The 57078-nt window shown below is 74.4% G+C and carries 50 protein-coding genes (2 of these 50 running past the window's edge); 19 read left to right on the forward strand and 31 right to left on the reverse strand.

The annotated features are described in order from the left end of the window. From IEZ10_RS23290 to aspS, 6 genes are all read left to right on the forward strand, one after another. Window positions 1-167: the end of a dipeptide/oligopeptide/nickel ABC transporter permease/ATP-binding protein gene (locus tag IEZ10_RS23290; protein WP_189248633.1), read on the forward strand. It extends 1873 nt beyond the left edge of the window; 167 of the gene's 2040 nt are visible here — the last part of the coding sequence; its start codon lies beyond the left edge, outside the window; its stop codon occupies window positions 165-167. Beyond that, a complete protein-coding gene (locus tag IEZ10_RS23295) occupies window positions 164-1174 on the forward strand; it encodes an oligopeptide/dipeptide ABC transporter ATP-binding protein (RefSeq protein ID WP_189248634.1) in 1011 nt (336 codons plus the stop codon). The genes IEZ10_RS23290 and IEZ10_RS23295 overlap by 4 nt, the downstream gene beginning before the upstream one ends. Before the next feature lie 10 nt (window positions 1175-1184). Next, window positions 1185-2114, forward strand: a complete 930-nt coding sequence (locus IEZ10_RS23300) for a dihydrodipicolinate synthase family protein (protein WP_189248635.1) — start codon at window positions 1185-1187, stop codon at window positions 2112-2114. Then, window positions 2111-3175 (forward strand): ROK family protein, encoded by a 1065-nt coding sequence (locus IEZ10_RS23305; RefSeq protein WP_189248636.1) that lies wholly within the window; start codon window positions 2111-2113, stop codon window positions 3173-3175. The genes IEZ10_RS23300 and IEZ10_RS23305 overlap by 4 nt, the downstream gene beginning before the upstream one ends. After that, window positions 3172-3855, forward strand: coding sequence for an N-acetylmannosamine-6-phosphate 2-epimerase (locus IEZ10_RS23310; protein WP_189248637.1), 684 nt, complete (start codon window positions 3172-3174; stop codon window positions 3853-3855). The genes IEZ10_RS23305 and IEZ10_RS23310 overlap by 4 nt, the downstream gene beginning before the upstream one ends. 507 nt (window positions 3856-4362) lie before the next feature. Further along, on the forward strand, window positions 4363-5649 hold the full coding sequence (aspS, locus tag IEZ10_RS23315; protein WP_189248638.1) for an aspartate--tRNA(Asn) ligase: 1287 nt from the start codon (window positions 4363-4365) through the stop codon (window positions 5647-5649). A gap of 128 nt (window positions 5650-5777) precedes the next feature. On the opposite strand, the gene IEZ10_RS23320 is transcribed toward aspS, so the two are convergent. The 3 genes from IEZ10_RS23320 to IEZ10_RS23330 form a co-directional block, all read right to left on the reverse strand. Next, window positions 5778-6848: an oxidoreductase gene (locus IEZ10_RS23320; RefSeq protein WP_189248639.1), complete on the reverse strand. Its 1071-nt coding sequence runs from the start codon at window positions 6846-6848 to the stop codon at window positions 5778-5780. 182 nt (window positions 6849-7030) lie between these two features. Beyond that, window positions 7031-9163 carry a tetratricopeptide repeat protein gene (locus IEZ10_RS23325; RefSeq protein WP_189248640.1) on the reverse strand — a complete coding sequence of 711 codons (2133 nt, stop codon included), beginning with the start codon at window positions 9161-9163 and terminating at the stop codon, window positions 7031-7033. A gap of 12 nt (window positions 9164-9175) precedes the next feature. Next, entirely contained in the window at window positions 9176-10480 is a 1305-nt protein-coding gene (locus tag IEZ10_RS23330) for a hypothetical protein (RefSeq protein WP_229811552.1), read from the reverse strand. Between the two features lie 815 nt (window positions 10481-11295). Here IEZ10_RS23330 and IEZ10_RS23335 point away from each other — a divergent pair. Then, a complete protein-coding gene (locus tag IEZ10_RS23335; protein ID WP_189248641.1) occupies window positions 11296-13638 on the forward strand; it encodes an AfsR/SARP family transcriptional regulator in 2343 nt (780 codons plus the stop codon). Then, on the forward strand, window positions 13631-14221 hold the full coding sequence (locus IEZ10_RS23340) for a hypothetical protein (RefSeq protein ID WP_189248642.1): 591 nt from the start codon (window positions 13631-13633) through the stop codon (window positions 14219-14221). The genes IEZ10_RS23335 and IEZ10_RS23340 overlap by 8 nt, the downstream gene beginning before the upstream one ends. Before the next feature lie 84 nt (window positions 14222-14305). Here the strand turns inward: IEZ10_RS23340 and IEZ10_RS23345 are convergent, their stop codons facing one another. Both IEZ10_RS23345 and fxsA read right to left on the reverse strand, forming a co-directional pair. After that, entirely contained in the window at window positions 14306-16357 is a 2052-nt protein-coding gene (locus IEZ10_RS23345; RefSeq protein ID WP_189248643.1) for an nSTAND1 domain-containing NTPase, read from the reverse strand. A 277-nt stretch (window positions 16358-16634) separates the two neighbouring features. Continuing rightward, window positions 16635-16805, reverse strand: coding sequence for an FxSxx-COOH cyclophane-containing RiPP peptide (fxsA, locus tag IEZ10_RS23350; RefSeq protein WP_179820756.1), 171 nt, complete (start codon window positions 16803-16805; stop codon window positions 16635-16637). Between the two features lie 237 nt (window positions 16806-17042). On the opposite strand from fxsA, the gene fxsT reads away from it, so the two are divergent. Further along, window positions 17043-19589, forward strand: coding sequence for an FxSxx-COOH system tetratricopeptide repeat protein (fxsT, locus tag IEZ10_RS23355; protein WP_189248644.1), 2547 nt, complete (start codon window positions 17043-17045; stop codon window positions 19587-19589). A 138-nt stretch (window positions 19590-19727) separates the two neighbouring features. On the opposite strand, the gene IEZ10_RS23360 is transcribed toward fxsT, so the two are convergent. The 14 genes from IEZ10_RS23360 to IEZ10_RS23425 form a co-directional block, all read right to left on the reverse strand. Further along, on the reverse strand, window positions 19728-21086 hold the full coding sequence (locus tag IEZ10_RS23360) for an HEXXH motif domain-containing protein (RefSeq protein WP_189248645.1): 1359 nt from the start codon (window positions 21084-21086) through the stop codon (window positions 19728-19730). Then, window positions 21083-22315: an FxsB family cyclophane-forming radical SAM/SPASM peptide maturase gene (locus IEZ10_RS23365; protein ID WP_189248776.1), complete on the reverse strand. Its 1233-nt coding sequence runs from the start codon at window positions 22313-22315 to the stop codon at window positions 21083-21085. Before IEZ10_RS23365 ends, IEZ10_RS23360 begins: the two co-directional genes overlap by 4 nt. 295 nt (window positions 22316-22610) lie before the next feature. Next, on the reverse strand, window positions 22611-24011 hold the full coding sequence (locus IEZ10_RS23370; protein WP_189248646.1) for an NADH-quinone oxidoreductase subunit N: 1401 nt from the start codon (window positions 24009-24011) through the stop codon (window positions 22611-22613). Continuing rightward, window positions 24008-25504 (reverse strand): complex I subunit 4 family protein, encoded by a 1497-nt coding sequence (locus tag IEZ10_RS23375; protein ID WP_229811554.1) that lies wholly within the window; start codon window positions 25502-25504, stop codon window positions 24008-24010. The genes IEZ10_RS23370 and IEZ10_RS23375 overlap by 4 nt, the downstream gene beginning before the upstream one ends. Continuing rightward, the gene (locus IEZ10_RS23380; RefSeq protein ID WP_189248647.1) at window positions 25501-27336 is read right to left on the reverse strand and encodes an NADH-quinone oxidoreductase subunit 5 family protein; all 1836 of its coding nucleotides are present in this window, start codon (window positions 27334-27336) and stop codon (window positions 25501-25503) included. Before IEZ10_RS23380 ends, IEZ10_RS23375 begins: the two co-directional genes overlap by 4 nt. Window positions 27337-27409: 73 nt before the next feature. After that, window positions 27410-27715, reverse strand: coding sequence for an NADH-quinone oxidoreductase subunit NuoK (gene nuoK, locus IEZ10_RS23385; protein ID WP_189248648.1), 306 nt, complete (start codon window positions 27713-27715; stop codon window positions 27410-27412). Between the two features lie 90 nt (window positions 27716-27805). Then, window positions 27806-28336 (reverse strand): NADH-quinone oxidoreductase subunit J, encoded by a 531-nt coding sequence (locus IEZ10_RS23390; RefSeq protein ID WP_229811555.1) that lies wholly within the window; start codon window positions 28334-28336, stop codon window positions 27806-27808. Continuing rightward, on the reverse strand, window positions 28333-29274 hold the full coding sequence (locus tag IEZ10_RS23395) for a complex I subunit 1 family protein (RefSeq protein ID WP_229811556.1): 942 nt from the start codon (window positions 29272-29274) through the stop codon (window positions 28333-28335). Before IEZ10_RS23395 ends, IEZ10_RS23390 begins: the two co-directional genes overlap by 4 nt. An 89-nt stretch (window positions 29275-29363) precedes the next feature. Then, on the reverse strand, window positions 29364-30653 hold the full coding sequence (locus tag IEZ10_RS23400) for a hypothetical protein (RefSeq protein ID WP_189248649.1): 1290 nt from the start codon (window positions 30651-30653) through the stop codon (window positions 29364-29366). Beyond that, entirely contained in the window at window positions 30644-30991 is a 348-nt protein-coding gene (locus tag IEZ10_RS23405; RefSeq protein ID WP_189248650.1) for an NADH-quinone oxidoreductase subunit A, read from the reverse strand. Before IEZ10_RS23405 ends, IEZ10_RS23400 begins: the two co-directional genes overlap by 10 nt. A gap of 225 nt (window positions 30992-31216) precedes the next feature. Beyond that, the gene (nrfD, locus tag IEZ10_RS23410; protein ID WP_373287411.1) at window positions 31217-32260 is read right to left on the reverse strand and encodes an NrfD/PsrC family molybdoenzyme membrane anchor subunit; all 1044 of its coding nucleotides are present in this window, start codon (window positions 32258-32260) and stop codon (window positions 31217-31219) included. Further along, on the reverse strand, window positions 32257-33225 hold the full coding sequence (locus IEZ10_RS23415) for a 4Fe-4S dicluster domain-containing protein (protein WP_189248651.1): 969 nt from the start codon (window positions 33223-33225) through the stop codon (window positions 32257-32259). Before IEZ10_RS23415 ends, nrfD begins: the two co-directional genes overlap by 4 nt. Window positions 33226-33229: 4 nt before the next feature. Continuing rightward, window positions 33230-36484, reverse strand: coding sequence for a formate dehydrogenase (gene fdh, locus IEZ10_RS23420; protein WP_189248652.1), 3255 nt, complete (start codon window positions 36482-36484; stop codon window positions 33230-33232). After that, complete coding sequence (locus IEZ10_RS23425) at window positions 36481-36780, reverse strand: helix-turn-helix domain-containing protein (RefSeq protein ID WP_189248653.1); 300 nt, start codon at window positions 36778-36780, stop codon at window positions 36481-36483. The genes fdh and IEZ10_RS23425 overlap by 4 nt, the downstream gene beginning before the upstream one ends. A gap of 283 nt (window positions 36781-37063) precedes the next feature. Here IEZ10_RS23425 and ccsA (IEZ10_RS23430) point away from each other — a divergent pair, with 283 nt between their 5' ends. From ccsA (IEZ10_RS23430) to IEZ10_RS23455, 6 genes are all read left to right on the forward strand, one after another. Then, window positions 37064-37762 carry a cytochrome c biogenesis protein CcsA gene (gene ccsA, locus IEZ10_RS23430; protein ID WP_189248654.1) on the forward strand — a complete coding sequence of 233 codons (699 nt, stop codon included), beginning with the start codon at window positions 37064-37066 and terminating at the stop codon, window positions 37760-37762. Between the two features lie 85 nt (window positions 37763-37847). Next, the gene (locus tag IEZ10_RS23435; protein ID WP_189248655.1) at window positions 37848-38309 is read left to right on the forward strand and encodes a cytochrome c maturation protein CcmE; all 462 of its coding nucleotides are present in this window, start codon (window positions 37848-37850) and stop codon (window positions 38307-38309) included. Then, a complete protein-coding gene (gene ccsA, locus IEZ10_RS23440; RefSeq protein WP_189248656.1) occupies window positions 38306-40582 on the forward strand; it encodes a cytochrome c biogenesis protein CcsA in 2277 nt (758 codons plus the stop codon). The genes IEZ10_RS23435 and ccsA (IEZ10_RS23440) overlap by 4 nt, the downstream gene beginning before the upstream one ends. A 118-nt stretch (window positions 40583-40700) precedes the next feature. Then, a complete protein-coding gene (locus tag IEZ10_RS23445) occupies window positions 40701-41303 on the forward strand; it encodes a TlpA family protein disulfide reductase (RefSeq protein WP_189248657.1) in 603 nt (200 codons plus the stop codon). Further along, on the forward strand, window positions 41300-42241 hold the full coding sequence (locus IEZ10_RS23450; protein ID WP_189248658.1) for a cytochrome c-type biogenesis protein: 942 nt from the start codon (window positions 41300-41302) through the stop codon (window positions 42239-42241). The genes IEZ10_RS23445 and IEZ10_RS23450 overlap by 4 nt, the downstream gene beginning before the upstream one ends. Beyond that, window positions 42238-42645 carry a cupredoxin domain-containing protein gene (locus IEZ10_RS23455; RefSeq protein WP_189248659.1) on the forward strand — a complete coding sequence of 136 codons (408 nt, stop codon included), beginning with the start codon at window positions 42238-42240 and terminating at the stop codon, window positions 42643-42645. The genes IEZ10_RS23450 and IEZ10_RS23455 overlap by 4 nt, the downstream gene beginning before the upstream one ends. A 450-nt stretch (window positions 42646-43095) precedes the next feature. Here the strand turns inward: IEZ10_RS23455 and qcrB are convergent, their stop codons facing one another. From qcrB to IEZ10_RS23510, 11 genes are all read right to left on the reverse strand, one after another. Next, window positions 43096-44595 carry a cytochrome bc1 complex cytochrome b subunit gene (qcrB, locus tag IEZ10_RS23460; protein ID WP_189248660.1) on the reverse strand — a complete coding sequence of 500 codons (1500 nt, stop codon included), beginning with the start codon at window positions 44593-44595 and terminating at the stop codon, window positions 43096-43098. Next, window positions 44592-45446 carry a ubiquinol-cytochrome c reductase iron-sulfur subunit gene (locus tag IEZ10_RS23465; protein ID WP_189248661.1) on the reverse strand — a complete coding sequence of 285 codons (855 nt, stop codon included), beginning with the start codon at window positions 45444-45446 and terminating at the stop codon, window positions 44592-44594. The genes qcrB and IEZ10_RS23465 overlap by 4 nt, the downstream gene beginning before the upstream one ends. Beyond that, window positions 45443-46423 carry a cytochrome bc1 complex diheme cytochrome c subunit gene (qcrC, locus tag IEZ10_RS23470; RefSeq protein ID WP_189248662.1) on the reverse strand — a complete coding sequence of 327 codons (981 nt, stop codon included), beginning with the start codon at window positions 46421-46423 and terminating at the stop codon, window positions 45443-45445. Before qcrC ends, IEZ10_RS23465 begins: the two co-directional genes overlap by 4 nt. Before the next feature lie 3 nt (window positions 46424-46426). Beyond that, a complete protein-coding gene (locus IEZ10_RS23475) occupies window positions 46427-46846 on the reverse strand; it encodes a c-type cytochrome (RefSeq protein ID WP_189248663.1) in 420 nt (139 codons plus the stop codon). Beyond that, complete coding sequence (locus IEZ10_RS23480) at window positions 46843-47766, reverse strand: cytochrome c oxidase assembly protein (RefSeq protein WP_189248664.1); 924 nt, start codon at window positions 47764-47766, stop codon at window positions 46843-46845. Before IEZ10_RS23480 ends, IEZ10_RS23475 begins: the two co-directional genes overlap by 4 nt. Then, window positions 47751-48233 carry a hypothetical protein gene (locus IEZ10_RS23485; protein ID WP_189248665.1) on the reverse strand — a complete coding sequence of 161 codons (483 nt, stop codon included), beginning with the start codon at window positions 48231-48233 and terminating at the stop codon, window positions 47751-47753. The genes IEZ10_RS23480 and IEZ10_RS23485 overlap by 16 nt, the downstream gene beginning before the upstream one ends. Before the next feature lie 5 nt (window positions 48234-48238). Beyond that, a complete protein-coding gene (locus tag IEZ10_RS23490) occupies window positions 48239-48868 on the reverse strand; it encodes a cytochrome c oxidase subunit 3 (protein ID WP_189248666.1) in 630 nt (209 codons plus the stop codon). Beyond that, window positions 48865-50895: a cytochrome c oxidase subunit I gene (gene ctaD / locus IEZ10_RS23495; RefSeq protein WP_229811557.1), complete on the reverse strand. Its 2031-nt coding sequence runs from the start codon at window positions 50893-50895 to the stop codon at window positions 48865-48867. The genes IEZ10_RS23490 and ctaD overlap by 4 nt, the downstream gene beginning before the upstream one ends. A 9-nt stretch (window positions 50896-50904) precedes the next feature. Then, a complete protein-coding gene (gene coxB / locus IEZ10_RS23500; RefSeq protein ID WP_189248667.1) occupies window positions 50905-51951 on the reverse strand; it encodes a cytochrome c oxidase subunit II in 1047 nt (348 codons plus the stop codon). A gap of 321 nt (window positions 51952-52272) precedes the next feature. Next, complete coding sequence (locus tag IEZ10_RS23505; RefSeq protein WP_189248668.1) at window positions 52273-52782, reverse strand: MarR family winged helix-turn-helix transcriptional regulator; 510 nt, start codon at window positions 52780-52782, stop codon at window positions 52273-52275. Window positions 52783-52988: 206 nt separating this feature from the next. After that, on the reverse strand, window positions 52989-53339 hold the full coding sequence (locus tag IEZ10_RS23510; RefSeq protein ID WP_189248669.1) for an anti-sigma factor antagonist: 351 nt from the start codon (window positions 53337-53339) through the stop codon (window positions 52989-52991). Between the two features lie 354 nt (window positions 53340-53693). Here IEZ10_RS23510 and IEZ10_RS23515 point away from each other — a divergent pair, with 354 nt between their 5' ends. The 3 genes from IEZ10_RS23515 (at window position 53694) to IEZ10_RS23525 (ending at window position 56393) form a co-directional block, all read left to right on the forward strand. Continuing rightward, window positions 53694-54095 carry a hypothetical protein gene (locus tag IEZ10_RS23515; RefSeq protein WP_189248670.1) on the forward strand — a complete coding sequence of 134 codons (402 nt, stop codon included), beginning with the start codon at window positions 53694-53696 and terminating at the stop codon, window positions 54093-54095. 130 nt (window positions 54096-54225) lie between these two features. After that, window positions 54226-54714, forward strand: coding sequence for a cupin domain-containing protein (locus tag IEZ10_RS23520; RefSeq protein WP_189248671.1), 489 nt, complete (start codon window positions 54226-54228; stop codon window positions 54712-54714). Between the two features lie 317 nt (window positions 54715-55031). After that, on the forward strand, window positions 55032-56393 hold the full coding sequence (locus IEZ10_RS23525) for a YVTN family beta-propeller repeat protein (protein ID WP_189248672.1): 1362 nt from the start codon (window positions 55032-55034) through the stop codon (window positions 56391-56393). Here the strand turns inward: IEZ10_RS23525 and IEZ10_RS23530 are convergent. Continuing rightward, window positions 56279-56818: a PadR family transcriptional regulator gene (locus IEZ10_RS23530; protein WP_189248673.1), complete on the reverse strand. Its 540-nt coding sequence runs from the start codon at window positions 56816-56818 to the stop codon at window positions 56279-56281. The genes IEZ10_RS23525 and IEZ10_RS23530 overlap by 115 nt on opposite strands. An 88-nt stretch (window positions 56819-56906) precedes the next feature. On the opposite strand from IEZ10_RS23530, the gene IEZ10_RS23535 reads away from it, so the two are divergent. After that, a protein-coding gene (locus IEZ10_RS23535) for a DUF3159 domain-containing protein (protein WP_189248674.1) crosses the window boundary here: on the forward strand, window positions 56907-57078 show its 5' end (the start). 404 nt of this gene lie beyond the right edge of the window; the window shows 172 of its 576 coding nt (coding positions 1-172); it begins with the start codon at window positions 56907-56909; the stop codon falls past the right edge of the window.

Consider the following 57078-nt stretch of genomic DNA (forward strand, 5'->3'; position numbering starts at 1 on the left):
AGGTGCCCGGCGTGGTGCCCGCACCTCAGGACTTCGGTCCGGGCTGCCGGTTCTCCGGCCGGTGCGCCGCCGCCACCGATGCCTGCCGTACGGCCCCGCCCGTGCTGGCCGGCGACCCGCACGACCACGCACGGGCCTGCTTCCACCCGGGAGGGGGACAGCTGTGAACGAACCAGTCGTCAGCCTGGAGGGCGTGCACGTCCTCCACTCGGCACGCGGCGGCGGGCTGTTCCGCCGCGACGTGGTGCACGCCCTCACCGACGCCACGGTGTCGGCCGGACGAGGTGAGATCCTCGGCGTCGTCGGCGAGTCCGGCTGCGGCAAGTCCACCCTGGCCAAGGTCGTGGTCGGCCTCCAGCAGCCCACCTCGGGCACGGTGCGGTTCCGCGGCGAGGACCTGTGGTCGCTGCCGGCCCGGCGGCGGCGCGAGGAGTTCGGCACCTCGGTGGCCATGGTGTTCCAGGACGCCTCCACCGCGCTCAACCCGCGGCTGCCCGTGCGCCGCATCCTGCGCGACCCCCTCGACGTGCACCGGCGCGGCACGGCGCGGCAGCGCGAGGACCGCGTTCGCGACCTGCTCGACCTCGTCGGGCTGCCCGGGCACGTCGCCGAGGCGCTGCCCGGCGGGCTGTCCGGCGGGCAGCGCCAGCGGGTCGCCGTGGCCCGGGCCCTGGCCCTCGAACCGGACGTGATCGTCGCCGACGAGCCCACCAGCGCGCTCGACGTCTCGGTCCGCGCCCAGGTGCTCAACCTCCTCGTCGACCTGCGCGCGACCCTCGGCCTGGGTCTGGTGTTCATCTCCCACGACATCCAGACGGTCCGCTACCTCGCCGACCGGATCGCGGTCATGTACCTCGGCCGGGTGGTCGAGGAGGGCCCGGCCGCGGCGGTCGCGGGCGAGGCGCGGCATCCGTACACGCGGGCGCTGTTCTCGGCCACCCCGAGCCTGCTCGACGACACCGAGCGGATCGTGCTGACCGGCCCGGTCCCGTCCGCGACCCGCCCCCCGTCCGGCTGCCCGTTCCGCACGCGCTGCTGGAAGGCCACCGACGAGTGCGCGGTGGAGTTCCCGCACGCCACCCTCGCGGCCCCGGAGAGCGGGCACTCCTGGCACTGCGTCCATCCCGAGATCCACCCCGGATCTCACCCCGAAACCCATCCCAGCCGCCGGTAAGGAGCATCCCGTGAATCCCCGCAAGCCCCGCTTCAGCGGCGTCGTCCCCCCGGTCGTCACCCCCCTGACACCGGACGGTGAGATCGACGCGACGTCTCTGGAGCGGCTGGTCGAGTTCCTCATCGACGCCGGCGTCTCCGGCCTGTTCGCGCTCGGCAGCTCCGGTGAGTCCGCCTTCCTCACCGACGCCCGGCGCGACCGGGCGCTGGAGGTCGTGGTGCGGACGGCCGCGGGCCGGGTCCCGGTGATCGCCGGATGCATCGAGACGACGACCGCCCGCGTGATCGAACGCGCCCGGGCCGCGCAGAAACTCGGCGCCGACGCCACCGTGGTGACCGCGCCGTTCTACACCCGCGTCCACCCCGTCGAGGTCGACCGTCACTTCCGGGTGGTCCGGGCCGCGGTCGACCTGCCGCTGCTCGCCTACGACGTGCCGGTGTCGGTGCACACCAAGCTCACCGTCGACCAGGTGCTCTCACTGGCCGCCGACGGCGTCGTCGACGGCCTCAAGGACTCCAGCGGCGACGACGTCGGCTTCCGCCAGGTGGTGCTCGGCGCCGCCGGCCTGCCGGGCTTCTCGGCGCTGACCGGCCACGAGGTCGTGGTGGACGCGATGATGCTCGCCGGCGCCGACGGCGCGGTGCCGGGCCTGGGCAACGTCGACCCGCACGGCTACGTCCGGCTGCTCCGCGCCTGCGCCGAGGGCCGCTGGGCCGACGCCAGGGCCGAGCAGGACCGCCTGACCGCGCTGTTCCGCATCGTCGACGCCGTGTCCCCGGCGACCGCCGGCGGCAGCACGCGGGGCGTCGGCGCGTTCAAGACGGCGCTCGCCCTGCGCGGCGTCATCGCGCACGCCGCCGTCTCGCAGCCCATGCGGGAGCTGACCGATGAGGAGACCCGCGCCGTGGCCGCCCGCCTGGAAGAGGCCGGGCTGCTGTGACCCTCGTCGTCGGCGTGGACATCGGCGGCACGAAGACCGCGGCGGGCCTGGTGGACCCCACCGGGAACCTGCTGGCCGTACGGTCCCGTCCGACCCCCGCGACCCGGGGGCCGGACGCGGTCGTGGACGCCGCCGCCGAGCTCGTCCGGGAACTCGACGGCGGCGCGGGGACCGTCACGGCGGTGGGCGTCGGCAGCGCGGGGGTCATCGATCCCCGGAGCGGCACGGTGGTCTCGGCCACCGGCGCCATCCCCGGATGGGCGGGCACCGACCTGCGCGGCGAACTGTCCCGGCGGCTCGGCCTGCCCGTCGCCGTCGACAACGACGTGCACGCGCACGCGCTCGGCGAGCTGTGGCGCGGCGCCGCCGCCGGCCGGGACGACGTGCTGCTGGTGGCCGTCGGCACCGGCGTCGGCGCCTCCCTCGTCCTCGGCGGGCGGGTACGGCACGGCGCGCACTCGGTGGCCGGGCACGCCGGGCATCTGCCCGTCCCCGCCGCGGCCGGCCGGCCGTGCCCGTGCGGTGGGCACGGGCACGTCGAGGCGGTCGCCTCCGGGCCCGCCCTGCTCGCGGAGTACCGCCGCCGCAGCGGGGCCGAGGCCGGGCACCTGTCCGAGGTCGTCCGCCTCGCCGACGCCGGCGACCCGATCGCCGCGGCCGTCCTGGCCGAGGGGGCGGGCGCGCTGGGCGCGGCGATCGGGGGGCTGGTGAACGTCATCGACCCCGAGCTCGTCCTGGTCGGCGGGGGCGTCACCGGCTGCGGCGAGCCCTGGTGGCGGGCGCTGCGCGAGGCGGTCCGCGCCGAGGCGCTGCCCGCGCTGCGGGACGTCCCGATCGAGCCGGCCGCGCTCGGCGGGGACGCCGCCCTGCTCGGCGCCGCCCGGCTGGCCCTGGCGGCGGCTTCGGCCACGACGACCCCGGCGCCGACCACGACGGCCTCGACCACGACGACCCCGGCTCCGACGGCGGCGGCTTCGGCTCCCGCAGTTCCGACGGCGGCGGCTTCGGCTCCCGCGGCCCCGGCGGCCACGGTTTCGGCGACCACAGAGGAGGATGTGTGAACCCGGTGCTGGCCGCGCTGCGCGGCCGTCTGGTGGTGTCCTGCCAGGCCTACCCCGGGGAGCCGATGCGCGACCCCGACACGATGTGCCGCGTGGCCCTGGCGGTCGCGGCCGGCGGGGCCGCGGGCATCCGCGCCCAGGGGCTGGATGACCTGCGCCGGATCCGGGCCGCGCTCGACCTTCCGCTCATCGGCCTGTGGAAGGACGGCGACGGCGAGGTCTTCATCACGCCGACGCTCGACCACGCCGTCGCGGTCGCGGAGACCGGCGCCGACATCGTGGCCCTCGACGCCACCCGGCGGCCCAGGCCGGACGGCCGTACGCTCGCCGAGACCGTCAGGGCGGTGCACGAGCGCACCGGCCGGCTGGTCATGGCCGACGTCTCGACGTACGAGGAAGGCGTCGCCGCGGCCGATGCGGGCGCCGACGTGGTGGGGACGACCCTCGCCGGTTACACGCCCTACTCCCGCACCGGCCCCGGCCCGGACCTCGACCTGGTGGCCCGGCTCTCCCGCGACCTGCCGGTCCCGGTGATCGCGGAGGGGCGCGTCCACACCGTGGACCAGGCCGCCGAGGCCGTCCGGGCGGGGGCGCACGCCGTCGTGGTCGGCACCGCCATCACGCATCCGACGAGCATCACCCGCTGGTTCGAGACCGCGGTCTCCGGCGCGTCGGCCTGACGCGCCACCGCGTGCAGGCCTCCGCCCGTGCCGGGCCCGGAACGGGCGGAGGCCTGCACGGGCAGAGGCCTGCACGGGCAGAGGCCGGTGCCCGCGGAGCCGGCGCCACGGTGCCGATGCCACGGTGCCGATGCCACGGAGCCGATGCCACGGAGCCGATGCCACGGAGCCCGGCGCGGGCGGGAGAGCGGCGGAGGCGGGGCGGGCGCCGCTCCCCGGCCGAGATCGCATTAGACTGGGCGCAACGCGATGACGGAGACGAGTAGTCCCGGGATCACGCGGGTCAGAGAGCCGCCGGTAGCTGCGAAGGCGGTCCCGCGCCCCGGGGTGAAGACCCTCCCGAGTGCGGGGAGGAACGGCGATCCCGCCCAATGCCCTGCCGGCCGGCCCCCGTGATCGGGCCGTGATGAGGCCGCCGCCCAGGCGGCGGCGAAAGTGCGGTGGCACCGGGAGCACCCTTCTCCCCCGCACTCCCAAGGGATCCGCTCATATTCCACAAGGAGTGTGATGATCTCTCGTATCCTCGCCGCCGACCTGCCCGCGCACGTCGGCCGCACCGTACGAATCGCCGGCTGGCTGCACCGCCGCCGCGAGCTGAAATCCGTGTCGTTCCTGGTGGTCAGGGACCGTTCCGGCCTCGCCCAGGTCGTGCTGCGCGAACCGGTCCACCTGGCCGAGGAGACCGTCGTCGAGGTCACCGGGACCGTCGCCGCCAACCCGCAGGCCCCCGGCGGAGCCGAGCTGGCCGACCCGGTGATCGACGTGCTCTCCACGCCGGTCGAGCCGCCTCCCTTCGACCTGTACCGGCCCGTCGTCTCCGGCACGCTGCCCACGGTCCTCGACCACGCGCCGGTGGCGCTGCGGCATCCCCTGCTGCGGGCGCCGTTCGAGATCGCCGCCGCCGGGGTCGCCGGGTTCCGGGCCGCCCTGGACGGACTCGGGTTCGTCGAGACGTCGACCCCGAAGATCGTGGCCTCGGCGACGGAGTCGGGCGCCAACGTCTTCGGCATCGACTACTTCGGCCGGCCCGCCTTTCTGGCCCAGTCCCCGCAGTTCTTCAAGCAGGCCCTGGTCGGGGTGTTCGAGCGGGTCTACGAGGTCGGGCCGGTCTTCCGGGCCGAGCCGCACGACACCGCCCGGCACCTGGCGCAGTACACGAGCCTGGACGCCGAACTGGGCTTCGTCCGCGACCACCGCGACGTCATGGCGGTGCTCACCCGCGCGCTCGGCGGCATGCACGCGGCCGTCGCCGAACGCGCCGGGGCCGCCGTCGCCCTGCTGGGGATCGAGGTGCCGAAGGTCCCGGAGGAGATCCCGGCGATCGACTTCGCCGAGGCGCAGGAACTCCTCGCCCGGCACACCGAGGAGGACCCACGCGGCGAACCCGACCTGGCCCCGGCGCACGAACGCTGGCTCGGCGAGTGGGCGCTGCGCGAGCACGGCTCGGAGTTCCTGTTCGTCACGGGCTACCCGATGGTCAAGCGGCCCTTCTACACCCACCCCGACCCGGCCGCGCCGGAGCGCTCACGCAGCTTCGACCTGCTCTTCCGGGGGCTGGAGCTGGTGACGGGCGGCCAGCGGCTGCACCTGCACGCCGACTACCTGGCCGCGCTCACCGCCCGGGGCGAGGACCCGGCGGCGTACGAGGGGTACCTCGCGGCCTTCGCGCACGGCATGCCGCCGCACGGCGGCTTCGCCATCGGCCTGGAACGCTGGACCTCCCGCCTGACGGGCGCCGCCAACGTCCGCCAGACGACCCTCTTCCCGCGCGACCTGCACCGCCTCAGCCCGTGACGTCGTGACCGGCCGGCCCGCGCCCCGCGGGCCGGCCGGTCCGCCCGGCCCACGCGGCCCGCGGCCGGAACCGTACGGCCCACACGACCGGAGCCGTACGGCCGGCTGTGGGGGGTGCCGCGACGGGGTCAGCCGCGGGCTGAGGCGAAGGAGTAGTCGGTGTAGCCGTGCCCGCCGCCGCCGTAGTAGGTCGCGGGGTCGGGGTGGTTCAGCGGCGCGCCGGTGCGCAGCCGTTCCACCAGGTCGGGATTGGCGAGGAAGGCCCGGCCGAAGGCGATGAGGTCGGCCCCGGCGGCGAGCCACCCCTCGGCGGCGGCCCGGCCGCCGTCGTCGGGGAACTCGCCCCCCGACCGCGGCGCCACCACCAGGGCGCCGGGCCAGGCCGCCCGGATCCGGGCGGCGAGCGGCGTGCCCGCCGCGACGCCCGCGAGGTGGAAATACGCCAGGCCCAGCGGGGCGAGGGCGGCGGCCAGCGCCGGGTAGACCAGTTCGAGGTCGTCCTCGGCGATGTCGTTGTGCGGGTCGCCCGGGGTGACGCGCAGCCCCACCCGGTCCCCGCCGACCGCCTCCGCCACGGCCGCGGCGAGTTCGACGGCGAAGCGGAGCCGGTCGCGCCCGTAGACGTCGCCGCGGTGGTTGGTGCCCGAGGCGAGGAACTGGTGGATCAGGTAGCCGTTGCCGCCGTGCAGCTCGACCCCGTCGAATCCGGCGTCGAGGGCCAGCCGGGCGGCGCGGGCGAAGTCGCCGATCGTCGCCCGCGTCTCGGCGGTGCTCAGCTCCCGGGGGACGGGCAGGTCCCGGTGCCCGCCGAGGGTGAAGATCCGCCCGGCGGCCCGCACCGGCGACGGCGCCACGGGCCGCAGCCCGTTGACGCTCTGGTGGCCGATGCGGCCGGCGTGCATGAGCTGGGCGAAGATCCGGCCGCCTGCCGCGTGCACCGCGTCGGTCACCGCCCGCCACGCCCTGACCTGCTCGGCGGTGTGCAGGCCCGGGGTCCCCGGGTGACCCTGCCCGGCCTGGCTCGGCTGGGCGCCCTCGGAGACGATCAGCCCCGCGGTGGCCCGCTGCGCGTAGTACACGGCCGTCTCCGCCGCGGGCACCCCGCGGTGGTCGGCGCGGCTGCGGGTCATCGGTGACATCACCAGCCGGTTGGGCAGGCGGAGCCGTCCCAGCCGCGCGGGCTCGAACAGGTCTGGCATGGCGCGTCCCTTCCGCGGGTCGTTCTCAAGGCCCACGCCGGCCGTGGGTCGTTCCCGGGCCGGCGCGCCGGCCGCGGATCGTTCTCAGGCCGGCGCGTCAGCACGTCCGCTCAGGCCGGCACGTCGGCCCAGGCTCAGGCCGGCACGTCGGCCCAGGCTCAGGCCGGCACGTCGGCCCAGGCTCAGGCCGGCACGTCGGCCGCGGCGGGCTCGCCCAGCGCCGCCCGGCAGGCGTCCAGCCGTTCCTGGCTGTCCTCGTCGCCGGTCGCGGCCAGCACGATCTCGTAGTCGGCGGCGGCCTCGGCGTAGCGGCCCGACTCCTGGTGGACGACGGCCCGGTTGAACCGCATCTCGGGCGTGCCGCCCAGCTCGACCGCCCGGTCCAGGTCGTGGGCGGCTCCGGCGAGGTCCCCGGCCGCGTAGGCGAGCTCGCCGCGCAGCGCCCACGCCTCGGCGAGCCGTTCGTCACGGCCGATCGCGGCCGACAGCGCCTCGCGGGCCGCGTCGGAGTCGTCCCGCTCGGCGAGCAGCCGGCCCTTCAGGCACAGCAGGTGGGCGTTGTCCGGCGCGAGCTCCAGCCCTTCGGTGACGTCCCGCCAGGCGGCGTCGGTCTCCCCCAGGTCGCACAGCAGCCCGGCGCGGTTCACCCGGGCGTCGAGGTGGGCGGGGTCGAGTTCGAGGGTGTAGCCGAAGTCGGCCAGCGCCCCGCGCACGTCACCGAGTTCGAGGCGGGCGTCACCGAGGTTGTAGTACGCCTCGGGGAACGGCGGCGACAGGCGCAGCGCGCGCTCGTAGGCGGCGACGGCCTCCTCGTCGCGGCCGAGGCGCCGCAGGATGTTGCCGACGTTGAAGTGGTGCTCGGGGAAGTCGGGGTCGAGTTCGACGACCGCGAGGTAGTCGCTCAACGACTCCTCCAGCCTGCCCATCATGCCGAGGACCTGCGCGCGGTTGTAGCGCAGCACCGCGCGGTGCAGGGCGTGCTCGCCGGGTTCCAGCTCCCGGTCCAGCCGGGCCATGCCGTCCTCCAGCATCCGCAGCGCCTCGTCCGCCCGCTTCTGGCGCACCTCGACCAGCGCGAGCCCGTTGTGGCCGAAGACCGAGTGGAAGGCCCGCTTCTTCGGGTCCTCCACCAGGGAGGCGATCGCGATGGACATGTTCATCCACATCCGCGCCCGCTGGTAGTCGCGCCGCGGCTCGGGGTAGTGCCGGGCGTACAGCATGGCGGTGCTGTAGGCCAGCTCCATGTGGACGATGGGGTCGGCGCTGACGGCCCGTGCCTCGTCGTAGATCGTCATCGCCTCGTCGGCCCGGCCGAGGGAGGCGAGCGTGGTGCTGGTGGCGTTGGTGAAGTGCCACCACAGCTCCTCCTGCGTCGACCGGTCCACCAGCGCCCTGCCGCGCAGGCCCAGGTCGGCGGCGGCCTGGTAGAGGCCGATGCCCCGGCAGTGGTCCATCGCCAGGCGCAGGGCGGCCAGTCCGGCGCCGGACGGGTCGGTGCCGTGCTCGGCGTGGTACGGGATCGCGCCCAGCGACAGGGAGAACTCGCCCCGGCCGGCCAGCGCCGCCGCCCGCTCGTCGTGCAGCCGCGCACGCTCGGCGGCGGGCAGCGCCTCGTAGGCGGCGAGCAGCAGCGGGTCGTCGTCGGTGCAGTCGCCCTCGACGTAGGCGCGCGCGGCGGCCGTCGCGTCCACGGCCCCGGCGTCCGGAGCGGCGGAGGTCAGGACGGCGGCGGGAGCGTCCACCGGTACGGCGTGGCGCGCGAGGACGCGCGCCAGCGAGATCGTGACCTCGCCCGGCGGGTCGGGGACCGGTTCGGGCCCGGTGCCGACGACGACGGTCAGCCCGTCCAGGTCGCCGCGGCGCAGCAGCACGGCGACGAGTTCCTGGTCGGTCGGGTCGGCGTGGTGCACGTTCTCGAAGACGAGGGTGCGGGGCCCTCCGCCGAGTGCCGCCAGGTGGTCGCGCAGCAGCTCGGCCAGGCCGTTGGAGATGTTCAGGGTGTGCAGCCGGGAGTAGAAGCGGGTGCGCTCCCCCTTGCCGGCCTGCCACTCCAGCGAGGTCCACGCGGGCGGCACCAGGCGGGCCAGCTCCGGGGTGCTGGTCAGGATCTCGATGTTGTGCGCGGGCCCCAGCTCGGGCCGGCGCTCCAGCGCCTCCGGCGCGATCGCCCGCATCAGCGTGCCGGCCGCCGTGTACGGCCCGCGCAGCCGCCGGTGGGCGTCGAGCACCATCAGCACCGGCGGCAGGTCGAGTCCTTCCCGCAGCAGGTCGCGGTCGCGGCGCCGGGCGGCCCGGATCCAGTGGTGGTTACCCATGGTGCGTCCCTTTCAGGTGATGACGTGTTCGAGCCGCTGTCTCCGGTCGCGGTATCGCTCCCGGGCCGCCACCCAGGCGAGAACGACGAGCTGCGCGAGGATGAATCCGCAGAAGACGAGCGAGTCCAGCAGCTCCGGCCAGGACGCGCCGTGGCCGGTGAACCGGCCGAGGATCCCGACGAACATCTGGTAGACGATCGGGGCGACCGCGACGAGGAACGTGGTCAGGCTCACCGTGTAGCCGGCGACGATCAGCCAGGAGTACCACCGGGCGACGCGCCGGTCGGTGGGGTGCCAGTCGGACTCCTCGACGAGCCGGTCTCGCCGGCCGAGCAGCCGGTTCACCCGGTTGGCCAGCATCTGCCGGGCCGTGGTGTGCAGGTCGACGCAGCCGAGCGCGGTGGAGACGAGGACGTAGAGGTCGGTGCGGAGGTACAGGGAGAACTGCCAGAGGATGCGGAGCAGTACGGCGAAGGCGAACGCCAGGCAGAACCTCCCGGCGAAGGAGAGCGCGCCCCCCGGCTGCCTGGTGAGGTCGGCAGCGATCGTCAGGGCCGCCATCACGACCACGTCCGCCAGCATCCCGGCCACGATCGGCAGGTACCGTTTCCGCCGGGGCACCGCGACCAGCCCGTCCAGCGACGTCTCCAGCACGACGAAGTAGAACCTGCGGGAGATCCGCAGGCTGGAGCGCAGACCCAGCCGCCGCCCGGCGAGCGCGTGGAAGCTCTCGTGCAGCAGCAGCTGCGGGATGGCCACGACGAACAGCGCCGCCTGGATGACGGTGTAGTAATCGGTGAAGAAGACGTTGCGGTAGCTCGGCACCAGGTCGGGCCGGCGCGCCATCGCGACCAGCGCCCATCCGACGACGGCCGCGTAGCAGATCCAGGCGGGGGCGGAGAAGAGGGCCGCGCCGAGCCGCCGCCAGCGGACCGGCCGGTCCGCGGTGTACGGCCCGCCGGGATCGTCGGACGCGCCGGGTTCACGGGCCTCGCCGGTCTCGCCGGTCCCCCCGGTCTCGCCGGCCTCGCGGACGAAGCCGAGCTCGCCGAGCGCCGCGACCAGGTCGTCGATGTCGGGGTCCTCGTGGTAGCGCTCGGCGTACCAGGCGGCCGCCGCGCGCGGCGGGACCCCCTCCTGGAGCCTGCGCAGCAGTTCGGCGCCGTCCGCCGGGAAGATCGCGTAGGAGTCGGTGTCCGGCCTGCCGACCGTCACCTCCTCGCCGTCCTCCAGGTAGACCAGGTGGTGCAGCGGGAGCGGCCGGTCGGGGTCGTAGCGGGTCGCCGGGCCGCCGGTCACGGCCTCTGCGTCGGTCAACGGGCAGCCCTTCCAGGTGGCGTCGCGCGAGGGTGGTGTGCGAGGTCGTGCGGCGGGCGGGGCCGCGGGGCGGTGTGTCCCGCGGCGGATTCCACGGTGGCGGGTCCCGTCCGGTGAGGTTCGCGGTGGCGGTCCCGCGCGGGGGGTTCCGCCTGGCGAGGTTCGCGGTGGGGTTCCCGCGGTGGGGTTCCCGCAGTGAGTTCCGCGCGGTGGAGTTTCCGCGGTGGGGTTCCGCGGCGTGGGGCGGAGCGCCGGGTGCGGACGTGCCGTACCCGGCGCACCGCCGGGAGCCGGCGTCAGCTCACGTTCTTGTAGATCGAGCAGGCGGCGGCGGTCAGGCGGACCGGGCCGGCCTTACGGATCTTGATCTTCTTCATCGTGCACCTCCTCCCGAGGTCCGAAGGTCGATGTCAACGATGGCCGCCGCCGCTGGAGCGGCGTCGCCGCGGCACTGAACCCGGCGCGGGCACGGGCGGGCGGCGCGGCCAGTGAACCGCCAGTGAACCGCCAGTGGACCCGGCGCGACCGGCCGTACGGCGCGTCCGTACGGCGGAGCGGACCCGCGCCGTGCCGGCCGTACGACAGGGCGGGCCGCGCCGTACGGCGGAGCGGAACGCGCGGTGCCGGCCGCGCCCCCGGGGCCGTCGCCGTACGGCGCGGCCCTGGGGTGGAGCGGCCATCCGGTGACGGGAAAGAGGAGGAAGTGACAGTGGTGATGGCCGGGATTGGACACATCACAATCTCGCCTTACATTCCGTCAAAACATATGATTCTCCAGATTTCCGGCACTGACCGTGGGCTCTTTCAGGAGAGAAATGGCGGATATACGGTTCAGCCTGCTCGGTTCACTACGGGTATGGCGGGGAAATACCGAGGTCGCGATCAGCTCGGACAAACAACGGACCGTTCTCGCTCTGCTGCTGCTGAAGGCGGGGACGCCCGTCCACCGCCAGGAGATCATCGACGCCGTGTGGAGCGACGGCGCCCCGGACTCCGTGGTCAATCTCGTCCAGACCTACGTGGGGCGGCTGCGCCGCCGCGTCGATCCGTCCCATGTGGCCCGGTCCGGCGCCTCCTGGCTCGCCGGGCTGGGACCCGCGTACGCGATCCGGCTCGACCGGTGCGACACCGACCTGGTCCGCTTCCGGACGGCGGTGGCGCGGGCCGGGCGGGCCGGCTCCCCCAGGGAGACCCTGGAGCTGCTGATGCGGGCGCTGCAGCTCTGGCAGGGTCCCTGCCTGTCCGATCTCGGCCACGCGGTCCGGGGGCATCCCTGGGTCCGCGCGGCCGACCAGGAACGCGTGGACGTACTGCTGGAGGTCGCCAAGCTCGCCCTCCAACTCGGCCTGACCTGCGAGGTCATCCCGCAGCTGCGGGCCGTCGCCGCGGCCGAGCCGCTGAACGAGGCGGTGCACTCCTGGCTCGTGCTCGCCCTCGCGGGCGCCGGGGCGCAGGCCGAGGCGCTGTCCGAGTACGAGGCGACCCGCAGGAGGCTGGCGGACGAGCTCGGCATCGACCCCGGCCCGCAGCTGCGCGCGGCGCACCTGCAGGTGCTGCGGCAGGAGACGGGCCCGTCCTCCTCCTACGAGCCCTACGAGCCATACGACTCCTACGAGCCCGCGCCCTCCGGTGGAACGTTCCGTCCGTCCCTCCTGCCTCCCGACGTCGCCGACTTCACCGGGCGGGAGAAGACGGTCGGCCGGCTCCGCGGCGCGCTGACCGCCCGCGGCACCGGGTCCGTCGCCGTGGCGCTCGTCACCGGGCAGGGCGGCGTCGGCAAGACCGCCACGGCCCTGCACGTGGCCCACCGGCTGGGCGAGGCGTTCCCGGACGGCCAGCTCTACGCCGACATGCACGGCTCCAGCGCGTGCCCCGCGGACCCGTCACGGGTGCTGGCCCGGTTCCTGCGTGCCCTCGGCGTCCACGCCTCCGCCGTTCCCCAGGACCTGGAGGAACGGATCGACCTGTACCGCAGCCGGCTCGCCGGCCGCCGGATGCTCGTGGTGCTCGACGACGTCGCCGACCACGCGCAGGCCAGGCCGCTGCTGCCCGGCTCGCCCAGCTGCTCGGTCATCGTGACCAGCCGCTCCCGGCTGCCCGGCTGGCCGGGCGCCGCCCGCGTCGAGCTGGAGCCGCTGGAGCCGGGGGAGGCCGCGGACATGCTGGCGAACGTCCTCGGCCGCGAGCGCGTCACCGCGGAGCCCGAGGCCGCCGCCGAGGTCACCCGGCTGTGCGGGCACCTGCCGCTGGCGCTGCGCGCCGCAGGGACGCGGCTCGCCGGCCGTACGCACTGGACGCTCTCGCGGTTCGCCGAGCGGCTGGACCGCGACGGCCTCGACGAGCTGGCCCTCGGCGACCCGGACGTCAGGGGAGGCATCGCCGCCGACTACCACCGGCTGGACGAGGCGGCGCGGCGGGCCGTCCGCCTCCTCGGCGTCCTGGACCTCCCCTCCTTCGCCACGTGGACCATCGCGATGGTGCTGGAGACGTCCCAGGAGGCGGCGGAGGAGCTCGCCGACTCCCTCGCCGACGCGCGCATGCTGGAGATCACCGAACCGGACGCCGCCGGCCAGACCCGCTACCGGTTCCACGAGCTCGTCCGCCGCTACGCCCGCGAGCAGGCCGCGCTGGAGGAGAGCGGCACCGTCGTCGACGTGGTGATCACCCGCACCCTGGCAGCCTTCCTCACCCTGGCGCAGGAGGCCGACGAGCGCCTGCCGGCGGCCCGGTACACCCCGGTGCGGGGCAGGGCGCCGCGCTGGCCGCCGCCGGCGCGGGTCCGCGAGATGCTGCTCGCCGACCCCATCGCCTGGTTCGAGAGCGAGCGGGCCTCCCTGGTAGCCGCCGTGCTGCAGGCGTCGGCCCTCGGCCTGGACGAGCTGTGCTGGGAGCTGACCGCCGCGATGCTGAACGACGCGGCGCTGCGGTCCTCCTGGACCGGTGTGGAGCGGGCCCTCCATGCCGCCCTGGCGGCCTGCCGCCGGTCCGGGGACCGGCTCGGCGAAACCGTGGCGCTGCGCGGGCTGGCCGAAGCACGGCTGGGACGCGAGCACCGCCTGGAAGGGCATGAGGCCCTGGTGGCGGCCCGTGGCGGGATGGATCTCTCGCCGGAGCCTGCGGAGAATGACCCGCCGATGGCACGATCTACCTATGCCTGACCCATCTGTCGTCACGACGGTGATATCGACGGTAGGCACGCTTCTGGGAGCTCTGGGAGGAGTGGCGCTGACCCAGGGGACCACCGCCCGGCGCGAGAGGCGCCAGGCGGAGCGCGACCGGCGCGACCGGCGGCGCGATGAGCTCCGGCAGGCGTGCGCGAACCTGTCCGAGTCGGCCGCTCAGCTCAGGATGACGATCGAGATCGCGGCCCAGCGTCACTGGCGGGACATGGACGTCAGGCTCGGCGCCGTCCAGGAGCACGCGACGGCCACGGGTCTGCACGCCGCGCAGGTGTCGCTGGCTGCCCCCGAGGAGGTGGCGTCCGCCGCGGTGGCCCTGGCCGAGTCGGCCGGCCGGAGCGCCGCCGCCGCGGTGAAGTCCATCGATCTGGCCTTCCAGGACGACGTCTGCCTGGGCGGCCAGATGAGGAGTGCCCCGGACCTGCGCGACCTCGACGCCCGTCTCACCGCCTTCCAGCTCGCCGCCAGGCGCGAGGTGACCGGCGGCCCGGAGGCGGGGAACACGCCGGACCTCGGCGCGGGACGCCACCGTGACGGGGAGGTGACGCGCCGCACGAAGTGAGGGCGGCACGGAGCGAGCGCCGTACGCCTCCGCGTCGTCACCATCCCGGACCGTCATGGTACGGCTGGTCACGACCCCGGGCCGTCACCGCCCCGAATCGTCGCCGTACGGCTCGCCTGGTTCCGAGGCCGCCAGCAGTCCCAGGGCGACCTCGCGCCGGTGGGGTGGCAGCGGCGCGCCGGCGGCCGTCAGCGCCCGGCCCGCGAGGTCGGCGGCGCCGGCCCGGTCTCCCTCCGCCGCCCGCGCCCGCGCGCCGTACAGCAGTACGGAACCCTCGTGCGGCGCGTCGGCGAGCACGGCGGCCAGTTCGCCGTCGGCGGCCCCGAAGTCGTGCAGCGTGGCCAGCGCGAAGGCGCGGGCCGCCCGGGTGACGGGTTCCGTGCGGTGCGGCACCCGGTCCAGATCACGCAGCGCCTCCTCGGCCTCGCCGAGGTCGGCGAGGATCTCCCCGCGCACGCGGAGGGCGTCCGGCGTGTTCCCGTCGACGGCCAGCACCCCGTTGAGCACCGCCACGGCCGCCCGCGGGCGGCCAAGCTCCCCGAGCGCCCACCCGAGCTGGGTCTGCACCGTCAGATCGTTGGGCACCCGCTCGACGGCCGCGCGCAGCAGGGTGAGGGCGAGCGCTCCATCCCCCTGCCGCAGGCGCAGCCGACCGATCGCCGCCAGCAGCCGCCCCACCGCGGAGGTGTCTCCCAGGGCTTCGAACATGGTCGTGGCCGTGTCGTAGGACCGGACGGCCTCCTCCAGGTCGCCCTCCTCACAGGCGATGTTGCCGAGCAGGGACCATGCCTCGGCGCGCGGGCGCAGATCGTCGTCACCGGCTTCCAGGATCCTCCGGACGTGCCCGCGCGCGAGCGCGGCCTCCCCCTCGGCGAGGGCTTGGACCGCGGCGTGCAGCAGCGCCGCGGAGGACGTCGGCGCCGGAGGAACCGCCGGAACCGGACCGCCGACGGCGAGCCCGCGGACGACCGCGGCGAGACGATCGTCGTACAGCGCGTACTCCCGCGAACCGGACGCCCCTCCTTCGGATCGGAGGAGGTGGAGGGCGGCCAGTGCCCGCAGCACGGAGCCGGGCACGCCGGCCGCCTCCGCCTCCCGTTCGCCGACCCGCGCGCGTGCCGGGAAGCCGGCGGTGAGTGCCCGTCCCAGCCAGTTGAGCAGCCGTTCGGGGTACAGGTCATGGTCGGTGGCGATCCCGGAGACGACGCGCCGCCAGGTGTCGCCCAGAAACCGCTCGGCGCCGCCCTCCCGGCGCAGGTGCGGCCCGGTGACGACGTCGGCGCCGGAGAACGTCTCCCACAGCGAGGAACACGCCGTCTGGACCAGCGCCGGGTGCACCGCGTCGGCCGGGGAGGCGACCGGTCTTCGCATGTCATCGAGGAGCGTCACCGAACGGAGGTCGTCGACCAGTTCCTCCGCCGCGCCGGGCGCGAAGGGACGGCCCCGGGACTCCGAGGGGCCGCGGACCGCCCGCGTCGCCGCGTCGCGGTCCAGGGGCGCCAGGACGACCTCCGAGCCCGCGGCCGTCCCGAACCGGACACGGTAGGACTCGAAGAGATCGGCGAACCCCTCTCGGCCCACGAGCAGCAGGTGCAGTCCCGGATGGTCGTCCAGGGCGGCGGCGAGCTCGTCGACGAACGCGCCGGCGTGCCGCCGCCGGTCCTCACGGTCGTCGAACAGCTCCTCCGCCTGGTCGATGGCGGCCATCAGCGGGCCGGAGGCGGCGGAACGGCCGGCGACCGCCTCGTATCTGCGCAGGTGCCCGGAGATCGTCATCGCGGCCAGCCGGGCCGGTGACTCATGGGGGGACCAGGACGCCAGCAGCGCGAGGACATAGGGGTTGTGCTCGGGCAGCGCCGCGACGGGGAAGGAGGAGGCGTACGTCAGGCGACCGACGGGGAGGATCCGCAGTCGCTCCGACGCCAGCAGCGGACAGACGCCGGCGTTCAGCAGCGAGGTCTTGCCGACCCCCGGCTCCCCGGTGAGAACGGTCAGCCGGTCGGCCTTCCAGAGTCTGGCGACCTGCCGGGACTCCCGTTCCCGCCCGAAGAACAGGCGGCTCTCCTCGGTGCGGAACGCGCGCAGGCCGATGTAGGGACCGTGGTCCACGGTATTGATCAGAGTCTCAACGGTCACATCGATCCCATCCGGTGCAATATAACCACTCGTCGACCGAATCCTGCGTCACTGCCGAAATAGTGGGGCGGTGGCCCGAGTGACCGAATGGAATGTGTGCACGAGTTTTACGCATCCTTGCTGCCGCCTCATCCGCGCGCGCCCATCGGGGGCGCGGATTCCGCCGTTCCGCGGGCGGACGGCGGCACGCCGGCCCGGCCGACCGCGGAACGGGTATCGACCGCACCCTCATCACCCACTTGTCATCGACGGGATCCCGTCCGCGGCGCGCGGGGCGTCACACAGACGACTGGTGACCCGCGACCGGATCGGCGTCCCGTTCCTCGATCTCCATGAGCCTGCGAAGCGCGTGCGCCAAGGCGGTCTCGTCGAGCCGGTCGAGATCTCTCAGGGAAAGCCCTGAGACGTCGATGAGGCCACTGTCCCGCGTGGCGGCGTCATCCCACATAGGCGCTCCCGTCACCTTCGCTCCCGGTGCTCCGCTCCTCTATCTTCGCACGCCGTCCGGCCATGGTCACGCGCCCGTTTGCGCATGTCCGAATTCAACCAAATGTCATGGATAAATTCACTTGTAACGATTAATCATATCATTCCGGACAACAGGAACGACGTCTTCGATATTCCCCTACAGCAGACACCGATGAAACGCCCGCCTCTTCGACGATCGGGGGGTGGCGCGCTTAGGATGGCCATTGTGAAGGCTGAACACGGGCGCATTCCACACGTTTGGGGCAAAGTACCCCAGCGCAACATGAACTTCACGGGAAGGGAAGACCTTCTCTCCCGTCTGCGCGAAGGCATCACGATGGACGTCACCGCCGTTCTGCCTCACGCGCTACACGGCATCGGCGGCGTCGGGAAGACCCAGCTCGCCGTCGAGTACGCCTACCGCTACCAGGGCGACTACGAGCTCGTCTGGTGGATCTCCGCCGACCAGCCCCTCCTCGTGCGCTCGTCGCTCGCCGCCCTGGCACCCCACCTCAAGCTGCCCTCGGCGGCGGTGACCGGCATCGAGGACGCCGCCGCCGCCGTCCTCGACGCGCTGCGCCGGGGCGAGCCCTACTCCCGGTGGCTGCTCATCTTCGACAACGCCGACCAGCCCGAGGACATCAACGAGATCATCCCCCGGGGTCCCGGACACGTGCTGATCACCTCGCGCAACCACCGGTGGGAGGGGGTCGTCGACACGCTCGCCGTCGACGTCTTCGACCGGGCGGAGAGCGTGGAGTTCCTCAGCCGCCGCGTGCCCAAGGCCATCAGCACCGTCGACGCCGGCCGCCTGGCCGACGAGCTGGGCGACCTGCCGCTGGCGCTGGAGCAGGCCGGCGCCCTGCAGGCCGAGACGGGGATGTCCGTCGACGAGTACCTCCGGCTGCTCACCGAGAAGACCAGCCAACTGCTGGCCGAGAGCAAGCCCTCGGAGTACCCCCTGTCGATGACCGCGGCGTGGTCGCTGTCGGTGGAGCGGCTGAAGGAGCAGCTCCCCGAGGCGGTCGAGCTGCTGCGCTGCTGCGCGTTCTTCGGCGCCGAGCCCATCCCCCGCGACGTGTTCCGGCCGCTGTCCGGCGACACGGCCGACGTGGACGACCCGCAGGCCGCCGGCGCCCTGCGCCGCATCCTCGGCAACCCCATCCTGCTCAGCAGGGCCATCCGGGAGCTGGGCCGGTTCGCCCTGGCCCGCATCGACTCACCCAGCCGGACCATCCAGGTGCACCGGCTGATCCAGGCGCTGATCCGTGACGAGCTGACCGCCCGGGAGCAGGCCCGCTACCGCGGCGAGGTCCACCTCCTGCTCGCCGCCGGCGCCCCGCTCGACCCCGACGACACGGCCAACTGGCCGCGATACGCCGACCTCCTCGCCCATGTGACGCCCGCGCTGGTGCCGGAGAGCAGGAATCCGGCCGTCCGGCGGATGGCGCTCGACCTCCTCCGCTACCTGTTCGTCTCCGGCGGTTACCAGTCGGCGCGCGCCTTCGCGCAGCAGTTCCTGCAGCGCTGGCGGGCCGACTCGGGCTCCGACCACCCCGACGTGCTGTCCGCGCAGCGGCACCTGGGCGACGTCCTGCGCGAGCTGGGCGAGTACCGCGAGGCGTACGACCTCAACAGCAGGACGCTGGAGCAGATGACGCGGGTCCTGGGCCCGGACCACCCGCAGACGCTGGTGGTCACCAACATCCACGCCGCCGACCTGCGCGCCCGCGGTGACTTCGCCGCGGCCCTGGAGGTCGATGAGGAGGCCCGGCGGCGGCACGAGGCGGTGCTCGGCCCGGTCCACCCCTGGACGCTCAACATGATGAACAACCTCGCGGTCGACCACGGCCTGATCAGCCGGTACCAGCGGGCCCGCGAGCTGCACGAGGACACCTACCTCCTCCAGCAGCAGAACGTCGGCGTCAACGGCGTCAGCAGGACCGACGTGCTCTCCTCCTGGAACGGCCTGTCCCGGGTGGTGCGGCTGTGCGGCGACTACCCCGAGGCCCGTGACCTGGGTGAGGACGCCCACGCCTACGGTGTGCAGGAGCTCGGTGCCGAGCATCCCTGGACGCTCCGCACCGCCAAGGACCTGTCCATCGCGCTGCGGCGGACCGGCCGGATCCCGGAGGCCATCGAGCTGGCCCGGGACATCCTCTCCCGCTACGAGCGGATCTTCGGCAAGGACCACCCGGACACCCTCGCCGCCGCGATGAGCCTGGCCAACGCGCTGCGCAGCAACGGCGACATCGACGACGCCTTCCACCTCGCCGAGGACACCCTCGACCGCTACCCCGCCGTCTACGGCGCGGACCACCCCTACCACCACGGCTGCGCCGGCAACCTGGCCGTACTGCGCCGGGTGCGGGGCGACGTGATCGGCGCCCGCGACCTCGACCGGGCCTCACTCGCCGCCCTGGACGCCCGGCTCTCACGCGACCACCACTACAGCCTCACCGTCGCGACCAACCTCGCCACCGACCTGGTCATGCTGGGGGAGCTGGATGAGGCCATCCCGCTGCGGCGCGACACCCTGGAGCGGCTGCGGACCATCCTCGGCCGTGAGCACCCCGTCGCCCTGGCCGGCGCGGCGAACCTCGTGGCCGACCTGTACCGGGCGGGCGCCGAGGGGGAGGCGAAGAGCCTCTCGGAGGAGACCCTGGACGCCTATGCCCGGACCCTCGGGCCCGACCATCCGGACACCAGGGTCGCCCTGGAGGGCAGGCACCTCGACCTCGACTTCGACCCCCCGCCGATCTGATCCGGACCCGCCGGGTCCGGCCCGGTCCGCCCCGACGGGCGGGCCGGGCCGGTCGCGTGTGCCGGATGGTGGCCGCGCGGGCGGACAAGCGTGCGGACGACCCGGGGCGCGCCGCGCGGGCGGGTCGCGCCGGGCCGGTCAGGGCGAGCCGTTGCGCAGGCGCCAGTGCCGCCGGTGCCGCTCGGCGGCGCGGCGGGCGAGCCCGAGCGCCGGATCCGGAACCGGCTCCCCACGCCAGCCGGCCAGCGTCCGGTCCATCGCGGAGACGAACGCCGTCCCCTCGTGGGTCAGCGCCCCGCTCGCCGTGAGCGTCCGCACGACCTCGGTCGCGGCGTCCCGCCAGCGGACGAACTCGGCGTTCGCCCTGATCGCCGCGTTCCCGTGTTCGTGAAGGCGCTGCCTGCGCCAGAACCCGGCCACCCCAAGGTGCGCGTAGACCCCCTGCAGCAGGCCGCTCACCGGCCGGGGGTCGTCGCGCCACGGCGCGTAGTAGCGCGCCCCGGTGTCCGGCAGGGTCAGCGGGACCAGGTCGAGCAACGCCGTGAGCTTGGCGTGCTGCACCTCGTGGGCCAGCGTCACGGCCAGCACCCGGTCGTCCTCCGGAGCGGAGAGCGCCACGCAACCGAACGTCTCCCGGGACGACACGCTCACCTGCCCGGCCACCGGCGGAGCCAGCGGAGCCAGCACCCTGACGATCTCGCCGATCTCCGCGGCGACGGTCCAGTGGTGCTTGACGAGCAGTTCCCACGCTCCGTTGAGGAGTGCCTGCCACCTCGCGGCCTCGGCTCCCGTCAACCGGCCGGCCGCGGTCGTCGCCGCGGGCAGGCAGTGTGAGTCCACGTCGTCGAGGAGCAGCTCGATCCTGCTCCCTCCCGCCTCGGCCGACAACCGGCGCGCGCCGTGCCAGCCCGGGGCCTCGGCCCGGTGGTCCGGCGGCACCCGGACACGGTCGTCACCGACCACGATCTCCGCCTCACCGCGCGGCACGACCCGCACGACCGCGCGGTCACCGTCCCCGCCGGAGGCCAGGACGGCGCGGCCGAGAGTGGGCAGCGCGACGGTCCCCTCGTGGACGGGCACCTCGACGACGGCCGCGACACCCGCTCTGATCGCCGCCGCGGCGGCGACGGCCGCGAGGCCCGCGGGGACGGCGGGAACGGCCGGGCCCGGCCGCGGACCTCCACCGTCCGGAGCCGCCGCCCCACCGTGCAGGGCGCGCAGCGTACGGCGGGCCCACGCGCCCGTGCCCGGATGCCGGATCACCGCTTCGGCCTCCGCGGGCGCGTGGGCCTGCACGTCCGCGAGCAGGTCGTAGGCCCGGCGGGTTCGGTCGGCCTGGGGATGACGGGTTCCGGCCGCGGCGTCCACGACCCCGCGGATCAACAGGATGTTCCTGCTGTGCTGGGCGGCGGCCAGGTCGCGGACCGCGGCACCGCCGCCTCCCGCCGCGAGAGCCCGGAAGACGGCCTCGCTCAGGCGGTGCGCGCCGAGGTTCATGGGCGGCCCAGCCGTACGGCCAGGTCCGCCTCGACGGTCCGCTTCACATGGGTGACCAGGCGGAACAGGTCCGGACAGTAGACCGACGGATTGGCGAACCCGGTGCCCGAGCGGTAGCGGTGCGCGTACAGCCCCGCCCCGCACACCCGGTGCACCGGGCAGGCCCGGCACGTCGCCGACAGCGCCCCGGCCCCGAGTTGCCTGGCCACCACCGCGGGCAGCGACAGCGCCGCGTCGAAGGGGTCGCGGTCCACGTGCAGGCCGGTGTGCGGAGCCCCGTGGTAGGCGGACTTCAGCACGTCGGACTGCTCGACGCTTCCGTCTGTCTCGATGACCAGCACCCCCACCGGTGAGAGCCCGATCGCCTCGCTGGTGGAGGCCCCGCCGAAGAGGAGGTGGAGGATCTCGCCGAACAGGCGCACCCGCGTCCTCTGCCGGGGCTCCCGATACCACCGGTCGAAGACCGCGACGAGCCAGTCCCCGTACGGCGTGGCGGAGCGGTCCGGGCCGCGGCCGGGCGGCGGGGCGTCCCAGTTTCCGTGGGGAAGCAGCAGGTCGACGACCGGCGGCCGGAACTCCGTCAGCGCCTCGTAGGTGTCCAGTGGGTCGTTGCGCAGGTCGACGGCGCACAGCAGTCCGGCGAACAGGTGCCGGTGACGGGGGCTCGTCAGCCGTTCGAGTGCGGCCCGCACGGACGCGTGGCTGCCTCCGCCGTCCGCGCGGCGGCGGTGCCGGTCGTGCGCCTCTGCCGTGCCGTCCAGGCTGACCCCCACCCGGACGCCGAGCTCGTCGAACAGGCGGAGGTAGTCCTCGGTGAGGCGGACCGCGTTGGTCTGGACGACCACGTCCGTCCGCGCGGCCGGGCCGACCTCCGCGCGCAGGACGTCCACCAGGCGGCGGATCGTCGCGGGCCCGGCGAGCAGGGGCTCGCCGCCGTGCAGCACGACACGGATCGCGGTGAGGCCGTGGGACCGTACGTGCTCGGCGACGCGGGCGGCGACCCGGTCGGCGATCCGCGGGGACATCCGGACGGGGCGGGAACGCCACGTCTGGTCCGCCATTTCGTAGACGTAGCAGTAGTCGCACGCGAGGTCACACCGGCTGTGGACCTTGACGATGAACTCCCGGAAGGGGGTGGGACGCCAGCCCGCCGCGGTCAGGGCCGGAACGTCCAGTGTCGCGGGCCATTCCTTCCCGCCCTCCGCGAGGAAGGGCCGCTGGGCACGCATGGCCACGCGCGATCCGCCTCTCGTCCGTGCTCCGTCCGAGCGGCCGGGTTCGCCGCCGTCCTGTCCGTTCTGGTTCGAGGATCGCAAAACTCAGAGTCAGACACAATACGCGAAAATTCATCAAAACCCGACGCTCTCTCTTTTCCCAAAGGTGGCCTCTTTCCCGCCGCGCTTCTCCGCGGACCATGGGACCCGTGGGAAAGGAAAATCGGAATGACCGCTTTCCTGGCATTTGACACCCGAAATCCCGGCGGCGTTTCGTGACGATGCCGGCCGGGTTCCGGGGCCGCGGAGATCACGGCGGCGCCCCACGCGACAGCCCGGGGAGCAGGAGGCCGCTCGCCACGCCCAGCAGGACCGAAATCGCCGCCGCGCCGCAGGCGACCCGCGCGGCGGTCCTCGACCGGATCCTCACCGCCGCCTCCCCCGGCCGGAACGCCGGGGCGATCCACCGCAGGTAGTAGAAGACGCTGGCGACGGTGTTGACCGCCGCGACCACGGCGAGCCAGGCGTAGCCGGCGTCCCAGGCGGCGGTGAAGGCCAGCACCTTGCCGGCGAAGACGGCCGTCGGCGGGGTGCCGACGAACCCGAGCAGGCACACGGCGAGCGCCACGGCGACACCCGGCGCCCGGCGGGCCAGGCCCGCGTGGTCGTCCAGGGAGTCGCGGCCGACGGCGACCGCCACGGCGAAGGCCCCGAGGTTGGTGACGGCGTAGGCGGCGACGTAGAACAGCAGGGCCGGTTCGGCGAGGCCGCCGCGCCCCGCCGCGACGACGGGCAGCAGGAGATACCCGGCCTGACTGACCGTCGAGTAGCCGAGCAGCCGCCGCACGTTGTCCTGGAAGAAGGCGGCCAGGTTGCCCAGCGTCATCGTCGCCGCGGCGACCAGCGCCGCCAGAAGCCGCCAGTCGACCGGCGAGGCGGCGAGGAACTCCCCCGCCATGCGGGCCAGCGCGACGAACCCCCCGACCTTGGGGACGGTCGTGACGAACGCGGCGGCGACCGCCGGGGCGCCCTCGGCGACGTCCGGCACCCAGAAGTGGGCGGGCACGCCGCCGACCTTGAACAGCACCCCGGCGAGCAGGGCGACGACGCCGCAGGCGACCGCGGCCCCGGAGGCGGCGGGCAGCCGCCCGCCCAGCACCGGGTACGCCGTGGAGCCCGCCAGGCCGTACAGCAGCGTCACCCCGGCGAGCATCAGGACGCCGAGGAAGGCGCCCATCAGGTAGTACTTGAGGGCCGCCTCGGTGCCCCGGGCGTCCCCGGCGATCCCCGCCAGGGCGTAGGCGGGGATGCTCGCCAGCAGGTAGGCCGCGACGAGGACGAGCAGGTCGTCGGCCGCCGCCAGGACGACCGCGCCCAGCGCGGCGAGGAGCAGCAGGACGTGCTCCTCGGCCTCGCGCGGGTGCCCGCGCGCCCGGCCGGCGGCCAGGACGACCACCGCCAGGGTGGCGAGCATGACCGTGACCCGGGCGACGTGGGTGAGCGGGTCGATGGCGTAGGCGCCGAAGACGGTCCCGCCGGGCCGGGCCGCCGCCGCGACCGCGGCGGCCGTCCCGCCCGCGAGCGCGGCCCCGCAGATCCACGCCACCGCCCTCCGGCGGTCGCGCGGCAGGAACGACCCGGCGAGCAGCCCGATGACCGCGCCGCCGAGCACCAGCAGCTCCGGAAGGAGGTCGAGGGGGTTCTCGTTCACCGGCTCACCAGCGACACGACGGCGGTGGCGGCCGGTTCGATCACGTCCAGCAGCCACCGGGGGAAGAGGCCGATGACCAGGGACGCGGCCAGCAGCGGCGTCACGGCGGCCAGCTCGCCGGGCCGCATCTCGGTGACCCGGGGCGTCAGTTCCCCTGGCGGCCCGAGGAACGCCCTGTGCAGCACCCGCAGGAACAGGGCCGCGGTGATCAGGACGCCGATGACGGCCAGCGCACCGGCGGCCACCGCGCCCGGGCTGCCGGTGCCGATCACCCCGGCGAAGATCTGGAATTCGGCGATGAAGCCCGACAGCCCCGGCAGGCCGAGGGAGGCGAAGGCGGCCACCGCGGTCAGCCCGGCGAAGACCGGGGCACGCCCGGCGATCCCTCCGAGGCGGCCGAGGTCGTAGTCGTGGACCCGGTCCCACAGGACGCCGGTGAGCAGGAAGAGCGCCCCGGTCACCAGGCCGTGGCTGACCATCTGGGTGACGGCCCCGCTGACCGCCAGTTCCCCGGCGCGCGCGTCCCCCGCCACCAGTCCCGCGGCCCCCACCGCCAGCACGACGTAGCCCATGTGGTTGACCGAGGTGTAGGCGACGAGCCTCTTGAGATCGTCCTGGGCGAGGGCGACCAGCGCCCCGTACAGCGCGCCGACCACGCCGACCGCGACGAACACCCAGGCGTACCGCTGCCAGGCGCCCGGCAGCATCGGCATGGCGATCCGGACGAAGCCGTAGGTGCCCATTTTCAGCATGACGCCCGCGAGGATCGCCGACCCGGCGGCCGGGGCGTCGGTGTGCGCCGGCGGGAGCCAGGTGTGGAACGGGAAGGACGGCGTCTTGACGGCCAGCCCGACGGCGACGGCGAGCAGCACCAGCGCGGCGGTCCCGGGCGCGTCGGCGAGGGGCGGGTTCCGGGTCAGGTCCGTCATGTCGAAGGTGCGCGGGCGGCTCCCGAGGTAGAGCCCGATGAACCCGAGCAGCAGCGCGAGCGACCCCAGGAAGGTGTAGAGGAAGAACCGCAGCGCCGAACGCAGGTGGTCGCCGTGCCCCCACCCGGCGATCACGAAGTACATCCCCACGATCGACAGGTCGAAGAAGACGAAGAACAACAGCAGGTCCAGCGCGGCGAACAGGCCGAGGCAGACCGTCTCCAGGGCCAGGAAGAGCGCGGCGTACGGCCCGGCCCGCCGGGTCCCGCGAAGCGAGCCGACCGCGCACACCAGGAACAGCAGGGCGGTCATCGCCAGGAGCGGCAGCGACAGCCCGTCCACGCCCACGTGGTACCCGGCGCCCACGGACGGGATCCAGCGCGCCCGCGTCTCGTACGCGATCCCGCCGCGATACCGCGTCCACATCCAGACGACCAGCAGCAGGTCGGCGGCCGAGACGGCGATCCACGTCCGGGCCACCGCCCGCGGACCCGGCCGGCGCCAGACCGCCAGGGCCGCCGCCGCGACCAGCGGCAGGAAGACCACGACGGACAGCACGGTCACCTCACCAGCACGATCACGAGGGCCAGCAGGACGAGCACCACCGCGGCCTGCGCGAAGTAGGTGTGCACCTGCCCGGTCTGCGGGCGCCGGAGCAGCGCGCCGAGCCGGGCCGCACCCGCGGCGAGCCCGCGGACGGCGCCGTCCACGCCGGTCTCGTCTCCCCTCCGGCTCCACCCCGCCAGCACCGTCACCGCCCGGGAGACGCCCCGGACCGCGCCGTCGAGCACCCGGTCGTCGAAGCGGGCCAGCGCCCGCGCCAGCGACGTCACCGGCCGCCAGACAACGGCGACGGCGCCCCGCTCCAGGTACAGCCACCCGGCGAGCGTCCGGGGCGCGGCGAGCCGCCGCCCCCGTACGGCCAGCGCCGCGGCGACCGCCAGCGCCCCGGACAGCAGCAGGCCGCCGCCTTCCGGACCGGGCTCCGGGCCGGTCCCCAGCAGCGCCCGCCACGCGGTGAAGACGACCGGCACCCCGACCACGCCCGCCACCGCCGCGACGAACGCCATCGGCGGCATCGGCAGGCCCGCCAGGAGGCCGACGCGGCGCGTGCCGGACCGTTCGGTGTCGTCCCGGGTGGCGTCGTCCCGCGGCGACCAGACCGCGAAGCCGGCCCTGGCCGCGTAGGCGGCGGCCAGGAACGCGGCGGCGAGCGCGACGACGTGCAGGGCCGCCGACCGCTCGGCCACCGTGGACAGGACGGCGTCCTTGGTGACCCACAGCGACAGCGGCGGCAGGCCGGCCAGGGCCAGCGCGCCGACGCCGAAGGTGACGCCGACGAGCCGGTGGCGGCGGGCCGCGCCGTGCAGCTCGGCCAGATCCTTGGTGCCCAGCGCGGAGAGCCACGCCCCGGCGCCCATGAACAGCAGGTTCTTGACCGCGGCGTGCGCGACCAGGTGGGCCGTGCCGCCCGCCACCGCGGACACGCCCGCGGCGAGCACCATGAAACCGACCTGTGCGCAGGTGGACGCCGCCAGGAGCTGTTTCAGGTCGCGCTGGGCGAGGGCGACCGCGCCGAGCAGCAGCGCCGTCAGCGCCCCGATCCAGGCGGCCAACGTGGCGGCCCAGCCCGTCGCGGCGAGCAGCGGCTGCACGCGGAGCAGCAGGTAGGCGCCCGCGGCGACCATGGTGGCCGAGTGCAGCAGCGCCGACACCGGGGTCGGGCCCGCCATGGCCCGCGACAGCCAGAAGGAGAACGGGAGCTGGGCCGACTTGCCCAGCGCGGCGGTGACGATCCCCGCCGCCACCAGGTCGCGCCAGGGCCGCGGGGCCGCCGCGAGCCCGGCGAGGTCCAGCGTGCCGGTCCCGGCGAGGGCGCACCCGGCCGCCAGGTAGAGGCCGAGGTCACCGGCCCGGGTGGTGACGAAGGCGACGGTCGCCGAGCGCACCCGGTCGCCGTCGCGCCACCAGAAGCCGATCAGCGCGTACGACATCGCCCCCATGACCTCCCACGCCATGAGCAGCGGCGCGAGGCCGGTGGCGGTGACGGTGGCCAGCATGGCGCCGACGAACAGCAGCATCAGCCCGAAGAACCGGGCGCGCGCCTCGTGGATCTCCCCGGCGGCGAACACCAGTACGGCCAGCGCGACCGCGGACACGGTGATCACCAGCACCGCCGACAGCCCGTCCACGGCCAGCTCCGCCCGCAGCCCGGCGAACAGCGCCACGGACGCCCGGGGCCGCGTCACCGCGGCCGTCACGGCCAGTGCCAGTGTCGCCGCCGTGACCGCGAGGGCCGCCGCCGGCGCCACCCGGTCCCCACGGCGGCCGGTGACGGACAGGAGCGCGCCGCAGGCGCCGGGCAACGCGGGCAGCGCCCAGGCCAGGGCGTTCACGCCGGGCACCCGCGCGGCGGCCGGGCCGGGTGCCGTCCCGGGAGTCCATCGGCCCGCGGCCGCACCGGGGCGCTCATCCCCTCAGGTCCCCGGCGGCGTCGGTCATGTCCACCTCGCGCGCCCGGAAGATCGCCGTGGTGACGGCGAACCCCATCGCCATCTCCAGCGCCATGACCGTCACCGCCACCAGGATCAGGACCTGGCCGTCCGCGCCGGCCGGGGCCACGAGGCGCCAGAAGCCCCCGACGGCCAGGACCAGGCCGTTGATCATCAGTTCCAGGCCCATCATCAGCATGACGATCGACTGCTGCGACAGCGCGCCGTACAGGCCGACCGCGAACAGCGCGGCGGCCGGCAGCAGGAACTCCTGCGGGGTCACGGCTCCGTCCCCACGCCCCCGGACCGGTCGCGGCGGCCCCGGCGGGTCACGGCTCCACCCACGCTGTTCCCGAGGTGGTGGCTCCGCGGGTCACGGCTCCGCCTCCGGGTCCCCCGGCCGGTCGCCGCGGCCCCTGTGGACCGCGAGCACGACGGTGGCGACCATCGTGGCGAGGATGGCCACGCCGACGACCATCATGACGAGCATCTTCGGCCCCATGACCGCCACGCCGAGCGCGCGGGTCGGATCGGCCGGGAGGCCCCCGCGGCGGACCGGCCAGGGCACGAGGAAGGCCCCGCCCGCCAGCAGGACGAAGACACCCGCGGCGACGGCCATCGCGCCGCCGTTGTTGTGCACCATCTTCATCGGCATGAGCCCGCCCGGGTTCATCATGTACATCACCATGAAGACGGCCATGACCATCATCTCCATGACCATCATCAGGATGACCAGCACGCCGAGGTACGTCAGGCCGGTCAGGAGGAGGATCAGGCCGACGCAGACCAGCGACACCAGCAGCGCGAGCGTCGCCCGGGCCATCGAGTCGACGGTGAACACCGCGACGCCGGCCGCCACCGACACGACGGCGAGCGCCCAGAACGCGACCTGCTGCGCCGTCACAGGACCACCACCCCGACGACGAGCAGCTGCAGCAGGGACACCGGGATCAGCACCAGCCACGACACCCGGGTGAAGCGGTCCATCCGCACACCCGGCAGCCGATGCCTCGCCCACACCAGTACGGCGAGCACCGCGACGGTCTTGAGCGCCGTCCACAGCCACGGAGGAAGCGCCGGGCCCACGCCGCCGCCCAGGAAGAGCGGGACGGCCGCCGCGGCCGCCACCGCGAGCAGCAGGTACCGTCCCGCCTCGAAGACCAGCCGGTCGGGTCCGGACAGCTCGGCCCGCACCCCTCCGGCGATGTCGGAGCCCACCGGCCGGTCCATCGGCCCCCAGAACGCCATGGCCACGGCCGAGACGAGGTAGACGGCGAACGCGACCGGCATCCACACCGCGAACCACAGCCCCCGCTGCGCGGCGGCGATCTCGCTCACCCGCAGGGAGCCGGCGCCCAGCGCCGCAGTGATCAGGGCGAACATGTGCGGCAGCTCGTAGGCCAGGCCCTGCGCCACGAACCGGTAGCCCCCGATCAGCGGGTGGAGGGAGTTGACCCCCCACCCGGTCAGCCACAGCGCCCACCAGACGCAGACCTCCATGGCGTTGAACCACACGACGCCCACGGACAGGTCGGCCACGGGCCGCTCCCCGAGCGGCAGCACCACGGCCGCCAGGACCGCGGCGGCGGGAAGCGCGCAGACCCCGGCCCGCACCAGCGGGACGTCGGGCATGACCGTGCGGCGGCGCTGCCGGACCAGCTCCCGCGCCGCTCCCCGCAGCGGGCCCGTCACGATCCCCGGCCACCGGCCGCCGGCCAGCGCCGCGTCGAGGGCGGCGGCGCCCCAGGCGAGTACGGCGAGCGCGCCGAACAGCGCGAACGGTGTCCACGGCGGCGTCATCGGCGGCGTCATCGGCGGTGTCATCGGCGGCGTCTCAGGCACGGGCCGCCTCCCGCGCCTCGGACACGGACCGCCGCCTCATCCCGGGCACGGACCGTTCACTCTTCTCAGGAACAGGCCGTCCTCCTGTCTCAGGCACGGGCCGCCTCCCGTGACGACGGGGCCTGGTCGAGGTCCGGGTCCAGGCTCGCGATGATCAGCCGTGCGGCGGCCAGCTCGGCTCCGGCGAGCAACCCGGGCATCACGGACAGCACGGACAGCACGGGAGACACGGGCGGCGCGGCCGGTGACGCCGCGGGGGGCCGCCCGCCCACCGGTCCGCGGGGCCCCTCGTCGCCGGTGAGGCGCGTCCCGTCACCCAGGCCGCGCAGCGCCGCCTCCGTCCGCGCGAGCCACCCCTCCAACCGGCCCGGCACGTCACCCCGGTCCGGCCCGGCCGGACCGGGCGCGCCCCCGGCCGTCCCCGGGCCGCGCGGCGCGGACCCGTCCCCGGTCGTCCCCGGGCCGTCCGGCGCCCCGCCGCGCACCCGCCCGTCCCGGCCGGGTGCGGGACCGATCGTTCCCAGGCCGCGCAGCATCCAGCGGAGCGTCCGCGAGCGCCGTACCCGGCGGGTGAACCGGGTGACGTCCCCGGCGATCTCGCCGCCCGCCCGTTCCCACAGCAGGCGGTCGCGCAGCCGCCGCGCCCGGGACGCCTCGGCGTCCCAGCCCGCCACCGCCAGCAGCCGCCCGAGGCTGTCCAGGTGGGCCGCGGCCGTACGGCGGGCGGCCTCGTCCCGCGTCACGGACCGGCCCCGCGCGGCCTCCAGCCAGGGCTCGTCCCAGAAGCGTTCCTCTCCTGCCCCGCCGAGGACCTCGACCCGGGCCTCCTGGACCACGTCCCCCTGCGCGACGGTCTCGACCAGCAGGCCGGCCGGCCAGTCGGGGAGCACCGGGCCCAGGGGGAGGCACAGCCGGTCGAGGGCGAGGCCGTCGCGGTCGGGCCCCCGGCCGGCCATCTCCAGGCCGCCCGGACCCCCCATCCCGCTCCCGTGATCTTCGTCCTGGCCGTGGTCGCCGCCGGACCGGCCGGTGCGCCGGGCCACGTCGAGGCGTTGCGCCCGGCCGTCGGCCAGGTGCCGCGCCGCGCCGTCCAGGGCGGCGGTCACCCGCTCCGGCGGCAGGTCCCCGGGCAGGTCGGCCCGCGCCCTGGGCGCCGGCATGTCCGCCCAGACCACCTCGACCGCCTCGGCGAGGGCGGCCCCGGGCGAGCCGCAGACCACGAGCAGGTCCGCCTCCGCCGGTGAGCGTGCCGCCGGCCAGCCGCGCCGCGTCAGCTCGGCCTCGGCGAGCAGGCGGACGCGCGTCCCGTGGGGCACCCCGGCGAGCAGCGGGCGCGGCCGTCCCGCCGCGTACCGGAGAAGCCGTTCGCTCAGGCCCACCGCAGCGCTCCCTCGCGCCAGGCGTACACGACCCCGGCCATGAGCAGGGCGAGGAACGCGAACATCTCCACCAGGGCGCCGGCGCCCGTCTCGGCGAGCACCACGGCCCAGGGGTACATGAAGATCATCTCCATGTCGAAGGCCAGGAAGAGCAGCGACACCGCGTACCAGCGGGCGTGGAACCGGGACAGGGCGTGCTCCCGCGGCCGGTTCCCCGACAGGAACGGTCCCGCCTCGACCGTTCCGGGCAGCCGGACGAGCAGGGCGAGGGTGTGGACGCCGCAGACGCCCCCGGCGAGGAGGATCAGCACGACGAGAACGGCGGCCCAGGCATCCATGCGGCTCCTTCCGTCGTCGCGGTTCCGCGCCTCAACGGCACGGGAGGCGCCGCCGGAGTCGCCGCCGGGTCGGCCGGACTCCGCTCGGCCACCCGAATCCCCGGGGGCGTCGGCCCCCACCCGGCCCGCCGGGCCGCCGCCGGCCGCGTTGCCGGCCGGCCAGCCACGAGGCGGCGCAGGTGAGCAGGACGACGGCGGTGAACGGCAGGTATTCGATGATCTTCTTCACGTGACGGCGCCCTCCGTCTCGGCCCGCGCGAGCCGCGCCCGCTGCGGTTCCACGGTGTACCTCGGGTCCCGGGACGACGACATCCCGGCCTGGAAGATCCCGAAGCGGGTGGAGATCGCACCGGCCAGGAGCGCCGCGCCGCCCGCAGCCGCGGCGGCCCGGCTCCGGCGCCCGGCGGTCATCCCCGTGACGGCGCCCGCGAGGGACAGCGCCTGGCCCACGCGCAGCAGCCGGCCGCCGAGGCCGTGCTTCAGCGGTTCGGCGACCGGGCCCAGCCGGTGCTCCATCAGCTTGGTGGCGGCGAACTCGGCCGCCGCGCCCGCCAGGGCCGCGCGGCGGGCCGGTCCCGCCTCGCCGACCGGCGCGGCGAGCATCCCCAGCCCGCCGGCCGACGCGGCGGCCGACCCGGCGAACAGGAACGGCATCTCCCGGTACCCGTCGTGCCAGGCGGGCACGGCGGTGTCGGAGATGAGGGCGGCGGTGTAGGTCGCGACCAGGGTGCCGGTCAGCCCGGCGCCGACGGTGGCGGCGCGGCCCAGGCGCGGGAACCACCCGGTGACCGCGGTGGCCGCGGCGACGCCGGCCTGTGGGCCGTACCCGCTCAGGATCCAGGTGCCCATGCTCATCGGTGAGATGACCTTGAACACCCGCAGCATGTGCAGGAACCGTCCGGGCCGGCCGAGGTCGTGGATCAGCGCGTACAGCGAGCCGCCCAGAGCGCACAGGGCGCCGGTCTTGCAGGCCCGCGCCAGATGCGGGCGGCCGGTGAGCTCACCGGCCGCGGCCAGCGTCGAGGACGCCCCGGCCAGGCCGCCGAGGAAGAGATATCCGGCGATGTCGTGAGCCTTCCAGGTCGGCTCGTTGATGACCGCCTTGCCGTAGTAGGAGCGGAACTCCGCCTCGGGGACCATGAGCCGCTCGCCGCGCTGCCGCCGCCGGGGACGGCCGGCCGCGCCGACCACGGCCTCCCGCTCCGGCCGCAGACCGGGGTCGTCGTCCAGCCGGACGTCGGTCTGGCTTCCGGCCTGCCCGTCGCTCACCGCCCACCTCCCAGTGTCACCATGACGATCCCGGCCAGCAGCGTGACCGCCGCCAGTCCGACGTGCTTCCACATCGACGGCAGGTCCCGGGTCGTCACCACCGGGTCGGGCGGCAGGCCGTACACCTCGGGCTCGTCGAGGAGCAGGAAGAACGCGCCGGACCCGCCGACCCCGTCACCCGGGTCGTGGCCGTACAGCCGGGCCGACGCCATCCCGGCGTCCCGGAGCTGGTCCAGGCGCCGGGCCGCCCGGTCGCGCAGCTCGTCCAGCTCGCCGAACTGGATGGAGTCGGTCGGGCAGCTCTTGGCACAGGCGGGTTCCTGGCCGACACCGAGCCGGTCGTAGCAGAGCGTGCACTTGTACGCCCGGCCGTCGTCCTCGCGCTTGCCGATCACCCCGAAGGGGCAGGCCGGCACGCAGTAGCCGCAGCCGTTGCAGATGTCCTCCTGCACCACGACCGTGCCGAACTCGGTGCGGAACAGCGACCCGGTGGGGCACACGTCGAGGCAGGCGGCGTGGGTGCAGTGCTTGCAGACGTCGGAGGCCATCAGCCAGCGGAAGTCCATGTCCCGCGCCTCGCCGGGCGGCGCGCCGGGCGAGGCGGGGGCGGGCATGCCCAGCGACGCCGGGTCGCGGGTGCGGGCCGCCGCGGCGGTCTGCTCCGGCACGTCCGCCGGGCTCAGCCACGCCTCCTGGTGTCCCAGGCGGCGCGGCTGCTCGATGAACGCGACGTGCCGCCAGGTGTCGGCGCTGAGCCCCGCCGTGTTGTCGTAGGACATGCCGGTGAAGATCAGCCCGTCCTCGGGGACGGCGTTCCACTCCTTGCACGCCACCTCGCACGCCTTGCAGCCGATGCAGATGCTCGTGTCGGTGAAGAAGCCCACCCGTTTCGGGTGGTCGCGGTAGCCGCCGGCGGTGGCCGGGTCCTCCGGGCCGGTGAACAGCCGGTCCAGGTCGAAGGTCATCGCCTCATACCTCCGTGCCGGTGCGCTCGGTGACGCCCGCCCGGCGCCGGTACTCGGCGACCAGCGCGGGCAGGGCCGGTCCGCGCGGGCGGCGGCCCGGCCTGATGTCCGCCGAGAACGCCTTGACCTCCTGGATGTGGGAGTTCGGGTCCAGGGCGATCGACGACAGCTCGTTGGCCGCGTCGCCCGCGCTGAGCCCGTTGGGCCCCCAGTGGAACGGCAGGCCGATCTGGTGCACCACCTGGCCGTCGGCCCGCAGCGGCGCCATGCGCTGGGTGACCAGGACCCGCGCCTCGACGGCGTTGCGGGCGGTGACGATGGTCGCCCAGCCGCCGTGCTCCAGCCCGCGCTCGGCGGCCAGCTCCGGTGACACCTCGCAGAACGGCTCCGGCTGCAGCTCGGCCAAGTAGGGGGTGTTGCGGCTCATCCCGCCCGCGGTGAAGTGCTCGGTGAGCCGGTAGGTGGTGATCACGTACGGGTAGACCGACGCGCCGGGCTCGTCCCCGCTGGGGTTGTAGCGGTTGTGCTCGTGCGGGTAGACCATGCGGGCCGGGTTGCGCTGCCGCCCGTACAGCGGGTTGGGCACCGGCGAGTCCTGCGGCTCGTAGTGCGTGGGCATCGGGCCGTCGATCACGCCGGCCGGCGCGTACAGCCAGCCCTTGCCGTCGGCCTGCATGATGAACGGGTCGATGCCGGACAGCGCCTCGACGCCGGTCGCGTCCTCGGGCGGCCGGTAGTCGGGCCGCTTCGTCCTCTCGAAGTCGGGGACGTCGTAGCCGGTCCACTCGCCCTTCTCCTCGTCCCACCAGACGAGCTTCTTGCGCTCGCTCCACGGGCGGCCGTCCGGCCGGGCGGAGGCACGGTTGTACAGCAGCCGCCGGTTGTCGGGCCAGGCCCACGCCCACTCCGCGGCGATCCAGTTCTGCTCCCCGGCGGGTTTGCGGCGGGCGGCCTGGTTGACCCCGTCGGCGTACACCCCGCAGTAGATCCAGCATCCGCAGGCGGTCGAGCCGTCGCCCTTGAGCTGGGTGTACTTCGAAAGCGGCGTCCCGTCGGCGTCCCAGCCGTTGATCTCGGCGAGCACGGCCTCGGCGACCGGTTCGGCGACGCTCCCCTCGACGGGGTAGTCCCAGGTCAGGTCGAGGACGGCGGCGTCCATCGGGTCGGTGGAGCCGGCCAGCCTCTCCCTGATGATCCGCCCGAGGTGGTACATGAACCACAGGTCGCTGCGGGCGTCGCCGTCCGGTTCGACGGCCGCGTGGTGCCACTGCAGCATCCGGTTGGTGTTGGTGAAGCTGCCGCTCTTCTCGGTGTGCGCGGCGGCGGGGAGGAAGAACACCTCGGTGGCGATGTCGGCGGTGCGCAACTCCCCGGTGCGGATCTCCGGGCCGTCCTTCCACCAGGTGGCGCTCTCGATGAGGCTGAAGTCGCGCACCACCAGCCAGTCGAGGTTGGCCATGCCGAACCGCTGCATCCTGGCGTTGGCCGAGCCGACCGCGGGGTTCTCACCCAGCAGCAGGTAGCCCTTGCAGGTGCCCTCCAGCTGGGCCATGACCGTGTCGTAGGTGCTGTGGCTGCCGGTCAGCCGGGGCAGGTGGTCGAAGCAGAAGTCGTTGTCGGGCCTGGCCGCCGGCCCCCACCACGCCTTGAGCAGGCTCACCATGTAGCTGTTCATCTCCGCCCAGAACCCCTTGTGGGTGGCGTCGGCCCGCAGGAAGTCGCCGAGGGTCTCGTGCGCGTGGGCGTGCGGCATGGGGATGTAGCCGGGCAGCAGGTTGAACAGCGTGGGGATGTCGCTGGAGCCCTGGATGCTGGCGTGCCCGCGCAGTGCCTGGATGCCGCCGCCGGGACGGCCCATGTTGCCCAGCAGCAGTTGCAGGACGCAGGCGGCGCGGATGAACTGCGAGCCGTCGCTGTGCTGGGTCCAGCCCACCGCGTAGACGAACTCGGCGGTCCGCTCCGGGCCGGAGTTCTCCACCAGGTGCCGGCAGACCTCGGCGAACAGCTCCCGCGGAATGCCGCAGATCCGCTCGACCATCTCCGGGGTGTAGCGGGCGTAGTGGCGCTTGAGGATCTGCAGGACGCAGCGCGGGTCCTCCATGGTCTCGTCGCGCCGCGGGGTGCCCTCCAGGGCCGCGCCGCCGCTTCCGTGCATCTCGCCGCGCCCGGCCGAGCTGATCGACGAGCCGTGACGGGTGCGCCTGTCGTACTCCTCGTCGCGCTTGCCGGAGGCCGCGACCACCGTCATCCCCTCGTACTGCCAGGTGTCGGTGTCGTAGCCGCGGTTGTCCGGGTCGAAGCCGGAGAAGAGCCCGTCGAGGTCCTCGGTGTCGCGGAAGTCCTCGCCGACGATGGTCGCGGCGTTGGTGTAGTTGACCACGAACTCCCGGAAGTAGAGGTCGTTCGCCAGGACGTGGTTGATGATGCCGCCGAGGAACGCGACGTCCGTGCCGGCCCGGATCGGCACGTGCAGGTCGGCCAGGGCGCTGGTGCGGGTGAAGCGCGGGTCGACGTGGATGACGGTCGCGCCGCGGGCCTTGGCCTCCATCACCCACTGGAAGCCCACCGGGTGCGCCTCGGCGAAGTTGGAGCCCTCGATGATGATGCAGTCGGAGTGCTGGAGGTCCTGCATGAAGGTGGTGGCGCCTCCCCGGCCGAACGACGTGCCGAGCCCGACGACCGTGGAGCTGTGGCACACCCGGGCCTGGTTCTCGATCTGCACCACGCCCAGCCCGGTCAGCAGCTTCTTGATGAGGTAGTTCTCCTCGTTGTCGAGGGTGGCGCCGCCGAGGCTGGCGATGCCCATGGTCCGCGCGGTCCGCTTGCCGTCGACCTCCCACTCCCAGGTCTCCCGGCGGGTGGCGATGATCCGGTCGGCCACCATGTCCATCGCGGTGCCGAGGTCGAGCTCCTGCCAGTCCGCGGCGTACGGCGCCCGGTAGAGGACCTTGTGCATGCGCCCGGAGCCGGTGGTGAACTGGAGGGTGGCCGCGCCCTTCGGGCAGAGCCGGCCCCTGCTGACCGGGGAGTCGGGGTCGCCCTCGACGTGCACGACCTTCTCGTCGCGCACGTAGACGTTCTGGGCGCAGCCGACCGCGCAGTACGGGCAGATCGACTTGACCACCCGGTCGGCGGTCGCCGTGCGGGCCTCCAGCGAGGCGCTGCCCCGTGACTTCACCGCCGCCGCCCTGCCCAGCCTGTCCGGGCCGGTGAGCTGCCGCAGGACCGGCCACGAGCCGATCCCGGCCGGTGGGTTCACCGCTTCTCCCCCGCGTCCGCCGCGGCCTGCATCTGCGGGTCGCCCCAGGCCCGGCGGCGGACCCACCGGTGCACGTCGCCGCGGCCGGTCGGGTTGATCTCACGCGGGTTCACCAGGCGCTGGGAGCGGGAGGGCAGCACGCCGGGCCGCCCGCGGGTGACGGTGTCGCCGCCGTCGGCCGGGATGCCCGTCGCGATCAGGTACGCCTGGCCCGCCGGGACGCCGAGGATCCCGGCGATCTCCTCGTAGTCGCGTCCCTGTGACAGCAGCCGCAGCACCTGTTCCTTGCTCGGCATCATCCCTCCCGCCGCCTCGCCCGGCCTACCCTGCTCCCTCCCACCCCCTCACGCCGTGGAATCCCCCGCGTACGCGTTGATCAGGCAAAATCCGGGCGATCGCGCGGACCGGGGGCCCTACGGGGACGGACCGCACGGTCTCTGGGCACGGAAAACAACTGACAAAGGTCTCCCGCCCCGGGGTGTGGCGGATTGTGACGCCGGAGCCGCCGGACTGGAGTGGGGGCGGCAGACGAAGGCCGTCTTCGCGGCCTCACCGAGCGCACCCGGCTGGAGCGGAACATTGCCTCACCGCGACACGTGCCCCCACTCCGCGGTCGCCGCCCTGGCGGCCTCCGCCGCCCTGGTGACCGGTCTCGTCCTCGCGCCCGCCGACGCGGTGCAGGGCGAGGCGCAGCGTCTCATGTACGTGCACGTCCCGGCGGCCTGGACCGCCTACACCGCGTTCACCGTCACGGCGGTCTCCGGCCTGGCCGTCCTGGCCCGCCGCGGCACGGTGTGGGACCGGGTGGGCCGGGCCGCCGCGGAGCTCGGCGCGGGGATGACGGCCCTCGCCGTGGCGCTGGGCATGATCTGGGGGCGGCCGGTGTGGGGCGTCTGGTGGACGTGGGACCCGCGCCTGGTCGCCACGCTCGCCATGCTGCTGGCCTTCCTCACCTGCCTGGCGGTGCGGCGGTGGCACGGCGACGCCGCGCGCGGGGCCCGGGGCGCGGCCGTCGCGGGGGTGGCCGGCTTCGCGATGGTGCCCGTCACGCACTTCTCCGTCCTGTGGTGGCGGACGCTGCACCAGCCTCCCTCGGTGCTGCGCCCGCCCGGGGACGTGCCGGTGGACCCGCCGATGCTGGCCGCCCTGGCCGCCGGGGTCCTGGCGTTCACCCTGCTCGGATGCCTGGTGGTCGCCCGGCGGGTCCGCGCGCTGGACGCCGCCGCGGCGGCCCCGGCGGAACACGTCAGCCGCGCCGCGCTGGGGAGGGCCGCGTGACCGGCTGGGGATGGGTGTGGGCCGGTTACCTGCTCACCGCCGCCACCTGGACGGCGTACCTGCTCCGATCGGGCCGGCGGCCGTCGTGATCCCGCCCCGCCGACGGCTCCGGCGCCCGCCGTCCGCTCCGTGGACGCGGCGCCGCCCGCTCCCGGACCGGGTACGGCGCCGCCTGCCGCTGCTGCTCGTCGGCGTCGCCGCGCTCGCCCTCGGCGCCCTGGCGTTCTCCGGGATCGGGGACGGGATGGTGTACTACCGCACGCCCACCGAACTCGCCGGGCACGACGCCGGGCCGGCCGGCCGGCTGCGGGTCGGCGGGCTGGTGCTGCCGCACTCGGTGCGGGCCGAGGGGGACGCCCTCCGCTTCCGGCTGAGCGACGGCGTCGGCACCGTGGAGGTGCTCCACCGGGGCGAGGTCCCGCCGGTGTTCCGCGAGGGGCAGGGGGCCGTGGCCGAGGGCGTGCTCGGTCCCGGCGGGGTGTTCCGCTCGGACCGCCTGATGGTCAAGCACTCCGACGAGTACCGCGCCGCGGAGCCGGCCCGGTGAAGTGCCTGCTGGGAACGCTCGCGCTCTGGGCCGGCGCGGCGGGTTCGGCGGTCGCCGCCCTCGCCTGGGCCGGCCTCGCCGGACGCCGTACGGCGGTGGCCGCCACGGCGGCGGCGGCCGGCGGCGCGGCGGCGGCGTTCGCCGTCCTGGAGTGGGCCCTGCTCACCCGCGACTTCCAGGTCGGATTCGTGGCCCGCAACGGCGGGCGGGGCGTCCCGCCCTACTACACCTTCACCAGCCTGTGGTCGGCCGTCGAGGGCTCGCTGGTGCTGTGGGCGCTCGTGCTCACCGGGTGCGCCCTCGTCACCGGGCTCGGCCGGGACGAGGGACCGCACCGGCGGATCGCGATGGCCGTGCTCATGACGCTGTGCGCGTGCTTCCTCGCCCTCGTCCCGCTGGCCGCGAACCCCTTCCGGGAGGTCGCCGTTCCCCCTGCGGACGGCCCCGGGCCCAATCCCCTGCTGCGCGGCCACCCCCTCATGGGGATCCACCCGCCGCTGCTGTACCTCGGCTACCTCGCCCTGGCCGTGCCGTTCGCCCTCGGGGTCGCGAGCCTGGTCGCGGGGCACGCCGGACGTCCGGTGGTGCGGGCGATGCGGCGGTGGACGCTCGCCGCCTGGGCCGCGCTGACCGCCGGCATCGTGCTGGGCGCCTGGTGGTCCTACGGCGTGCTCGGCTGGGGCGGCTACTGGGAGTGGGACCCGGTGGAGAACGCCTCGATCGTCCCGTGGTTCACCGCGACGGCGTCCCTGCACTCGCTGGCCGTACGGGATCGCCACGGCTCGCTGGGGCCGTGGGCCGCGGCGCTCGCGACGGCGGGGTTCCCGCTGGCGCTGCTGGGGACGTTCCTCACCCGCGGCGGGGCGGTCGCCAGCGTCCACTCCTTCACCCGGTCAGCCGTGGGCCCGCCGCTGCTGGGCATCCTCACCGCGACCCTCATCGCGACCTGCGGCCTGCTGGTGTGGCGGGCCGGGCGGCTCCGCCGGGCCGGGGAGGTCCCCGGCGGAAACGGCCGCGGGACGCCGGTCGGGAACGCCTCCGGCGACGGCCACGGGACACCGGTCGGGAATACCCCCGGCGGAAACGGCCGCGGGACGTTGGTCGGGGATGCACGCGGTGACGGCCGCGGGACGTTGGTCGGGGATGCACGCGGTGACGGCCGCGGGACGTTGGTCGGGGATGCACGCGGTGACGGCCGCGGGACGTTGGTCGGGGCCGGTGTCGCGCTGCTGGTCACCCTGGCGTTCACCGTGCTCCTCGGCACCCTGTACCCGCTGGTCGTGAAGGTTCTCGACGGGGCGGACGTCTCCGTCGGCCCGCCGTACTTCAACCGGGTGACCGTCCCGCTCGCCTTGGCGCTGCTCGTGCTCATGGCGGTGGCCCCGCTCATCCCCCCGAACCGGGCGCGACCGCCGCTGCGGCGGCTGGCCTGGCCGGTCGCGGCGGGCGCGGCGACCGTCGCGGCCCTCGGCTTCGGCGGACTCGGCGGACTCGGCGGTTCCGGCGGCGGTCACGGGCCCCTGCCACTGGTGGCCTTCGGGCTCGGGGCGTTCGTCCTCGCGGCCACCGCGCTCCGCGTCCGCGAGGTCGCCGGGCGGCACGGCCCTGCCGCGCCGGTCCGCGCGTCCGTCCGGCGGCGGCTGGGCGGCTCCGCCGTCCACGCGGGGGTCGCGCTGGCCGCCGTGGCGGTCGCCGGCTCCTCGGCGTACACCCATGACACACGGGGACGCCTGGAACCGGGGGACGTCCTGCGGACCGGCGGGTACGTCCTGCGACTCGACGGCGTGGAACGGCGGCGCGACGCCGACGCCATGTCCGTCGCCGCGCGGGTGAGCGTCTTCGAGGACGGCCGCCCGGCCGGGACCCTGCGCCCGTCGATCACCTTCTACCCGGCGAGCGGCGCGCCCCCGGTCGGCGCCCCCGCCGTGCGCACCGGGCCGCTGGCCGACCTCTACGTCACCGTCTCGGAGGTGGATCCGGCGGACGGTACGGCGGTGCTGCGCGCGGCCGTCAACCCGCTGATGGCCCTGCTGTGGGCATCCGGAGCCGTGATGGTGCTCGGCGCCCTGGCGGCCCTGCCCCGCCCTGCGGCGCGGCGCTCGCGGTGGACGCGGTGGGCACAGCGGACGCGGCGAACGCGGCGAACGCGGTGGGCACGGCAGGCGCCGTCCGTGCGGACCGGTGGGACCGGGACACCCGCCGTGACTGTACGGGAGGACCCGGGCGGATCCGGCGTGGACGGCCGCGAGACCGTGGGAGGGCAGGTCCGGTGAACCCGACGAACCCGACAGGGCAGGTCCGGTGAACCCGACGAACCCGACAGGGCCGGTGGACCCGGCAGACCCGATGGGTCCGGCGAACCCGGCTGATCCGGCAGGTCCGGGGAGTCTCATGGACCCGGCCGGTCCGGTGGACACGGTGGATCCGCCGGCCCCGGCCGGTCCCTCACGGAGGTGGCGTTATCCCGCGCTGCTCCTGGTCGCCGCGGCGGTGATGGCCCTGTCGGCGATCCTCGCCCGCGGTCTCGCGCGCGGACCGGTGGAACCGGCGGTGCCCGCCGACCGGCCGGCCCCGAAGCTGTCCGGCACCACCCTGGACGGCGCGCGGTTCACGCTCGGCGAGCTGCGGGGACACGTCGTGCTCGTGAACGTCTGGGCGTCCTGGTGCGAGTCGTGCCGTGAGGAGTTCCCACTCGTCGTGGAGACCGCGCGGCGGCTCGGCCCGCGAGGACTGCGGATCGTGGGGGTGGACACCCGCGACACCCGGGAGGCCGCCCGGCTGTTCCTGCGCGAGTCCGGCGTGACCGGCGTGACCGGCGTGAACGTCCCCGTCCAGCTCTTCGACCCGGACGGCCGGCTGGCCCTCGAACTCGGCGTGCTCGGCGTGCCGGAGACCTTCCTGGTCGGCCGGGACGGCCGGATCGCCGACCGCGTGCTCGGCCCGGTGACACAGCGGTGGATCGACCGCGCCGTACTGCCCCGGCTCACGCCATGAGACGCCGGCTCGCGGTCGCGGGGCTGATCGTTCTCGTGGCGCTCGCCTGCGCGGCGGTGTGGCGCGCGGGCCGAAGCGAACCGGCCCTCGGCGAGCGTGTCATGGAGGTGGCCGCGACGCTGCGCTGCCCCGACTGCCAGGGGCTGTCCGCCGCCGAGTCGCCGTCGAAGCTGGCCGGGGCCATGCGCGCGGAGATCGGCCGCCGGCTCGCCCGGGGCCGGGATCCCGAGTCGATCCGGGAGTACTTCGTGCGGCGCTACGGCGAGCGGATCCTGCTGTCGCCGCCGATGTCCGGAGCCTCGGCGGCCCTGTGGGCGCTCCCCGTCGTCGTGCTGGCCGCGGGCTGCGCCGCCGTCGTCCGCACCGCCCGCCGGGAGCGTCCCGTGACGCCTGCCGCAGGACGCTCCTCCGGAGCAGGTGTTCCCTCGCCGAGGTCCCGTGCCGGGCTCGCCGGGGCGGTCCTGCTGACGGCGGCCTGCGCCGGAGGCGTCGCCGCCGCGACGCTCGCCCGGCCCGACGGCGTTCCGGCCCCCGCCCCCGTCGTCTCCGCCGCCGCTCCGAGGGCCGGGGAACCACCGGAGAGCCCGGACTCCCTGCTCGCCCTCGGCCGCCGCCTGGACGCCCGCGGTGAGACCGGACAGGCCGTACAGGTCTACCGCGAGGCCGTACGGCTCAGCCCACGCGACCGCACGGCCCGCCGCCTCCTCGGCCTCGCCCTGATCAGGGCCGGGCGGCCCGCCGAGGCCGTACCGGTGCTCCGCCCGGCGGCCAGGCGTTCCCCCCGCGACCCCGATGTCCTGCTGGCGCTCGGAGCGGCGGAGATCACCGCCGACCCGCCGGCCGGGCGGCGGACGCTGCGGCGGTTCCTGCGGTTCGCCCGCCCCGGGCATCCCGCGATCGCCGCGGTCCGCCGCGTCCTGAGAGAGGAGACCGCGTGATGCGGCGTTCCCTGGTCGTCTCGGCCGTCCTGGGCCTCCTGCCCCTCCCGGCCGCCGCCTGCGGCGGTCAGGCGACGACGGTTCCGGCGGGGGAGCCGGTGTCCCGGACGAACGTCGGGCTCACCGAGTGGCGTGTGGGCGTGCGGGACCCCGTGCTCGCCCCCGGCAGGGTCGCGCTCGACGTCACCAACGCCGGGACCACCGCCCACGACCTCGTCGTCACCGGACCCGGCGTGTCCGCCAGGACGCCCGTGCTCCCTCCGGGGGGCACCTTCGTGCTGCGCTTCACCGCCCGGCCCGGAACCCGCCTGGAGCTCTTCTGCTCCGTCGCCGGCCACGACGGGATGGGCATGCGCACCCACGCCAGGGTCGCCGGCGTGCTCGCCGGGGCCATCGGCGCGTGAACGTCCCGGCCGTGACGCGGGTCGTCTCGGCCACGGCCCGGAGCCCGTCCCGAATCCGGGTTCCCTCCCAGGTCCAGACCCGGTTCCCGGCCCTGATCTCGATTCCGGTCGGGGCCCGCGGCGGACGGGTCCGCCGCCGTCCGCGGACGGCCCATCTCAGCAGCGCGGCCACCGCGACCAGGGCCAGCGCCCGCCGCAGCCGACGCGGGCGACGGCGAGGCCCGCCCTTCCTCTCCCACGGCCGTTCGCCCTCCTCCTCGGGCGGCCCGTGGACCGGGACCCCGGGGTAGGCCGCCTCCGCGCTCCCGCGGGCCTCCTCCTCGCTCTGGTACTCCAGATTGCTCCGCAGCCGGATCTCGCCGCCCTCGCCGCCCTCTTCCCCGGGGTGGACGTACCGCCACCCCCAGTAGCCGTCCGGCTGCCGCCACGTCTCGATCCGCTCCCCGCCCGTCATGACCGGCCTCCCTCATCCGGGGCGTCGCCCGAAGCGACCGGCTTCGGGGCGTCGCCGACCGGGACCACCAGCCGGCCCGACCTGTCGTGCGGCGGCTCCGGCGGCCGGCCGCCCTCGTCGCCGCGCGGCGGGACGATCGCGCGGCGTGCCCTCACCAGGTGCCGCGGACGCAGCGTGAGCAGGGTCCGGTCGGGGTTGTCACGCAGCGCCCGGGCCAGCGTGTACGCCACGGCCGCGACGACCAGCGGCACGACGATCACCACGGCGCGCATCGCCCGCATGATGCCCAGGACCGGGATCTGCGTGAACCGGGCCACCACGTCGTTGGAGGACGCGCCGAGGAGCAGCGCGAGGAAGGACACCGCCCAGGCCCCGGCCGCGACCCGCGCCGGCCGGTTCCGGGGCCGGTCGAGCACCTGGTGCCGGTCCCGGTCGCCGGTCAGGCGCCGGTCCACCCAGGGCCAGACGTACATGAGGAGGATGAAGATCGCGGGGAAGAGCACACCGGGCAGGAACGGCGACGGGACGAGATAGCCGAAGACCCGGAACTCCACGGCGGGGAAGATGCGGAGCATCCCGTCCACCCAGCCGAGGTACCAGTCCGGCTGGGCGGGCGCGGTCACCGCCGCCGGCTCGTACGGCCCCCACACCCAGACCGGGTTGATCTGGACGAAGCCCCCGAAGCCGAAGATCACCGCGAGCACCGCGCACAGCAGGGCCAGGGACCGGATGCCGTAGGTCGGCCAGAGCTTCGACCCGACCACGTTGTGGTCGTTGCGCCCGGGAGCGGGGAACTGTGCGTGCTTCTGCCTGATGATCACCGCCAGGTGGACGCCGAGCAGGGCCGCGATGAGCACCGGGATGATGAGAACGTGCAGGATGTAGAGCCGGGGGATGGTCAGGTCGGCCGGGAACTCGCCGCCGAAGAACAGGAACTGGACCCACGGCCCCACCACCGGTATCGACAGCGCGATCGCCGACGCGACCCGCAGGCCGCTGCCGGACAGCAGGTCGTCGGGGAGCGAGTACCCGGCGAAGGACGTGGCCATCCCGAGGACGAACATCGTCAGCCCGGTCAGCCAGTTGATCTCCCGGGGCTTGCGGAACGCGCCGGTGAAGAAGATCCGGCACATGTGGACGATGATCGCTCCGATGAAGAACAGCGCCGACCAGTGGTGGGCCTGCCGCATCAGCAGGCCGGCCCGCACGTCCCAGCTCAGCTCGACGGTCGAGGCGTAGGCGGCCGACACGGTGGTCCCGCGCAGCGGCGCGTAGCCGCCGCTGTAGACGCGGTCGGCCATGCTCGCGTCGTAGAAGAACGTCAGGAAGACACCGGTGGCGACGAGCGCCACGAAGGAGTAGAGGGCGATCTCGCCCAGCATGAACGTCCAGTGGTCCGGGAAGACCTTGGCCAGCGCCAGCCGGAGCTGCGGCGCGATCCGCAGCCGGGCGTCCAGCCAGCCCATGCTCCGCCGCACCAGCCACCGCGTGATCATGTCTTCCTCCAGTAGCCGGGACCGGGTGGACCCGAGAGGCCGCCCCGGGCGACGAGCGTCCCGTCGGCGCCCACCCCGAGCGGCAGCTGCGGCAGCGGCCGGGCGGCCGGTCCGGCGACCGGCCTGGCCCCGCCGAGGACGTCGAAGAGCGACTGGTGGCAGGGGCACAGGAGCTGCCGGGTCTGCTTGACGTACAACCCGACCGGGCAGCCGGCGTGGGTGCAGAGCTTGGAGTAGGCCACCAGGCCGTCGACGGTCCAGTTCCCCCGCCCGGGGGGCAGCTCCAGGTCGGCCGGGTCCACCCGGATGAGCAGCACCGCCGCGTCGCCGATCCCGGCCCGTCCCTCGGGGAACACCGTGACCACGCCGCCCTCGGCGACGTCGCCGGGCCGTACCGGCCGGCCCCGGTCGTTCACCACGCGGACGCCCGCCCGCCAGGGGGTGGCGGCGAGGGCGCGCCACGGGTTCGGGCCGCGCGCCAGCAGCGACCGGACCGGGAAGAGCGCGGCCAGGCCCAGCACGCCGAGCGCGAGGGTCAGCATCCTGCGGGGCAGCGCAGTCCGGGTGAGGGGGGCCTCGTCGCGGGCGAACTCCGAGGCCAGGGCACGGCGTTCGGGCAGCGGCGAGATCATCGGCTCCCGCTCCTCCACGAACGGCCCCTGGGGCAGGAGCGTGCGCGCCCAGAGGGCGAATCCCACCGCGAGTCCGGCGAACGCCACCAGGAGCCCGAGCCCGAGCAGCTGGGTGTCGTCGCCGAGGACGTACATCGCGGCGAAGAAGGCGGCGGCGAGGGCGGCCACCCCGAACGCGACGGCGACGTGGCGCTCCGCCCGGCGCCGGGGCCCGGTCACCGCGCCCTCTTCCCGAGGAGGCGGATGACGATCAGCAGCAGGCCGATGCCGAAGACCCACGCCACGAGGCCCTCGGCCACCGGCCCGACCCCGCCCAGCTTCGCCCCGCCCCGGTCGTCCGTACGGCGCAGCGCGAGGATGTAGCCGATGATCGAGTTCACCTCCGCGTCGCTCAGCGTTCCCTGTGAGAACTCGGGCATCGTCCCGGGACCGATCCGGATCGCCTCGGCGATCTGGGTGGGTGAGGGGTACATGAGCGACGGCGCGTAGCGCCCGTCGGGCAGCGCCGCCCCCACCGCGCTCGCGGAGTGGCAGGAGGCGCAGTTCTGCAGGTAGAGGGTGGCGCCCAGCCGCACGTCGCCCGGGGCGACCCGCGGGATCGGCTCGCCCCGGCCGAGGGTGGACACGTAGGCGATCAGCGCGTCGATGTCGCGGCGGCCGAAGGCCGGCTTGCCGCGCCGCGGCACGGCGTCGGGCGCGGGCAGCGGCATCCGGCCGCTGGAGACCTGGTAGTCCACGTCGGCCGGCCCGGCGTCGCGCAGGCTCGGGCCGTTCTGGCTGCCCCCGCCGTCCTGGCCGTGGCAGCCGGCGCAGGTCGCCCGGTACAGCTGCCGCCCGCGGGCGAACGGGTCGCTCGTGGTGGGAGACGGGACCGGCCTCGGGGACGGCGGCCACGGCTCGCCCCGGGCCCCGGGCGCCGAGGACGGCGGGGACGGCCGCCACGGCTCGCTCCGCGCTCCGGCGTCCGCCGTCCCGCCGGACAGCGCGCCCGCGGCCGCGGCGGCCGCCGCCGCCAGGAGCAGCGCGCCCCGGGCGGCGTGCTTCACGGCGTGCTTCACGGTGTGCTTCACGGTGTGCTTCACGGCATGCCGTACGGCCTGCTCCAGGTTGTGCCGGGCCGTGCCCCGATCGGTGCCCCGAGCGGTCCGCCGGGTGACGTGCCGGGCGGGTCCCGGCCGGTGGTCGTGGTACCGCATCGGTCACCTCAGCGTGAACAGGTAGGCGGCGATGTCCCGCGCGTCCTCCTCGGTCACCCCGAGGTTCGGCATCGCGTTGCCGGGCACGACGCCCTGCGGGTCGCGGAGCCAGCGCCGCAGGTTCGGCGCGTTGTTCTGCAGCACCCCCGCGATGTAGCTCCGCCGGCCGAACGCGGTGAGCGGCGGTCCCACCGTCCCCTCCGCGCCCTGCACGCCGGGGATGGTGTGGCAGGAGGAGCAGCCGTACACGCTGATGAGCCGCTGCCCGCGCGCGGGGTCGCCGCCCTGCACCTCCGGCGGCGGGAAGGCGGACCGGCCGCCGCCCGCGCCGCACCCGGCGAGCGGACCGGCGGCGAGCGCGCACAGCGCCACCAGCGCCACCAGCGCCGCAACCCGCCGTACCCCCGGCCCCGCCGGTCTCATGGGCGCGCCTCCTCGGAGGGGACCCGCTCGGGGACCTCCGGCACGCGCGGCGGCGCGGCCGTACCGTCCTCCCCCGCGGGTCCGCCCATCCACCGCAGGAACAGGGCGATCATCACGGCGAAGTAGACCAGGTCGGCCGGCACCCACATGACCAGGCCGGCGAGCTGCTGGTCGGTGAGCGGGTCCACGCCGATCCCGGCCGCCTCGGCGGCCTGCAGCGGGTACAGCGGGGCTCGCGCCAGGGTGAGGACCGCGCCCAGCGCCGCCGCGGGCAGCATGGTCACGAACAGGTAGAGCAGCGCGACCGGCCCGCCGATCCGGTGCCTGCCCGGGGTCAGCAGGTGCCACCACAGCAGCCAGGCCGCGCCGAGGAAGCACAGGTGTTCGATCACGTGCACCGGCTCGACGGCCAGGGCGAGGTCGTAGGGGACCGGCAGGTGCCAGAACCACAGCACCACGGTGTGCAGCAGCCAGGCGGTGACCGGCAGGTAGAGCAGGCGCAGCAGCGGCAGGTTCCGCGCGGCGTGCCGTACGGAGGCGAGGCCGTGACGCCACCGCGGCGGCAGCGTCAGCGGGACCACCAGGCCGGGCGCCCCGGCCGCCAGGAGGGGCGCGGCCACCACGACGAGGACCATGTGCTGCGCCATGTGCGCGAAGAGCCGCTCGTCGGCCGCGTGGTCCAGCGGCGGCAGGAGCGCGACCGCCACCGCGAGCAGCCCGCCGGCGAAGCAGGCGGCCCGGACCGTGCCGAGCCGCCGGGCGCCCGCCCGCGCCGAACGGAGCCGCGGGCCGGAGAACGCCCGCAGGCCCCCGAGGTAGGCGGCGGCCAGCAGGAGGATCCAGCAGACCACCGCGAGCACGTCCCACTTCCACGGCCCGGCGCCGCCGCCGTGGGCGAGGAGCGTCATGTCTGGACGCATGACGGCAGCATCACCACGGCGAGACCCCCCATCAGGATCATGAGCACGGAGAACACGTCCAGCCAGAACCCGATCTGGAGCATGAAACGGACCCGGTCCGACTTCCTCCCCGGGGGTTCGGGCGGGTCGCGCCGCCACAGCAGCAGGTCCGCGACGAGCGCGGCCACCGCGACGAGGGCGGGCAGCCCGGTGGCGACGGCGACGAAGACGACCACCGGGGTCCCGCCGATGAGACCGCCGCCCTCGACGCAGGTCAGCTCGACCAGGCTCCACGCGAAGACGACGTGGAGGGACCACGCGATCACCCCGCCCAGCACCGCGAACCACAGCGGTCCCGGCCGGGTACGGCGGGCCCTCCCCCCGGGCCCTCCGGCCTCCCCGGACTCCCCGGGCTCCCCGGCCGCTCCGGGGGCCTCCCCGGGGCGTCCCCCGGAGCCCGGGGCGGCGGATTCGGTCTGCTCGGACATGGCTCTCACAGGTGCGGGCTGAGGTAGATGGTGAAGAGGATGGTGATCCAGACGGCGTCGACGAAGTGCCAGTAGAACGCCACGAGCCTGACCCGTTCGTGGTGCCGGCTGCCGAGCTTGCCGGCCAGCGCCGCGATCGTGGCGAAGACCAGCATCACCAGGCCGACGATCACGTGCAGGCCATGGAAGCCGGTGATGACGTAGAACAGCGAGCCGTAGACGTTGGTGGACCAGACGAACTCGCCCAGCTTGGTGGCGTACTCGGTGGCCTGCAGGCCCAGGAACGCCGCGCCGAGCGCGAGGGTGGACGCCAGCCCCGCCCGCAGCTGCGCGGTACGGCCGCGCCGCACGGCCAGGTCGGCCCAGACCATCGGGCCGCTGCTGGAGAGCAGCAGCACGGTCATGATCAGCGGTTTGGACAGCTCGGGGTCCTTGATCCCGCCGGGCGGCCAGGGGCCGGCCGTGGAGAACCGGATGTAGAAGTAGGAGCCCAGCAGGCAGGCGAAGATCGTCGCCTCGGTGGTGATGAACAGCACCATGCCCCACCAGGCGGGGGTCCGCCCGCTGGGCGGTTTGCCGTGCGGCGGCGCCGGCCCGACGGGCCGGATGGGAACCCACTCCCCCGTGGCGGTCATGCCCCTGCCCCCTTCTCCCCGGCCTTCTCCGTCTTCTTCTCGGCCTCCCGCTCGGCCGCCGCGTCCTGCTCGGCCGTCTCCCGGGCCTTCTCCCCGGGGGCGTGGCCGGCCTCGCGCCTGCTCCACCGCGGCCACAGCCACCGGCCGATGACGAGGACGGCGACCACGCCGGCCGCCACCGCCAGGACGTACACGCCGAGCAGCAGCCCCAGCACCGCGAGGAACAGGCTGACCGCGGTGACGAACGGGACCGGCGTGTGCTCGGGCATCTCCAGGGCCACCTCGGGCTCGGCGTCGAGCTCGCTGGTCACCAGCAGCTCGTGGCCCTCGGCCAGCACCCGGTCCCTGGAGCGCGCCCCCTCGGCGAAGGAGTCCAGGCTCCCCTGGTCCCACAGCGGGTGCACGCTGTGCACGGTCGGGATCACCGGGAAGTTGTACGGGTGCGGCGGGGAGGCCGTGGCCCATTCGAGGGTCTCCCCGCCCCACGGGTCGGGCGGGGCCTGCCCCCCTTTCCACAGGCTGTGCGCGAACGTGCCCAGCGTGACGAGCAACCCGGCGAGCAGCAGGTACGCGCCGAGGCTGGAGAGCAGGTTCCACAGGTCCCAGTCCAGGCCGCCGGGGTAGGTGTAGACCCGGCGCGGCATGCCGAGCAGCCCGGAGATGTGCATGGGGAAGAAGGTGAGGTTGAATCCGGCGAAGACCAGCCAGAAGGACCACCGCCCGCCCCGGACGCCCGTCAGCCTCCCGGTCATCTTCGGCCACCAGTAGAAGACACCGCCGATCAGCGGGAAGACGGCGCCGCCGAACAGCACGTAGTGGAAGTGCGCCACCACGAAGTAGGAGTCGGTGACCTGCTGGTCGAACGGCACGATGCCGAACATGACGCCGGTGACCCCGCCTGTCACGAACACGACGAGGAAGCCCATCGCCCACAGCATCGGCACCCCGAGCACGACCCGGCCCGTGAGCATGGTGCCCAGCCAGGCGAACATCTGGATGCCCGAGGGGACCGTGACGATCATGCTGGCCGCGGAGAAGAAGGTCAGCGAGAGCTGCGGCAGCCCCACGGCGAACATGTGGTGCACCCACACGCCGAAGCTGATGATCCCCACCGCGACCATGGCCAGCACGAGCAGCGGGTAGGCCATGATCGGCCGCCGGGAGAAGACCGGGATGATCGCCGAGACGATGCCGAGCGCGGGCAGCACGATGATGTACACGTCGGGGTGGCCGAACAGCCAGAACAGGTGCTGCCACAGCACCACGTCCCCGCCCGCTTCCGGCTGGAAGAACCGGGTGCCGAACCTCCGGTCCAGGAACAGCATGGCGTTCGCCGTGTTGAGCGGCGGCAACGCGAAGATCAGCAGGAACGCGGTCACCACGAGCGCCCAGACGAAGATCGGTACCCGGTTGAGCGTCATGCCCGGGGCCCGCAGCTTGAGGGCGGTCGCGATGAAGTTGATCGATCCGGAGGTGGTGGAGACGCCGAGGAAGAGCAGTCCCAGCGAGTACACGTCCATGTTGATGCCGGGCTGGTACTTCGGCCCGGTGAGCGGGACGTAGGCGAACCAGCCGCCGTTGGGCGCCCGGCCGAAGAGCAGGCTGGCGAACAGGATCACGCCCGCGAACGTGAAGACCCAGTAGGTGAAGGCGTTGAGCCGGGGGAAGGCCATGTCGCGCGTGCCGAGCATGAGCGGCAGCAGGAAGTTGCCGAACCCGAACGACATCGGCGTCGCGAACAGGAAGATCATCGCCGTGCCGTGCAGCGTGAACAGCTGGTTGTACGCCTCGGGGGTGAGCAGTTCCCCGTTCGGCGTGATGAGCTGGGTGCGCAGAGCGGTGGCGTCCAGTCCGGCCAGCGCGAAGAACACCGCCGCGGTGACCAGGTAGCGCCGGCCGATCCGCTTGTGGTCGACGGTGGTGACCCAGGCCCGCAGGCCGTGCTCCTCCGGCCAGTGCCGCCCGACCCGCCCGCCGGCCGTCTCCTCGGCGACGCCGTACGCGTGGGTGGCGTTGTCGATGCTCATCCTGGTCCCCTAACGCAGCGTCTCGAGGTAGGCGATGAGCGCCTGCAGCTGTTCCGAACCCAGCGGCTGCGGCGGCATCCTGTTGCCGGGCTTGATCGTCTGGGAGTTGGAGATCCAGCCGCCGAGGTAGCCGCGGGTGTTGGGCACGGTGCCCGCCGCGAGGTGGCTCCGGCTCGCCAGGTGGGTGAGGTCGGGGCCGATCCGCCCGTTCGCGGTGGTCCCGCGTACGGCGTGGCAGGAGGCGCAGGAGCCCGATTCGAGCACCCGCAGCCCCTGGGCGGCCAGGCCCCCGGACGGGACCGGCGCGGGCCGGGCCTGCCCGGTGAGCCAGGCGGCGAACTCGGCCGGCGGCTGGGCCACGACGTGGAAGGCCATCCGGGCGTGCTGGAGCCCGCAGTACTCCGCGCACTGCCCCCGGTAGACGCCGGGACGGTCGGTGCGCAGCCACAGGTGGTTCGTCCGGCCCGCGACGAGGTCGGTCTTCACGTTGAGCTGCGGCGCCCAGAAGCTGTGGTTGACGTCGGCGGTGCGCAGCCTCAGGTGGACGGTCCGCCCGGTCGGCATGTGGATCTCGTTGGCGGTGACGACCCCGGAGCCGGGATAGCTCACCTCCCACCACCACTGGTGGCCGAGGACGTCGATGGTGAGCTGGCCGGGGTCCTTGGGGTCCCCGATGGCGCGCAGCGTGGGCAGGCTGACCACGTAGACGAAGACCAGGACGATGGCGGGCAGGATGATGCCGGTGATCGTCACGTACCGCTGCCCGGTGTCCATCCGGGCCCGCACCCCCGGCCGGCGACGGCGGGTCGCCGCCCACAGCACGAGGACCACGATCACCGCGATGACGAACAGCGAGATGCCGAACATGAGCCACCACAGCCCCGCCACCCGCCTGGCGCCGTCGCCGTACGGCGTCAGCGTCGACTGACCGGACCCCGAGCAGGCGGAGAGGGGGAGGACCGCGAGCGCGATCCACGGCCACCTCGCCGAACGCGGCAGGAGGGACCGTGACTCCGCCGGGAGGGGCCGTGACCGTGCCGGCCGCCGTCTCGCCATCACCCGCCCCCCGCTCGCGTCCGTCCGCGTCCGGACGGAGAAGCCGAGCCCGCGGCTTTCCGCCCGAGGCGCCGGCGGGAGGAGGTCACCGGACCGGCGAACGGACGTACGGACGTCCGCGACCCGGCGGTGAACGGCGCACCGATCCCTGATTACGTTCAGTAGTCAGTGATACCAGACATGTCCGCGTCCGGCCGTGAAGGACCCACCCGGGCGCGTACCCGGCCCCGGCTCGATCTCGGCCCGGCCCGGCGGAACGCGCCGGGCCGCCTGTGAGGGGGGAACCGTACGGAGAGGGCTCCCGCGGGGGACGGGCGCCGCCTAGACGTCGGGCCAGCCGAGGGGATGGGCGTCGTCCACCGGCGGCTCGCCGCCCGCCTCGTTGAAGGCGGTCATCGCCGAGATGAGGGCGTGGCGCTGCTCGGCGGACATCCGGGAGACGATGCCGGCGATCTCCTCGCGGCGCCGGGCGGTGACCTCGTCGACGATGCGCCGCCCCTCCGGGGTGAGGCGCATCAGGGTCTCCCGCCGGTTCTTCGGGTTGACCTCGCGGACCACCAGCCGGGATGCGGCGAGGCGGTCGGCCATCCGCATCGCCGTCGAGGGGTTGACGTTGAGCCGTTCGGCCATCGTGACGAGCTTGGTGTCCCCGTGGCTCGTCAGGACGACGAGCATGCGGAACTGCGGCAGGGTGACCCGGTCCTCGACGGCGCCGAGGGACCGGGCGGCGATGGCGACGAGCAGGCGTGAGCCGGTGAGCACCGCGGAGATGACCGCGGAGGGGTCGTCCTCCCCGCCCGTGTCCGCCTGATTCGCCTGATGCTCCGACATATGGTCTGTTCTACACGGAGCCTCCGTCGGCTCCGCTCTCACCTGGCCCGTTCCGCCACGGGCGCCGCCCACCGTCCCGATGCCGCCGCCCGCCACTCCCGCACCGCCGCGGGCTCCGGCGGCACCGTAGGCTCCGCCGGCACCGCGGGCTCCCGCATCGCCGCGGGCCCGGTCCGTCGCGCCCGCCCGGATCCCCGGAAGCGCCGTCACCCGTCCTCTCGGGACGGCGCCAGGTGCTCGGCGGCCTCGTCGACCGTCGCGTACGCCCGGATCTCCCGCGTCAGCCCGGTGAGCGCGAGCAGGCGGGCGAAGCGCGGCCGGACCCCGCTGAGCACCAGCCGCCCGCCGGCCGCCCGCACGCCGCGCAGCCCGCCCACCAGGACGCTCAGCCCCGACGAGTCGCAGAAGAGGAGGTCCTCGGTGTCGACGACGATGTGCGGCGGGGTGATGAGCGCCATCGCCTCCGAGAGGCGGGCCCGCAGGAGGGGCGCCGCGGCGAGGTCGAGCTCTCCGGCCAGCCGCAGGACGACGACGTCGCCGCGCAGTCCGGTGGTCACGGAGAAGGCGGCAGGTCGACCGTGGCCCGTTCTTTCCCGCACGACATCCTCTTCGCCCGCTCGCCGAGGCGGTGGTCGCCCTCGCGAGCCGGCCCTTCATCCGGTTCGCCCAAGCCCGTCGGCACATGGCCCGAGCAGCTTGCCGACCCATCATTGCACAGTGCAATCGATGTCGGAAAAGGCGTCCCGACCACGCCACAACCCCCAGCACAGGTCTACTGACCAGCGGGTTCACATTTTTCGCGGCTTTTTACCATATCTGGCCGGGTGAGGAAGGCGCGGTATCCACCGGATAACGATTGGCTGGCAACGCCATCCCACCGGAGCCGGCGGCCGTCTCAGAGAAGCATGAAGATGCTGATGCTTCGGCTGGCCCACACCCTGCGCATGATGCGGGCGCGGACTCTGACGAGCCACCTCCCGGCCACATCTCTGGAGTATCTGTACGTTCATTTCGGCCGCGAGATCCTGGCCCGGGCCGCCATGGACCGGGCCCTGTCCGACGCGATCGCCCGCGAGGTCGCCGTCATCGACGAGACCCTGCGGCGGGAGGGCGCCCGCCCCGGCCCCGTGGAGCTGCGCTCCTTCCTCATGGGGTACGGCCAGGGCGTGATCGACTCGGCCGTGATCCGCCCCGACCTCGTCGCCCAGGACACGAGCTGCGACGGCCCCTACCCCAGCTCGGTCGTACGGCTGGGCGCGCTCAGCCAGAAGGCGTTCGCCGACGGCCTGCTGCGGCTCCGGCCGGGGATCTGACGAACCGGTCCGGCCAGGAAACGCCCATATGCCGGCGGGAGGGGAAAAGAACCGAGAAAACCCCTAGTGTCGATTTCCGGCGGACCGGATCCGGCCCGCCGGAGATCGACGGACCTGGCAAGGAAATTTCATGACATATCCAGAACCGCGTTATCTGGGTGCCGACGGGGAGATCAGCGCCACCTACCGCCCGGCCGGTCACGAGCCCGAGCTGACCTACCACTCCGGCAACACCGTCCACTACCTCGCGACCGGGGCGACCACCGACGGCCGGTTCGGCCTCTACCGGTGGGAGATGGGCCCGCAGCCGAGCGGTCCGAGCGCGCACTTCCACCGGTCGATCTCCGAATCGTTCTTCATCCTCGCCGGGAGCGTGCGGATCTACGACGGCACCCGCTGGATCGACACGGCCCCCGGGGACTTCGTCCACGTGCCCGAGGGCGGGATCCACGCCTTCCGCAACGAGTCGGGCGAGCCCGCGTCGATGCTGCTGCACTTCGCACCCGGAGCGCCGAGGGAGGGCTACTTCGAGGGGCTCGCGGAGTTCGCCGTGTCGGGCCGGCCCACCGACGAGGAGCTGACGGAGTTCTACTTCCGCCACGACACGTTCTGGGTTTGAACTCCTCCCCGTTCTGAAGGCCGGAGCACCGGCCCGCGTTTCGGCGGACGCGCCCGGCCGGCCGGTGACGCGGCACGGCCGGGGCTCGGCCACCTGGCGGATCGGCGACAGGCGGCGTCCACCCGTCGCGGCGGGTCAGCGGCGGGTCAACCCGCCGCCCGGCCCGGACCGGCGATACACCGCGGAGGCGAGGACCCGGTCAAGCGTCCGGCCGGGGTGCGGACCGGCGGGATGTCACACCTCTCGCGGGTCACCGCGGGGGAGTAGAAAAGGGCCGATCACCGCCGATACCGGGGGCCGCGATGCTGTGCGAGCGGATGAAGAACGCATTGGGGATCGGCCGGTTCCCGGCGCGCGCCCGGCGGGGGCGGCGTCGGCCCTGGACATACCGGGTCCTGGTCGCGCTCCTGGCCATGACGCCGACGGCGCCCGCCTCCGCGGACCCCGGCGGCCGGAACCTGGTCTATGTCACCAACTACGCCGACGGCACCATCTCGGTGATCGATGACGCGGCCGGCAGGGTCGTCCGCACCTTCCGCGTCGGCGGCAGCCCGGGCAGGATCGCCGTCGGTCCCGACGGCCGCCGTCTTTACGTCACCGACTTCGTCTCCGGGAGGCTGTCGGTGATCGACACCGTCACCGGCGCCGTGGCCGCCGCCGTCCCCGTCGGCAAGGCCCCCTTCGGCGTGGCCGTCAGTCCCGACGGCCGGCGGGCCTACGTCGCCGACTTCGGCGGCGGCGGCCTGTCGGTGGTCGACACCGCCGCCGACACGCTCACCGGCACCGTCGACACGGGCGTCACCCCCGTGGAGGTGGCGCTCAGCCCCGACGGCCGGCGCGCCTACGTCACCGACTTCGAATCGGGGACGGTGGCCGTGGTCGACACCGCCGCCGTCGCGGTGGTCGGCACCCTCAGCGTCGGCGGCGGCCCCTGGGGGGCGCGGGTCTCCCCCGACGGGCGGCGGTTGTACGTCACCGAGCTGCAGCAGAGCGCCGTGAGGGTGATCGACATCGCGACGGGGAAGACCATCGCCGAGCTGGACGTCGGCAAAAGCCCTCGTGTCGTCAGGTTCAGCCCCGACGGCGCCCGTGCCTACGTCGGCAGCGCCTACTTCAACACCGTCTCGGTGATCGACACCGCGGCCCTGAAGGTCGTCGCCGTCATCGAGGTCGGTGACGGTCCGCGGGTGGTGGCCGTCACCCCCGACGGCTCCCGGCTGTACGTGGCCAACCAGGTGTCCGACACCGTCTCGGTGGTCGACACCGCCACCAACACCGTTGTGGCGGCCATTCCCGTCGGCGATCAGCCCCTCGGCGTGGTCATCGCCCACCGCCCGGCCGCCGCCGGGGACGTCCCGGGCGCCCGGCCGGCTCACTCGGGTCCCGGGCGGAATCCCGGTACGGTCGCCGGGCGGAACCGCGGTACGGCCACCGGCCGGGAACAGCACGCGGCGGCCACCGCCGCGCACGTTCGCACCGTCCGGCACGACGGCCACGCCTTCTGCGCGGTCGACGTCTCGTCACGCCGCCTGCTCCGGCACCGTGACGCGCCGCCCGGAGGTCTTCACGGCCGACGCGCGACCGCCTCGCGCTCCTCGATCCGCCCCTCGGCCCAGTCGGCCCACTCGCGCTGCATGGCGCTGAAGCGCAACCCCCACTCCAGGGCCAGCCGGCCGTAGAACGCCAGATCGTCCTCCTCGGCCGAGACGGCGTCGCTCAGCGCCGCGAGGTCGTGCTCGGCCTTCGCGGCCGTCTCCGCCAGCCGCCGCAGGTAGGCGCGCGCCTGTCCGGGCTCGACCTGTCCCAGGAAGAAGACGCGCAGGAGCGTGTCGCTGCGGCCCGTCCGCGTCGGCGCGACCTCGGTCAGCCAGTGCCGGAGCTCGGCGCGGCCGGTGTCGGCGAGGGCGTACTCCTTGCGGCCCCGCGGCCCCTCGGCGACCACCTCCACCAGCCCGGCGTCCGCCAGGCGGCCCAGCTCGGCGTAGACCTGGCTCTGGGTGGCGGGCCACACGTTGGCCAGCGAGACATTGAAGATCTTCAGCAGGTCGTAGCCGCTGGCGGGCCCTGCGGCCAGGAGGCCCAGCAGCGCGTGTCGAAGGCTCATGCCCTCACTTTATATTCCTACATTGACATGTCACAACAGGAGGTTCTACTCTCGACCTGTCTAAATAGGAACGTCAGGAGAGCCCTCAATGGTCCGCAGTCTGCTCGGTTTCCTTCCGTGGATCGTCTACGCCGTCGTCGCCACGAGCGACGAGTGGCGCTACGGCGCGATCCTCGGGCTCGTCATCGCCGTGGGAGTGATCGCCGTCGACCGCCGGGCGGGCAGGACCTGGGACCAGATGGTGATCGAGGCCAGCGCGG

The sequence above is a fragment of the Streptosporangium pseudovulgare genome (assembly GCF_014648055.1).
Taxonomy (GTDB): Bacteria; Actinomycetota; Actinomycetes; order Streptosporangiales; family Streptosporangiaceae; genus Streptosporangium; species Streptosporangium pseudovulgare.

Excerpts from the sequence above, each read along its gene's own strand:
- fxsA (WP_179820756.1), bottom strand. The coding sequence starts at position 16,805 with ATGTGGGATGACGCCGCCACGCGGGACAGTGGCCTCATCGACGTCTCA.
- IEZ10_RS23520 (WP_189248671.1), top strand. The coding sequence starts at position 54,226 with ATGACATATCCAGAACCGCGTTATCTGGGTGCCGACGGGGAGATCAGC.
- IEZ10_RS23365 (WP_189248776.1), bottom strand. The coding sequence starts at position 22,315 with ATGCGTGCCCAGCGGCCCTTCCTCGCGGAGGGCGGGAAGGAATGGCCC.
- IEZ10_RS23360 (WP_189248645.1), bottom strand. The coding sequence starts at position 21,086 with ATGAACCTCGGCGCGCACCGCCTGAGCGAGGCCGTCTTCCGGGCTCTC.
- qcrC (WP_189248662.1), bottom strand. The coding sequence starts at position 46,423 with ATGCGGTACCACGACCACCGGCCGGGACCCGCCCGGCACGTCACCCGG.
- IEZ10_RS23415 (WP_189248651.1), bottom strand. The coding sequence starts at position 33,225 with ATGACCTTCGACCTGGACCGGCTGTTCACCGGCCCGGAGGACCCGGCC.
- IEZ10_RS23475 (WP_189248663.1), bottom strand. The coding sequence starts at position 46,846 with ATGAGACCGGCGGGGCCGGGGGTACGGCGGGTTGCGGCGCTGGTGGCG.
- IEZ10_RS23515 (WP_189248670.1), top strand. The coding sequence starts at position 53,694 with ATGCTGATGCTTCGGCTGGCCCACACCCTGCGCATGATGCGGGCGCGG.
- IEZ10_RS23445 (WP_189248657.1), top strand. The coding sequence starts at position 40,701 with ATGGACCCGGCCGGTCCGGTGGACACGGTGGATCCGCCGGCCCCGGCC.
- aspS (WP_189248638.1), top strand. The coding sequence starts at position 4,363 with ATGATCTCTCGTATCCTCGCCGCCGACCTGCCCGCGCACGTCGGCCGC.
- coxB (WP_189248667.1), bottom strand. The coding sequence starts at position 51,951 with ATGGCGAGACGGCGGCCGGCACGGTCACGGCCCCTCCCGGCGGAGTCA.
- ctaD (WP_229811557.1), bottom strand. The coding sequence starts at position 50,895 with ATGAGCATCGACAACGCCACCCACGCGTACGGCGTCGCCGAGGAGACG.
- IEZ10_RS23530 (WP_189248673.1), bottom strand. The coding sequence starts at position 56,818 with ATGAGCCTTCGACACGCGCTGCTGGGCCTCCTGGCCGCAGGGCCCGCC.
- IEZ10_RS23485 (WP_189248665.1), bottom strand. The coding sequence starts at position 48,233 with ATGTCCGAGCAGACCGAATCCGCCGCCCCGGGCTCCGGGGGACGCCCC.
- IEZ10_RS23425 (WP_189248653.1), bottom strand. The coding sequence starts at position 36,780 with ATGCCGAGCAAGGAACAGGTGCTGCGGCTGCTGTCACAGGGACGCGAC.
- IEZ10_RS23490 (WP_189248666.1), bottom strand. The coding sequence starts at position 48,868 with ATGACCGCCACGGGGGAGTGGGTTCCCATCCGGCCCGTCGGGCCGGCG.
- IEZ10_RS23505 (WP_189248668.1), bottom strand. The coding sequence starts at position 52,782 with ATGTCGGAGCATCAGGCGAATCAGGCGGACACGGGCGGGGAGGACGAC.
- IEZ10_RS23405 (WP_189248650.1), bottom strand. The coding sequence starts at position 30,991 with ATGGATGCCTGGGCCGCCGTTCTCGTCGTGCTGATCCTCCTCGCCGGG.
- qcrB (WP_189248660.1), bottom strand. The coding sequence starts at position 44,595 with ATGATCACGCGGTGGCTGGTGCGGCGGAGCATGGGCTGGCTGGACGCC.
- IEZ10_RS23340 (WP_189248642.1), top strand. The coding sequence starts at position 13,631 with ATGCCTGACCCATCTGTCGTCACGACGGTGATATCGACGGTAGGCACG.
- IEZ10_RS23325 (WP_189248640.1), bottom strand. The coding sequence starts at position 9,163 with ATGGGTAACCACCACTGGATCCGGGCCGCCCGGCGCCGCGACCGCGAC.
- IEZ10_RS23450 (WP_189248658.1), top strand. The coding sequence starts at position 41,300 with ATGAGACGCCGGCTCGCGGTCGCGGGGCTGATCGTTCTCGTGGCGCTC.
- IEZ10_RS23480 (WP_189248664.1), bottom strand. The coding sequence starts at position 47,766 with ATGCGTCCAGACATGACGCTCCTCGCCCACGGCGGCGGCGCCGGGCCG.
- IEZ10_RS23320 (WP_189248639.1), bottom strand. The coding sequence starts at position 6,848 with ATGCCAGACCTGTTCGAGCCCGCGCGGCTGGGACGGCTCCGCCTGCCC.
- IEZ10_RS23525 (WP_189248672.1), top strand. The coding sequence starts at position 55,032 with ATGAAGAACGCATTGGGGATCGGCCGGTTCCCGGCGCGCGCCCGGCGG.
- fxsT (WP_189248644.1), top strand. The coding sequence starts at position 17,043 with ATGGCCATTGTGAAGGCTGAACACGGGCGCATTCCACACGTTTGGGGC.
- IEZ10_RS23335 (WP_189248641.1), top strand. The coding sequence starts at position 11,296 with ATGGCGGATATACGGTTCAGCCTGCTCGGTTCACTACGGGTATGGCGG.